Origin of the sequence: Saccharopolyspora flava, from assembly GCF_900116135.1 — a bacterium.
Taxonomy (GTDB): domain Bacteria; phylum Actinomycetota; class Actinomycetes; order Mycobacteriales; family Pseudonocardiaceae; genus Saccharopolyspora; species Saccharopolyspora flava.
In genome coordinates this window covers 230452-287134 of sequence record NZ_FOZX01000009.1, presented here as the reverse complement: position 1 = coordinate 287134, position 56683 = coordinate 230452, and the positions used below count along the sequence as shown (strand labels likewise).

General features: G+C 71.5%; 53 protein-coding genes (2 of these 53 running past the window's edge). 24 read left to right on the top strand and 29 right to left on the bottom strand.

Going from position 1 to position 56683, the window contains the following annotated elements; translation table 11 throughout:
• The 3 genes in view from BM424_RS23420 to BM424_RS23410 are tightly spaced (at most 49 nt apart) and all read right to left on the bottom strand, a layout consistent with a single transcriptional unit that may run on beyond the window.
• On the bottom strand, window positions 1-820 hold the beginning of the coding sequence (locus BM424_RS23420; protein WP_217649806.1) for a glycoside hydrolase family 3 C-terminal domain-containing protein. 1394 nt of this gene lie to the left of the window's left edge; the window shows 820 of its 2214 coding nt (coding positions 1-820); its start codon is at window positions 818-820; its stop codon lies off the left edge, out of view.
• A 49-nt stretch (window positions 821-869) separates the two neighbouring features.
• Complete coding sequence (locus BM424_RS23415) at window positions 870-2687, bottom strand: bifunctional sugar phosphate isomerase/epimerase/4-hydroxyphenylpyruvate dioxygenase family protein (RefSeq protein WP_093421930.1); 1818 nt, start codon at window positions 2685-2687, stop codon at window positions 870-872.
• A complete protein-coding gene (locus BM424_RS23410) occupies window positions 2680-3522 on the bottom strand; it encodes a shikimate dehydrogenase (RefSeq protein WP_093421927.1) in 843 nt (280 codons plus the stop codon). The genes BM424_RS23415 and BM424_RS23410 overlap by 8 nt, the downstream gene beginning before the upstream one ends.
• A gap of 117 nt (window positions 3523-3639) precedes the next feature.
• Between BM424_RS23410 and BM424_RS23405 the strand changes: the two genes are divergently transcribed.
• The 4 genes from BM424_RS23405 (at window position 3640) to BM424_RS23390 (ending at window position 8293) form a co-directional block, all read left to right on the top strand.
• On the top strand, window positions 3640-4290 hold the full coding sequence (locus BM424_RS23405; protein ID WP_093421925.1) for a TetR/AcrR family transcriptional regulator: 651 nt from the start codon (window positions 3640-3642) through the stop codon (window positions 4288-4290).
• A gap of 125 nt (window positions 4291-4415) precedes the next feature.
• Window positions 4416-5732, top strand: a complete 1317-nt coding sequence (locus BM424_RS23400) for an MFS transporter (RefSeq protein WP_093421922.1) — start codon at window positions 4416-4418, stop codon at window positions 5730-5732.
• Window positions 5733-6121: 389 nt separating this feature from the next.
• Window positions 6122-7135, top strand: a complete 1014-nt coding sequence (locus tag BM424_RS23395; RefSeq protein WP_245776071.1) for an ABC transporter substrate-binding protein — start codon at window positions 6122-6124, stop codon at window positions 7133-7135.
• A gap of 12 nt (window positions 7136-7147) precedes the next feature.
• Complete coding sequence (locus BM424_RS23390) at window positions 7148-8293, top strand: LLM class flavin-dependent oxidoreductase (protein ID WP_093421919.1); 1146 nt, start codon at window positions 7148-7150, stop codon at window positions 8291-8293.
• A 48-nt stretch (window positions 8294-8341) separates the two neighbouring features.
• Here the strand turns inward: BM424_RS23390 and BM424_RS28550 are convergent, their stop codons facing one another.
• Window positions 8342-9058 (bottom strand): hypothetical protein, encoded by a 717-nt coding sequence (locus tag BM424_RS28550; protein WP_139274142.1) that lies wholly within the window; start codon window positions 9056-9058, stop codon window positions 8342-8344.
• A 684-nt stretch (window positions 9059-9742) separates the two neighbouring features.
• Between BM424_RS28550 and BM424_RS23385 the strand changes: the two genes are divergently transcribed.
• Both BM424_RS23385 and BM424_RS23380 read left to right on the top strand, forming a co-directional pair.
• Window positions 9743-10741 (top strand): tryptophan dimethylallyltransferase family protein, encoded by a 999-nt coding sequence (locus tag BM424_RS23385; protein WP_245776070.1) that lies wholly within the window; start codon window positions 9743-9745, stop codon window positions 10739-10741.
• Between the two features lie 17 nt (window positions 10742-10758).
• On the top strand, window positions 10759-12132 hold the full coding sequence (locus tag BM424_RS23380) for a tryptophanase (protein ID WP_093421913.1): 1374 nt from the start codon (window positions 10759-10761) through the stop codon (window positions 12130-12132).
• 43 nt (window positions 12133-12175) lie between these two features.
• Here BM424_RS23380 and BM424_RS23375 read toward each other — a convergent pair whose 3' ends face one another.
• The 6 genes from BM424_RS23375 to BM424_RS23350 form a co-directional block, all read right to left on the bottom strand.
• A complete protein-coding gene (locus BM424_RS23375) occupies window positions 12176-12718 on the bottom strand; it encodes a GTP-binding protein (RefSeq protein WP_425442056.1) in 543 nt (180 codons plus the stop codon).
• A 94-nt stretch (window positions 12719-12812) separates the two neighbouring features.
• Entirely contained in the window at window positions 12813-13175 is a 363-nt protein-coding gene (locus BM424_RS23370) for a DUF742 domain-containing protein (protein WP_245776069.1), read from the bottom strand.
• 2 nt (window positions 13176-13177) lie between these two features.
• Window positions 13178-13594, bottom strand: coding sequence for a roadblock/LC7 domain-containing protein (locus tag BM424_RS23365; RefSeq protein ID WP_093421907.1), 417 nt, complete (start codon window positions 13592-13594; stop codon window positions 13178-13180).
• Window positions 13595-13631: 37 nt separating this feature from the next.
• Window positions 13632-16094, bottom strand: coding sequence for a sensor histidine kinase (locus tag BM424_RS23360; protein WP_139274141.1), 2463 nt, complete (start codon window positions 16092-16094; stop codon window positions 13632-13634).
• Window positions 16095-16409: 315 nt separating this feature from the next.
• Window positions 16410-17540, bottom strand: coding sequence for a hypothetical protein (locus BM424_RS23355; RefSeq protein WP_093421901.1), 1131 nt, complete (start codon window positions 17538-17540; stop codon window positions 16410-16412).
• A complete protein-coding gene (locus BM424_RS23350; RefSeq protein WP_093421898.1) occupies window positions 17537-19030 on the bottom strand; it encodes a sodium:solute symporter family protein in 1494 nt (497 codons plus the stop codon). The genes BM424_RS23355 and BM424_RS23350 overlap by 4 nt, the downstream gene beginning before the upstream one ends.
• A gap of 204 nt (window positions 19031-19234) precedes the next feature.
• On the opposite strand from BM424_RS23350, the gene BM424_RS23345 reads away from it, so the two are divergent.
• On the top strand, window positions 19235-20074 hold the full coding sequence (locus tag BM424_RS23345; protein WP_093421895.1) for an NAD-dependent epimerase/dehydratase family protein: 840 nt from the start codon (window positions 19235-19237) through the stop codon (window positions 20072-20074).
• Here the strand turns inward: BM424_RS23345 and BM424_RS23340 are convergent.
• The 3 genes from BM424_RS23340 to BM424_RS23330 form a co-directional block, all read right to left on the bottom strand.
• Entirely contained in the window at window positions 20071-20490 is a 420-nt protein-coding gene (locus BM424_RS23340) for a LapA family protein (RefSeq protein ID WP_093421893.1), read from the bottom strand. The two genes, BM424_RS23345 and BM424_RS23340, sit on opposite strands and share 4 nt — an antisense overlap.
• 71 nt (window positions 20491-20561) lie before the next feature.
• A complete protein-coding gene (locus tag BM424_RS23335) occupies window positions 20562-21854 on the bottom strand; it encodes an aspartate aminotransferase family protein (protein ID WP_093421890.1) in 1293 nt (430 codons plus the stop codon).
• An 85-nt stretch (window positions 21855-21939) separates the two neighbouring features.
• Window positions 21940-23034 (bottom strand): tryptophan dimethylallyltransferase family protein, encoded by a 1095-nt coding sequence (locus BM424_RS23330; RefSeq protein ID WP_245776068.1) that lies wholly within the window; start codon window positions 23032-23034, stop codon window positions 21940-21942.
• Window positions 23035-23197: 163 nt separating this feature from the next.
• On the opposite strand from BM424_RS23330, the gene BM424_RS23325 reads away from it, so the two are divergent.
• Entirely contained in the window at window positions 23198-24643 is a 1446-nt protein-coding gene (locus BM424_RS23325; protein ID WP_093421885.1) for a flavin-containing monooxygenase, read from the top strand.
• Here the strand turns inward: BM424_RS23325 and BM424_RS23320 are convergent.
• The 4 genes from BM424_RS23320 to BM424_RS23305 are packed head-to-tail and all read right to left on the bottom strand — an operon-like array spanning window position 24597 to window position 28241.
• Window positions 24597-25190: a GTP-binding protein gene (locus tag BM424_RS23320; protein ID WP_245776066.1), complete on the bottom strand. Its 594-nt coding sequence runs from the start codon at window positions 25188-25190 to the stop codon at window positions 24597-24599. The genes BM424_RS23325 and BM424_RS23320 overlap by 47 nt on opposite strands.
• Complete coding sequence (locus BM424_RS23315; protein ID WP_093421880.1) at window positions 25174-25545, bottom strand: DUF742 domain-containing protein; 372 nt, start codon at window positions 25543-25545, stop codon at window positions 25174-25176. Before BM424_RS23315 ends, BM424_RS23320 begins: the two co-directional genes overlap by 17 nt.
• Window positions 25546-25548: 3 nt before the next feature.
• Complete coding sequence (locus tag BM424_RS23310) at window positions 25549-25968, bottom strand: roadblock/LC7 domain-containing protein (protein WP_093421877.1); 420 nt, start codon at window positions 25966-25968, stop codon at window positions 25549-25551.
• Between the two features lie 5 nt (window positions 25969-25973).
• Window positions 25974-28241, bottom strand: coding sequence for a sensor histidine kinase (locus tag BM424_RS23305; RefSeq protein ID WP_093421875.1), 2268 nt, complete (start codon window positions 28239-28241; stop codon window positions 25974-25976).
• A 432-nt stretch (window positions 28242-28673) separates the two neighbouring features.
• Here BM424_RS23305 and BM424_RS23300 point away from each other — a divergent pair, with 432 nt between their 5' ends.
• Both BM424_RS23300 and BM424_RS23295 read left to right on the top strand, forming a co-directional pair.
• Window positions 28674-30896 carry a GH92 family glycosyl hydrolase gene (locus BM424_RS23300; protein WP_093421872.1) on the top strand — a complete coding sequence of 741 codons (2223 nt, stop codon included), beginning with the start codon at window positions 28674-28676 and terminating at the stop codon, window positions 30894-30896.
• A 141-nt stretch (window positions 30897-31037) separates the two neighbouring features.
• Entirely contained in the window at window positions 31038-31235 is a 198-nt protein-coding gene (locus BM424_RS23295; RefSeq protein WP_093421869.1) for a DUF2795 domain-containing protein, read from the top strand.
• 1 nt (window position 31236) lies between these two features.
• Here BM424_RS23295 and BM424_RS23290 read toward each other — a convergent pair whose 3' ends face one another.
• Window positions 31237-32460, bottom strand: coding sequence for a PP2C family protein-serine/threonine phosphatase (locus tag BM424_RS23290; protein ID WP_093422028.1), 1224 nt, complete (start codon window positions 32458-32460; stop codon window positions 31237-31239).
• Window positions 32461-32563: 103 nt separating this feature from the next.
• On the opposite strand from BM424_RS23290, the gene BM424_RS23285 reads away from it, so the two are divergent.
• The 5 genes from BM424_RS23285 (at window position 32564) to BM424_RS23265 (ending at window position 35223) form a co-directional block, all read left to right on the top strand.
• On the top strand, window positions 32564-32938 hold the full coding sequence (locus BM424_RS23285) for an STAS domain-containing protein (protein WP_175548226.1): 375 nt from the start codon (window positions 32564-32566) through the stop codon (window positions 32936-32938).
• A 50-nt stretch (window positions 32939-32988) separates the two neighbouring features.
• Window positions 32989-33444 carry an ATP-binding protein gene (locus tag BM424_RS23280; RefSeq protein WP_093421864.1) on the top strand — a complete coding sequence of 152 codons (456 nt, stop codon included), beginning with the start codon at window positions 32989-32991 and terminating at the stop codon, window positions 33442-33444.
• 84 nt (window positions 33445-33528) lie between these two features.
• Entirely contained in the window at window positions 33529-33822 is a 294-nt protein-coding gene (locus tag BM424_RS23275; protein ID WP_093421861.1) for a WhiB family transcriptional regulator, read from the top strand.
• Between the two features lie 109 nt (window positions 33823-33931).
• Entirely contained in the window at window positions 33932-34909 is a 978-nt protein-coding gene (locus tag BM424_RS23270) for a TIGR03557 family F420-dependent LLM class oxidoreductase (protein ID WP_093422026.1), read from the top strand.
• 125 nt (window positions 34910-35034) lie between these two features.
• On the top strand, window positions 35035-35223 hold the full coding sequence (locus BM424_RS23265; RefSeq protein ID WP_093421859.1) for a hypothetical protein: 189 nt from the start codon (window positions 35035-35037) through the stop codon (window positions 35221-35223).
• Window positions 35224-35462: 239 nt separating this feature from the next.
• Here the strand turns inward: BM424_RS23265 and BM424_RS23260 are convergent, their stop codons facing one another.
• On the bottom strand, window positions 35463-36653 hold the full coding sequence (locus BM424_RS23260) for a zinc-dependent alcohol dehydrogenase (protein ID WP_093421856.1): 1191 nt from the start codon (window positions 36651-36653) through the stop codon (window positions 35463-35465).
• A gap of 266 nt (window positions 36654-36919) precedes the next feature.
• Between BM424_RS23260 and BM424_RS23255 the strand changes: the two genes are divergently transcribed.
• Complete coding sequence (locus BM424_RS23255) at window positions 36920-38131, top strand: glycoside hydrolase family 27 protein (RefSeq protein WP_245776065.1); 1212 nt, start codon at window positions 36920-36922, stop codon at window positions 38129-38131.
• A 140-nt stretch (window positions 38132-38271) separates the two neighbouring features.
• On the opposite strand, the gene BM424_RS23250 is transcribed toward BM424_RS23255, so the two are convergent.
• Entirely contained in the window at window positions 38272-39507 is a 1236-nt protein-coding gene (locus BM424_RS23250) for a PucR family transcriptional regulator (protein WP_093421854.1), read from the bottom strand.
• A gap of 101 nt (window positions 39508-39608) precedes the next feature.
• Between BM424_RS23250 and BM424_RS23245 the strand changes: the two genes are divergently transcribed.
• Genes BM424_RS23245 through BM424_RS23235 form a run of 3 tightly spaced genes read left to right on the top strand, consistent with a single transcriptional unit; the run spans window position 39609 to window position 42843 of the window.
• Window positions 39609-41102: a flavin-containing monooxygenase gene (locus BM424_RS23245; protein ID WP_093421851.1), complete on the top strand. Its 1494-nt coding sequence runs from the start codon at window positions 39609-39611 to the stop codon at window positions 41100-41102.
• The gene (locus BM424_RS23240; RefSeq protein WP_093421849.1) at window positions 41099-41998 is read left to right on the top strand and encodes an alpha/beta fold hydrolase; all 900 of its coding nucleotides are present in this window, start codon (window positions 41099-41101) and stop codon (window positions 41996-41998) included. Before BM424_RS23245 ends, BM424_RS23240 begins: the two co-directional genes overlap by 4 nt.
• Window positions 41998-42843 carry an SDR family NAD(P)-dependent oxidoreductase gene (locus tag BM424_RS23235; RefSeq protein WP_093421846.1) on the top strand — a complete coding sequence of 282 codons (846 nt, stop codon included), beginning with the start codon at window positions 41998-42000 and terminating at the stop codon, window positions 42841-42843. Before BM424_RS23240 ends, BM424_RS23235 begins: the two co-directional genes overlap by 1 nt.
• On the opposite strand, the gene BM424_RS23230 is transcribed toward BM424_RS23235, so the two are convergent.
• The 6 genes from BM424_RS23230 to BM424_RS23205 form a co-directional block, all read right to left on the bottom strand.
• Complete coding sequence (locus BM424_RS23230; RefSeq protein WP_093421844.1) at window positions 42773-43900, bottom strand: NAD/NADP-dependent octopine/nopaline dehydrogenase family protein; 1128 nt, start codon at window positions 43898-43900, stop codon at window positions 42773-42775. The two genes, BM424_RS23235 and BM424_RS23230, sit on opposite strands and share 71 nt — an antisense overlap.
• A 98-nt stretch (window positions 43901-43998) precedes the next feature.
• Window positions 43999-45018 (bottom strand): LLM class flavin-dependent oxidoreductase, encoded by a 1020-nt coding sequence (locus BM424_RS23225; RefSeq protein WP_093421841.1) that lies wholly within the window; start codon window positions 45016-45018, stop codon window positions 43999-44001.
• A gap of 284 nt (window positions 45019-45302) precedes the next feature.
• The gene (locus BM424_RS23220) at window positions 45303-46523 is read right to left on the bottom strand and encodes an acyl-CoA dehydrogenase family protein (protein WP_093421839.1); all 1221 of its coding nucleotides are present in this window, start codon (window positions 46521-46523) and stop codon (window positions 45303-45305) included.
• Window positions 46524-46550: 27 nt separating this feature from the next.
• The gene (gene sfnG, locus BM424_RS23215; RefSeq protein ID WP_093421837.1) at window positions 46551-47666 is read right to left on the bottom strand and encodes a dimethylsulfone monooxygenase SfnG; all 1116 of its coding nucleotides are present in this window, start codon (window positions 47664-47666) and stop codon (window positions 46551-46553) included.
• A 106-nt stretch (window positions 47667-47772) separates the two neighbouring features.
• Window positions 47773-48402 (bottom strand): 3,4-dihydroxy-2-butanone-4-phosphate synthase, encoded by a 630-nt coding sequence (locus BM424_RS23210; RefSeq protein ID WP_093421835.1) that lies wholly within the window; start codon window positions 48400-48402, stop codon window positions 47773-47775.
• A 15-nt stretch (window positions 48403-48417) separates the two neighbouring features.
• Window positions 48418-49620: an SfnB family sulfur acquisition oxidoreductase gene (locus tag BM424_RS23205; RefSeq protein ID WP_093421832.1), complete on the bottom strand. Its 1203-nt coding sequence runs from the start codon at window positions 49618-49620 to the stop codon at window positions 48418-48420.
• 326 nt (window positions 49621-49946) lie between these two features.
• Here BM424_RS23205 and BM424_RS23200 point away from each other — a divergent pair, with 326 nt between their 5' ends.
• The 3 genes from BM424_RS23200 to BM424_RS23190 are packed head-to-tail and all read left to right on the top strand — an operon-like array spanning window position 49947 to window position 52299.
• On the top strand, window positions 49947-50369 hold the full coding sequence (locus BM424_RS23200) for a MarR family winged helix-turn-helix transcriptional regulator (protein WP_217649805.1): 423 nt from the start codon (window positions 49947-49949) through the stop codon (window positions 50367-50369).
• Entirely contained in the window at window positions 50366-51724 is a 1359-nt protein-coding gene (locus BM424_RS23195; RefSeq protein WP_093421826.1) for an MFS transporter, read from the top strand. Before BM424_RS23200 ends, BM424_RS23195 begins: the two co-directional genes overlap by 4 nt.
• Window positions 51721-52299 (top strand): cysteine hydrolase family protein, encoded by a 579-nt coding sequence (locus BM424_RS23190; RefSeq protein WP_093421823.1) that lies wholly within the window; start codon window positions 51721-51723, stop codon window positions 52297-52299. The genes BM424_RS23195 and BM424_RS23190 overlap by 4 nt, the downstream gene beginning before the upstream one ends.
• A 1-nt stretch (window position 52300) precedes the next feature.
• On the opposite strand, the gene BM424_RS23185 is transcribed toward BM424_RS23190, so the two are convergent.
• The gene (locus BM424_RS23185) at window positions 52301-53035 is read right to left on the bottom strand and encodes an SDR family NAD(P)-dependent oxidoreductase (RefSeq protein ID WP_093422019.1); all 735 of its coding nucleotides are present in this window, start codon (window positions 53033-53035) and stop codon (window positions 52301-52303) included.
• Between the two features lie 87 nt (window positions 53036-53122).
• Between BM424_RS23185 and BM424_RS23180 the strand changes: the two genes are divergently transcribed.
• Entirely contained in the window at window positions 53123-53710 is a 588-nt protein-coding gene (locus BM424_RS23180; RefSeq protein WP_093421820.1) for a TetR/AcrR family transcriptional regulator, read from the top strand.
• On the opposite strand, the gene BM424_RS23175 is transcribed toward BM424_RS23180, so the two are convergent.
• Window positions 53700-54746 (bottom strand): YeiH family protein, encoded by a 1047-nt coding sequence (locus BM424_RS23175; RefSeq protein WP_093421818.1) that lies wholly within the window; start codon window positions 54744-54746, stop codon window positions 53700-53702. The genes BM424_RS23180 and BM424_RS23175 overlap by 11 nt on opposite strands.
• A 55-nt stretch (window positions 54747-54801) precedes the next feature.
• On the opposite strand from BM424_RS23175, the gene BM424_RS23170 reads away from it, so the two are divergent.
• Window positions 54802-55701 carry a LysR family transcriptional regulator gene (locus BM424_RS23170; RefSeq protein WP_093421815.1) on the top strand — a complete coding sequence of 300 codons (900 nt, stop codon included), beginning with the start codon at window positions 54802-54804 and terminating at the stop codon, window positions 55699-55701.
• On the opposite strand, the gene pabB is transcribed toward BM424_RS23170, so the two are convergent.
• Window positions 55636-56683, bottom strand: partial view of an aminodeoxychorismate synthase component I gene (pabB, locus tag BM424_RS23165; protein WP_093421812.1) — the 3' portion only. Its footprint extends 989 nt past the window's final position; 1048 of the gene's 2037 nt are visible here — the last part of the coding sequence; the start codon falls outside the window, past its right edge; its stop codon occupies window positions 55636-55638. The two genes, BM424_RS23170 and pabB, sit on opposite strands and share 66 nt — an antisense overlap.

Here is a 56683-nt window from a genome sequence, read left to right as displayed (position 1 = left end):
TGAGCAGGTCGTTGAGCAACCACTGGTGCTCGCAGGCGTACTGGCCGCCGACGCGGTTGTAGGAGCCCATCACCGCGCCGACCCCGGCTTCGCGGACCGCGGCCTCGAACGGCGGCAGGTAGATCTCGCGCAGCGTGCGCTCGTCGACGACGGCGTTGTAGAGCATCCGGGACCCGACCACGCCCAGCTGGCCTTCCTGGGTGTAGGCGGCGAAGTGCTTGACGCACACCATGACGCCCTCGGAGTGCGCACCGGCGGCCCAGCCGACGCCGATCCGCGAGGACAGGTACGGGTCCTCGCCGAAGCCCTCGAACACGCGGCCGGAGGTGGGGATCCGCAGCACGTCGACGGTCGGGCCGAACACCACGTCGTTGCCCTTGCAGCGCACCTCGTTGGCGACGGTGGCGCCGTAGGTCTTGGCCAGCTCCGGGTCGAACGACGCCGCCAGCGACACACCGGAGGGCATCGAGGTGCCGCTGCCCTGCCGCGAGCCGACGGGTCCGTCGCCGTAGTACACCGGCGGGATCCCGAGCCGCTCGACGCCGTGTCCGGTGCCGGTGTGCCCGAACCCGGCGGCGCCGGCCAGGTCGTCGCCGCCGAGCAGCGAGATCTTCTCGTCGAGGGTCATCTCGCGCAGCACCAGCGCGGCTCGTTCGTCGGGCGAGAGGCCGGGGTCGCACCACGCGTGCTCCCCGCAGCGTCCCGGCAGGGCCGCGGCTGCCGTTCCGGTGGGCAGGATCGCGGCCATCCCGGCCAATCCCGCGGCGGTCATCAGGGTCCGACGATTCACGTGCTGCATCTGGCGCAGGGCTCCGATCACTCTGTACAACGTACGGCTTTGATCAGTTTCCGCCAGGACAGCCCGTGGATCATCGTCCGAATGCAGTCATCCGCTGCCTCCGATGCGCCGCCATCCGCACCGGAGCGTTGCCGACGCCGTACCCCGCGTAGTCACCGACCCGCTGCACGAGCTCGAGGAACACCCGCGACCCGAACAGCTCGGTGAACAGGTGCAGGAACTCCCCGCCCGCGTCCCGGTCGTAGAGCACCGACCCGCGCCGCAGCGCGCCGAGCAGGTCCGGGTCCAGGTCGAAGCGGGCGTCGAGGTCGTCGTAGTAGTTGTCCGGGATCGGCAGCACCGGAGCACCGGAGGCGCGCAGCCGTTCGGCGGCGGCGAGCACGTCGGTGCAGGTGAAGGCGATGTGCTGCGGGTCGCGCACCGCCGGCGCCCACTCACCTCGCCGCACCAGCGCGCCGTTGAGCGCGATGCGCACCGACCGGGTCGCGTCGACCATGCCGCGGTTGCGGACCATGCCGAACGGCGCCGCGTACTCGGTGACCTCCTCGGGTTCCAGGCCGAGCACCGAGCGGCAGAACAGCGCCGCCTCGTCGAAGTGGTCGAAGGGCTGGGTCAGCGACACGTGGTCGATGCCGGTGATCAACCCGGCCGCGGGCGCCGCGGTGTCGCGGAAGTCGCCGCGCCAGCCGTCGTCGGCAGCGGTGTCGCAGAAGAACACCCCGGTTCCGTCGGGCGCGGCGACCGAGACCAGGCCCGCCTCCTGCGGTCCGCGTTCGCGGGGCAGGATCGGCGAGCTCATCGCCTCGGCCCGGCGGGCCGACCGCAGCGGGTCGGCGCTCTCCACCGCCAGCGCGCCGATCTCGGCGGTGTCGGGCCCGGCGCCGGAGGTGTTGATGAGCACCCGCGCGCCGCCCTGCTCCCAGCGACGCACCGGTTTGCTGCGGTGCTCCCCGGTCTCGGCGAACCCCAGCGCGGCCAGCCCGTCGGCCAGCCGGGCGGCGGTGCCGGGATCGGCGACGACCTCGGCGAAGGCGTAGCCGTCGAGGTCCGGCGCGGGTTCGGCGACCGGGAGGCCGAGCCGCTCCTCCAGCAGCCGCAGCGAGCGCATCGCGTCCACCGCAGCGGGTTTCGGGTCGGCCTGCCGGAAGACGTCGTTGAACACCTCCAGCGACAGCGGACCGCTGTACCCGGCGTCGAGGACGTTGCCGGCGAAGGTCGTCAGGTCGAACGAGCCCTGGCCGGGGAACAGCCGGTGGTGGCGACTCCACTGCAGGACGTCCATGTCCAGCTGCGGCGCGTCGGCCAGCTGCAGGTAGAACAGCTTCTCGCCCGGGATGGTGCGGATCAGCGCGGGATCGCCGCCGCGGGAGAGCACGTGGAAGGAGTCCAGGCACAGGCCCAGCGCGGGGTGGTCGGCGCGGCGCACGATCCGCCACGAGTGCTCGTAGGTGTTGACGAACCTCCCCCACGCCAGTGCCTCGTAGGCGACCCGCATCCCGCGCCGCTGGGCGCGTTCGGCCAGCTCCCGCAGCTGCTCGGCGGCGAGCTCGTCGTCGTCGACGGCCTCCGGGGACACCGTCGAGCACACCAGGACCAGGTCGGTGCCCAGCTGCTCCATCACGTCGAACTTGCGCTCGGCGCGCCGCAGGTTCTGCCGGAACCGCGCTGGGGGAACGGCTTCGAAGTCCCGGAACGGCTGGTAGAGGTCGATCGAGAGCCCCAGATCGCGGCAGTAGGCGCGGATCTCGGCGGGCGAGGCGGCCGAGGCGATCAGGTCGTTCTCGAAGATCTCCACGCCGTCGAAACCGGCCGCCGACGCGGCCGCGAGCTTGTCCTCCAGGGTGCCCGACAGGCAGACCGTGGCGATGGACCGTCGTGGCTCAGACATGCGCTCCCTCCAGGTCGGCGAAGTGCCGCAGCATCCGCTCGGCATCGGGTTCCACCCCGGTGAACAGCCGGAACGCGTCCACGGCCTGGAACACCGCCATGCCACCGCCGTCGAGCACCCGGCAGCCGAGTTCCCGCGCGGTGACGACGAGTTCGGTGGCCAGCGGCCGGTAGACCACCTCGGCCACCCACTGCTCGGGCCGCAGCAGCCCGGCGGGCACCGGAAGTCCGGGGTGAGCGGCCATTCCGGTCGGGGTGGCGTGCACCAGGCCGTCCGCGCGAGCCAGCTCCGCGGCGAGCTCGCCGCCGACGGCCGCGCGCTCCGGCAGGGACGCGACCAGCGCGGCGGCGCGGTCGGCGTCGAGGTCGACGACGCGGACCTCCCCCGCGCCCAGCCCCAGCAGCGCGTGCGCGACGGCCGCCCCGGCGCCGCCCGCGCCGAGCAGCAGCACGCGGTCCAGCGCGGCACCGGGCAGGCCGCGACGGAGGCTGCGGGCGAACCCGGAGTGGTCGGTGTTGTGGCCGACGGCGCGGTCCCCGTCGAAGACGACGGTGTTGACCGCGCCCAGCGCGGCCGCGTCGGGATCGACCTCGTCGAGGTGCTCCAGCACGAGCTGCTTGCAGGGGTGGGTGATGTTGAGCCCCCGGTAGCCCTCGGCGCGAGCGCGATCGAGCAGTTCGCCGACGGCGGCCGGCGGGGCGCCCAGCTCGTCGAGGTCCCACCGCCGGTAGCGGTAGTCCAGGCCGAGCTCGGCGGCCTCCCGCTCGTGCAACGCCGGGCTCAGCGACGGGCCGATGCCCGATCCGATGAGCCCCACCAGGTAGCCGTCTCGCACTCCGCACTCCCCATTAAGTAACGAACTAGCTAGTTAATAGTAGGACCGCGAACCGCCCTTCCGGAACCCTCGGTGCACTACAGTGGCCCTGAAGTGCACCGACCGCAGAGGAGCATCGTGGCCGCACCGTCGTCCGAGACCGCAGCGATCAAGCAGCGCGACGCCGATCGGACCCGCGCGGAGATCCTGCGGGTGGCCACCGAGGAGTTCGCCGACAAGGGCTACGCCGGAGCCCGCGTCGACGAGATCGCGGCGCGCACCAGCACCACCAAGCGGATGATCTACTACTACTTCTCCGGCAAGGAGCAGCTCTACCTGGCCGCGCTGGAGAACGCCTACTCGGTCATCCGCAGCCTGGAGGGCCAGGTCGACCTCGACGCGCTGGAGCCCGCCGAGGCGATCCGCGAGCTCGCCGAGCTCACCTTCGACCACCACGAGTCGCACCCGGACTTCCTGCGGCTGGTCAGCATCGAGAACATCCACCGCGCCGAGCACCTGACCAAGTCCGAGCTGCTGCCCGGGCTGGCCGGCCCGGCGGTGGAGGTGATCGACGGCGTGCTGCGGCGGGGACGGGAGTCCGGCGCGTTCCGCGACGACGTCGACGCGCTCGACGTGCACATGATGATCAGCTCGTTCTGCGTGTTCCGGACCGCCAACCGCTACACGTTCCAGGCGATCTTCCAGCGCGACCTGCTCGACCCGAAGCGCCGCGACCACTACCGCCGGATGCTCGGCGACATGGTGATCGACTTCCTGTCGCGGCGCTGAACCCGGCTGTCACGGGCCGGAAACACACCCTTGACACGCGTTCTCGCGCGCTTCACAGTCTTGAGAACTAACTAGATGGTTCATAAGCCACCGCGCAACGGTGCACGGACTTCCTGGAGCTGACAGTGACCGACGGCCCGAGAGCCACCCGGGGCAAACCGCGCAAGGCCGCGATCGCCGCGTGGATCGGAAGCGCGCTCGAGTACTACGACTTCTTCATCTACGGCACCGCCGCGGCGCTGGTGTTCAACAAGATCTTCTTCCCCACCTCCGACCCGGCGACCGGGACGCTGCTGGCGCTGGCCTCCTTCGGCGTCGGCTACCTGGCCCGGCCGATCGGGGCGTTCGTGCTCGGCCACATCGGCGACGCCTTCGGCCGCAAGCGCGTGCTGGTGTTCACCGTGCTGCTGATGGGCATCTCCACGGTCCTGGTCGGATGCCTGCCCACCTACGAGCGGATCGGCCTGGCCGCGCCCGCGCTGCTGGTCGCGCTCCGGCTGCTGCAGGGCTTCTCGGCCGCCGGCGAGCAGGCCGGGGCGAACTCGATGTCGCTGGAGCACGCGCCCGCGCACCGGCGCGCGTACTTCACCAGCTTCACCCTCAGCGGCACCCAGGCCGGGCAGATCCTGGCGACCGCGGTGTTCCTGCCGATCGCCGCGCTGCCGGAGGACCAGCTGGTCGCCTGGGGCTGGCGAGTTCCGTTCTGGCTCAGCGGGATCGTGGTCATCGCCGGCCTGGTGATCCGCAGCAAGCTCGACGAGACGCCCGTGTTCGTCGAGGAGGTCGCCGAGACGAAGCGCGAGAAGACGCCGCTGCTGCCGCTGTTCCGCGACCACTGGGCCGGGGTGCTGCGGGTGATCGTCGCGTCGGTGATCGCGGCGGTGAGCACGATCTTCACCGTCTACGCGCTGAGCTACGCGGTGAACACCGTGGGTCTGGCCAAGACGCCGATCCTGTGGGTGGGCGTGCTGGCCAACGTCGTGGCGCTGGCGGCGATCCCGCTGTGGGCGAGGCTGTCGGACCGGATCGGGCGCAAGCCGGTGTTCATCGGCGGTTCGGCCGGGTGCGCGGTGCTGATGTTCGCCTACCTGTGGTCGCTGTCGACCGGGAGCTGGGTGCTCATCTTCACCGCCGGGATCGCCCTGTTCGGCGTGGTCTACAGCGCCACCAACGGGATCTGGCCCGCGTTCTACGGCGAGATGTTCCCGGCGAAGGTGCGGCTGTCGGGCATGGCCGTGGGCACCCAGATCGGGTTCGCGCTGGCCGGGTTCTCCCCCAGCATCGCCGAGGCCATCGGCGGCGGGCGCGACGGGTGGATCTCCGTGGCGCTGTTCACCGCCGGGCTGTGCGCGCTCAACATCATCGCGGTCGCCTCGGCCCGCGAAACGCACGAAGTGCCCACCGCCGAACTGGGCCTGCGCAGGACTCCGACAACGGTCTGACCTCGGCCGACGGACCCGCACGGCCCCGATCCCACCGGGATCGGGGCCGTTCTGCGTCCAGGACTCCCGCACAGGGTGGCACTGCGTTCCGTGATGTGGGATATCCGTCTCGAGCGTTGACCTCCCGGTGGGGCGCTGCGAGCATCCGAAGCGTGTTCATCCGGAACGCCTTCTCCTGGCGCCTGCACGTCGATCTCCGGCGGCAGGCCAGCTCCATCTGTCCGATCGCGTAGGGCTTTTTCGGGGCAGTGGGCAGTTTTTCCTCGAACTGTCCATGATCAAGATCCCTTTTGTCCGGTCAATTCGAGGAAAAACCGTCGCTTCCCGCGCGCCCGGTGACGTCGTCTCCCGGGCGGAGTCGTCGTGCCTCGCAGATGGAGTGAAAGATCTTGCGCCGTCGTGATTTCCTGTCGTTGCTCGCGGCCACCTCGGCCACCGGAGTGCTCGCCGCGTGCTCCGGTGGCAGCGGCGGTGACGCCGCGGCCGCCCCTCCCCCGCCGCTGATCCCGCCCGAGCAGCTGCGCGGGGTGAAGCTGCGAGTCGGCGACCAGAAGGGCGCCTCGCGGTCGCTGATCCGCTCCGCCGGACTCGACGACTTCCCGTACCAGGTCGAGTGGGCGACCTTCACCTCCGGACCGCCGCTCATGGAGGCGTTGTCGGCCGACGCCATCGACATCGGCGGGACCGGCAACACTCCCCCGCTGTTCGCCGCCGCCGCCAAGGCCGACTTCAAGATCGTCGCCGTGGCGCAGGGCAACGTCGCCAGCGACGCCGTGGTGGTGCTGCCGAACTCCCCGCTGCAGACCCCGGAACAGCTGCGCGGCAAGAAGATCGCCGTGGCGAAGGGGAGCTCCGCGCACGGGCAGATCCTGCAGACCCTCAGCGCCCTCCGGCTCACCCCCGACGACGTCCAGCTCGTCTTCCTGCAGCCCGCCGACGCGCTGGGCGCCTTCAAGCAGGGCGCGGTGGACGCCTGGGCGATCTGGGACCCCTACTTCGCGCAGATCCAGCTCGAATCCGGCGCCCGGGTCATCGCCGACGGGCGCTCCGGCGGCGCCAACGGCTACACCTTCCAGGTCGCGAGCACCGCCGCGCTGGCCGACGCCCGGCGCAACTCGGCGATCGCCGACTACCTGACCCGGCTGGCCCGGGCCAACCGCTTCTCCGACGCCAACCGGGAGGCCCGCGCCCAGGCCTGGTCGCAGGACACCGGCCTGCCGATCGAGGTCACCCGCAAGGCCACCGAACTCGGCCCCGACCTGCCGGTCCCGCTGGACGAAACCGTCATCCGGTCCGAGCAGGAACTCGCCGACGCCTTCGTCGCCGCCAAGGAGATCCCCCGCAGATTCGCGGTCGCCGACTTCGTCGACACCCGCTTCGCCAGCCAGCTCGCCACCGCCTAAGAGGGAACACCGATGCCCATCACCACCCACTGGTTCCTGCCGACCCACGGCGACGGCCGGTCCGTCGTGGACCGCCCGCACACCACGCCGACCGGGGCCGACACGCCCCGCCGGCCCGACATCGACTACCTCGCGCAGGTCGCGCAGGCCGTCGAGCACCTCGGGTTCACCGGGATGCTCACCCCCACCGGCAGCTGGTGCCAGGACGCCTGGATCACCACCGCCGCTCTGCTGGCGCGCACCAAGCGGATCAAGTTCCTGGTCGCCTTCCGCCCGGGTTCGCTGTCGCCGACGCTGGCGGCGCAGCTGGCCGCGACCTACCAGAAGGTCTCCGAGGGGCGGCTGCTGCTCAACATCGTCACCGGCGGCGAGTCCACCGAGCAGCAGCGCTACGGCGACTGGCTCGACCACGACGAGCGCTACGCGCGCACCGACGAGTTCCTGGCGGTGCTGCGCGGCATCTTCGCCGGGGAGCCCTTCGACTTCGACGGCGAGCACTACAGCGTGCGCGGCGCGACCTCGTTCGAGGCGCCGGAGCCCGCGCCGCCGCTGTACTTCGGGGGTTCCTCGGAGGCGGCGCTGCCGGTGGCGGCGCGGCGCGCCGACGTGCACCTGACCTGGGGCGAGCCGCCGGCGGCGGTGGGCCGCAAGGTGCAGCGGTTGCGCGAGCTGGCCGCCGAGGAGGGCCGCGAGCTGCGGTTCGGGCTGCGCGCGCACGTGATCACCCGCGACACCAGCGCCGACGCGTGGGGCACCGCGCAGCGGTTCCTGGAGCAGATGGACCCGGCCGACGTCGCGGCCTCGCAGGCCAAGATCGCCAAGACCGAGGCGACCGGCCAGCGCAAGATCGCCGAGCTGCACGGCGGCGTGCTGCCCAGCAGCGCCCGCGACCTGGAGGTGCACCCGGGCCTGTGGGCCGGTGTCGGGCTGCTGCGCGGCGGGGCCGGGACGGCGCTGGTGGGCAGCCACGCCGAGGTGGCCGACCTCATCGAGGAGTACCACGCGGTGGGCATCGACGAGTTCGTGCTGTCCGGCTACCCGCACCTGGAGGAGGCCTACTGGTTCGGCGAGGGCGTCCACCCGGAGCTCGCTCGCCGCGGCCTGCGCGCGGCGACCGGACCCGCGGTCGCGCGCGATCTGACCCCGGCTCCGCACTGACCTGCGGAAACAACTCGGCCCCAGCCAGCTGGCTGGGGCCGAGTTCTGTCAGTACCGGTTGCCGCCGGGTGCCGGGCGCTGCGGCGGGCGTCCGCCGGGGCCACCGGGGGCGCCGGGACGGCCCGGGCCCGGGGGCTGCGCGCCGGGGCGACCCGCGCCGGGCGGCGGGGCGGCCGGGGGGTTGCCCTGCGGACGGCCTTGGTTCGGCTGAGCGCCGGGACGGCCCTGCCCGGGCGGGGCCGGACGGCCGCCCTGGTTCGGCGGCGGGCCCTGCGGACGTCCCTGACCGGGAGCGCCCTGCCTGCCCGCGCCGGGCGGCTGCTGCGGGGCACCGGGGCGACCCTGACCGGCCGGACGACCCTGCTGCGGGCCGCCGGGACGACCCTGCTGGCCCGCACCGGGCCGGGCGCCGGGGCGGGCGGCGGGCGGCTGGGCGCCGCGCTCGGGCCGGGAGCTCTCCGCTCGGGAGGCCCGGAGGTCGTCGCTGAAGTCCAGGTCGAAGTCGTCGTCGTCACGACGCCTGCGGCGCGGCATCCGCATCGGGGCCTTGCCCGCGTTCTTGCGGCTGTTGATCCACAGGTCGAAGCCGAAGATCACCAGAGCGGCGATCAGCAGCAGCAGGCCCAGCAGCGGCACTTCCAGGACCAGCGCCGTCACCAGCGCGAGCACCAACATCGCGATGATCGGTACCCACGCGAACGGGTCGATCCGGTTCAGGATCGCGGAGATCCCACCGGAATCGTCGTGGTCCGCGTCACGTGCCATCGAGACTCTCCAACTCCACTCTGCGCCCGGCCGCGGAAGTGTACCGGAGAGTCACTTCCGGACCCGCGACCGTCACCCGCCGATGCGGGTCCGATCACGCCTTTTCTACGCCATCATCGAGCGGCCAAGCGGACCCGGACACCCCAGAACCCCACCCCGGCCGGACGCGGCGCGGGGCGCTCGTCCCCGTCTCGCCGTCACCCGCCGCGCGGACCGAGTCAGGATCATACTCACGGACCTGTTTCCCTTTGTTCACACCGGTGTCCGCGCACGGGAGTTCCGAGAACATCGGCTGCTGACCAGGCATTGCGCTCGCGCTTTTGTCCGAGGCGGCGAACCGGGTGGGTTAGGCACCCGTGAATTGCACTGTCCACTGTGGATCCATTACCAAATGGAAGCCACTCTGTGAACAGCCAGTTGATCACAGGCGGGCGGAGCCGTCATCGCGGACGTTTCTCCCAGTTGTCCGATGTAACACGGAGTTTCGTCCCGCGTCCACCCCGGACCAAGATCACTCCGGTGGCCCTGCAGCGGCAAGATCATGGATACTATCGTGACCGCCCGTAACTTTCCGGTGGCCAAAAGCCGGAGTCCGAAGTCACATTGATCGGGGCTGCGATGAGCACGGCCGGCGAGACGCTCGGCGATCTGACGAAAAGGCAGTTGGAAAACCTCTGCGGAGCAGTGGGAATAGACCCGGACGACCCCTCCCGATTACTCGGCGACGTGCTGGGAGCGGCCCGCGACCGGCCGCTGGCCGGCCCTCCCGCGTGGCCATCGGACATCGCCGACGACGCCACCCCCGTGGAGTTCTCCGTCCAGGTCAACGACGGCGGCGACCGCCACCTGCGGATCCTCGCCGAAACGCTGCCCGCCGACCCCTCGCCCACCGCGAACCTGCGGGCCGCGAAGGACCTCGTCGCCGCCCTCGCCGAGCGCTACGACCTGCCGCTGGACCGGCTGCGCGCCGTCGAGGACCTGTTCAGCCCGGACGAGCCGCAGGGCAGGTTCTCCTGGTGGTTCTCCTTCATCTTCGACGCCGCGGGCAGGCCGAAGTTCAAGGTCTACTTCAACCCCGACGTGCGCGGGCGGGACCGGGCCGAGGAGCTGGTCGAGGAGGCCTTCGCGCGCCTGGGCCTCGACGGCGCCCACCTCACCGTCTCCGACTACGCGCTGCGCAGGCCCGCCGACCGGCTGACGTTCTTCGCGCTCGACCTGGACCGCAGCCCGCAGTCGCGGGTCAAGGTCTACGTCTCGCAGCACGACGCGGGCGTCGCCGAGGTGCAGCACGCCGCCTCCGCCGCGCCCGGCATCGACCAGGGCCAGGTCGGCGACTTCTGCCGGCTGCTGGCGCCCGGGACCGAGCGCTTCACCGGCAGGCCGCTGGTGTCGAGCTACTCGTTCGTCCAGGGCGACCGCGAGAAGCCCAGCAACTACAGCCTGTACCTGCCGCTGCGCGACTACGTCCCGGACGACTCGGTGGCCCGCGAGCGGGTCCGCAGGCACCTGCGCGAGCGCCGCGTCGACCCGGCGATGCTCGACGAGGTGATCGGCGCGCTCACCGACCGGGATCTGGCTTCCCAGGCCGGATTGCTCGCCCACGTCTCCCTCCGTCTCAGCCCCGACCAGACCGGAACGACCGTCTACGCCTCGTCAGAGGCCTACGGCGGCACGAAGAACTGACCCGAGGAGCAACCCGCATGCCGCACTTGCGTCCCTACGTCTCCGCCGTCGTGCGCCCGATCCCGATCACCACGCGGGAGGAGCGCGTCGAGGAGCTGGATCGCGCCGGGCACAACCCGTTCAACCTGCCCGCCGACAAGGTGAGCATCGACCTGCTGTCGGACTCCGGGACCGGCGCGGTCTCGGTCGACCAGCAGGCCTGGGCGCAGCGGGGCGACGAGCGCTACGCGGGCGCCGAGTCGTTCTTCCGCTACCGCGAGGCGCTGCGGGAGGTCGTGCCCTACGAGCACCTGCTGCCGGTGCACCAGGGCCGGGCCGCCGAGCGCGTGCTGTTCTCCGCGCTGCTCGGCGAGGGCCGGATCAGCCTGAGCAACACGCACTTCGACACCACCCGGGCCAACGTCGAGCGGCTCGGCGCGGAGGCGCGGGACCTGCCCAGCCCGGAGCTGTTCGACCTCGACGGCGAGCACCCGTTCAAGGGTGACATCGACGTCTCCGCGCTCCGCCAGGTCCTCGACGGGCCCGACGGCGAGCGGGTCGGGCAGATCCTGATGACCATCACCAACAACGGCGGTGGCGGGCAGCCGGTGTCGATGGCCAACCTCAAGGAGGTCAGCGCGCTGGCGCGCGAGCGCGGCGTGCCGCTGATCCTCGACGCCGCGCGGTTCGCCGAGAACGCCTGGCTGGTCATCCGCCGCGAACCCGGCTACCAGGACAAGACCCCGCTGGAGGTGGCGCGGGAGGCCTTCGAGCTCGCCGACGGCGCGGTGGCCAGCCTGAAGAAGGACGGGCTGTCGCCGGAAGGCGCGTTCATCGGTCTCAACGACGCCGAGCTCGCCGACCGCTGCGAGGTCGACATCATCGCCACCGAGGGCTTCCGCACCTACGGCGGTCTCACCGGTTCCACGCTGGAGCAGCTGGCCCAGGGGCTGCGGGAGGTCGTCACGCCCGCCTACCTCGCCGACCGCGAGCACGAAGCGGCCTACCTGGCCGACCGCGCGCACCAGGCGGGTGTGGACACGGTCCGCCCGGCCGGCCTGCACGGGGTGTACCTCAACGCCGGCCGGCTGCTGCCGCACCTGCCCCCGGCGCGGTTCCCGGGGCACGCGCTGGCCTGCGCGCTGTACCGGGAGGGCGGCATCCGCTGCGCCGAGCTGGGATCGCTGTACCTCGGGACGCTGGACGACAACGCCGAGCTGACCTCGCCCGCGCCGTTCGAGCTGGTGCGGCTGGCGCTGCCGCGGCGGGTCTACGACCACAGCCACCTGGAGTACGTGGGCGAGATCCTGGCCGAGATCGCCAAGAACCCCGAGTCGGTGCCCGGCTACCGGATCACCGAGAACCCGCCGATCCTGCGGCACTTCCGCTGCCGCACGGCGCCGCTGAGCTGAAACCCGTTGCCCGGGTGCCCCCTTCCGGGCACCCGGGCAACGCTCACGCCGGTTCCGACGGGGTGCGGTCGATGGCGTGCCGGACGAGGGTGACCAGCGCGTTCTTGCACAGCGCGCGGTCCCGGGCGTCGCAGATGACGATCGGCACCTCGGGCGGGATCACCAGCGCGTCGCGCACCTCCTCGGGTTCGTACCGGTAGCCGTCGTCGAAGATGTTGACCGCCACCACGAACGGGATGCCGCGGCGCTCGAAGAAGTCCACGGAGGCGAAGGCCTCCTGCAGCTTGCGGGTGTCCACCAGCACCACGGCGCCGACCGCGCCCAGCGCCAGGTCGTTCCACAAGGGCCAGAACCGGTTCTGGCCCGGGGCGCCGAACAGGTACAGCACCACCTCGTCGGAGATGGTGATGCGCCCGAAGTCCAGCGCGACGGTGGTGGTCTCCTTGCGCTCGACACCGCTGAGATCGTCGATCCCCTCGCTGGCGATCGTCATCTCCTCTTCGGTGGTCAGCGGCGGGATCTCGCTCACCGCGCCGACCATCGTCGTCTTCCCGACGCCGAAACCGCCCGCCACCACCAGTTTCACGGGTATCGGGGCGGGGTTGGCACCCTCGTCCCCGCCGCTCCGGCCGGACTGCGCCGGGGCGGCCTGATCGGCCCCGGTCCGCGCCTCGGCCACCCTAGAGTCTGCAAAGCCCACGGTACACCTGCTCCAAGATCTCTCTGCTGACTTCGCTCCGAGGCGTGCGCACGAAGACCGCACCGTGATCGAGCAGGTCACCGCACAGGACGCGAACCACGCCCATCGGCTGCTCCAGCGCGACGGCGAGCTCCGCGAGCGAGACGGGGCGGTGGCACGCCTCCAGGATCGCGCGGTGCTCGGGCGTGAGCTCCAGCCTCGGTGTTTCCGGCCGCGGCTCGACGGTGACGACCTGGGTCGCGGTGTCGAGCCGCTGCTTGTGCTGTCCGGGTGTCCGGCCGCGCGTGATCGTGTAGGGCCGGACCATCGGTCCGGCTTCATCGTCGTACCACGCCTCGTCCACTGTCAGGTCCTCTCCGCCGCCAACCCGTGCAGCTCTCGCGGTGCCGCCGACAGGAACGACCCGACCCGGGTGATCAGGCGTCCCATCTCGTAGGCCACCAGCTCGATGTCGGTGTCCGCCGCCGACAGCACGGCCAGGCACGCGCCGCTGCCGGCCGCCGAGACGAACAGGAACCCGTGCTCCATCTCGACGTGCGTCTGCGCGACCTGGCCGCGGCCGAAGTCCTTGCTCACGCCCTTGCCGATGCTGCGCATGCTGGACGCCGCCGCGGCGAGCTTGTCACCGGCGTCCCGGTCCAGTCCCGCGGACTTGGCGATGACCAGGCCGTCGTTGGACAGCACCACCGCGTGGTCGGCGCCGTGCACGCCCTGCACGAAATCGTCCAGCAGCCAACTCAGTTTCGAAGCCGTCTCGGTCATGCCCACCTCACCTGCACTTGCTTGTCGTCGGGTCTGCTCACGAGCCGCTTCCGCCGGGCTCGTCCCCGGAGGATCTGGTTCCCTCGCCGCCGGTTTCGCCGAAGCCGCCCCGGAACGCGCGGCGGAATCCCGCCAGCTTGCTCGGCGAGGCGATCACCTGGTCCTCCTCGGCGTCGGGGTCGTCCTTGAGCCCGTCGGCCAGGTGCGTCTGCGGCACCCGCTTGGGCAGGGCCGGGCGCTTCCCGTTCCCGCCTTCGGTTTTCGCGCCGGGTGCGGCGTCCGGCGCGGGTGCTTCGGTGTCCGGCCACTCGTAGCCGGGTGAGGTCGCCTGCTCGCTCATCGTCCCGTCCCAGCCGAGTTCCCGCGGCCGCGGCACCAGCGCCGGTTCGGCCCGCTCGTCGTTGATCGCGCGCCGCTGCCGCTCGCGCTCCTCGAGGTTCCCGGCGATCTCCTGGCGCCGCTGCACGGCGCTGACCGGCACCTGCACGGTGTCGTCCTCGCCGCTGCCGGGCCCGGTCTCCAGGATCCGGTTGGGCAGCAGCACCGTGGCGCGGGTGCCGCCGTAGCCGGAGACGCCGAACTCCACCGAGACCTCGCGGCGGGCGGCCAGCCGGGCCGCGGTGAACAGGCCCAGCTGCTCGGCCTTGTTGTTCTCCAGCACGAGCCGGTCGAACTCCGGCGGCTCGTGCATCATCTCGTTCGCGCGGCCGCGCAGCTCCGGGTCCATGCCCAGTCCCTGGTCGGCGATGTCGATGGCGATGCCGCGGGCGACCTCGGTCGCCCCGACGTGCACCTGGGTGTTCGGCGGGGAGAACGCGGTGGCGTTGTCGATGAGCTCGGAGAGCAGGTGGATCGAGTCGCCCACGGCGGCGCCGTGGATCATCACGTCCGGCACGTGGCCGATGACCACCCGCGAGTACTGGTCGATCTCGGAGATCGCCGAGCGCAGCACGTCCATCAGCGCGACCGGGCGGCTCCACCGGCGGCCCGGCTGCTGGTCGCCGAGGACCAGCAGGTTCTCCACCGTGCGGCGGGCCCGGGTGGTGGCGTTGTCCAGGTCGAACAGCCTCGACAGCTGCTGGGAGCTCTCCTCGTTGCGCTCCAGCTGGTCGATCGTGGTGTGCATGCCGCGCAGCAGCCGCTGGATGCGGTGCGCCATGCCGACGAAGACCACGCGGGCTCCCTGGCGGGCGCGGGTCTCGCCGACGGCGGCCTGCACGGCCTCCTGCTGGAACAGCTGGATGGCGTGGGCGACCTCGCCGACCTCGTCGGTGCCGTACTGGCCCAGGCCGACCATCTCCGCGTCGACGTCGACCGCCTCGCCCTCGCGGAGCCTGCGGACCACGTCGGGCAGCCGCTCGGCCATCGCCAGCGACTCGGTGCGCAGCCCCTGCAGCCGGGTGAGCAGGGCGTCGTCGACGACCGTGCGGTAGACGCGGCGGGCGAAGAAGAAGGAGCCGACCGAGACCACCAGCGCGACCAGGCTGCCGATGAGCACCGTCAGGAGCGTGCCGCTCGCGCGGCTGACCGCGCCGTTGGCGACCTCCTCGCTCTGGGTGCGGACCAGGTGCGACATCTCGGCGCCGACGTCGTTGGTGATCCGGCGCCAGTCCTCCACCCGCAGCTGCGGGCGCTCGCCGGGGCCGAAGGCGCCGTGCGCGACGAGCTCGTCCTCGGCGGCGGTGAGCTGCTTCCAGTCCGGGTTGGCGATCATCGCCTCGTAGCGCCGGCGCACGTCGGGCAGCATCGTGGTCAGGTTCGCCTCGACGGCTGTGTGGTGACCGACGATGTAGCCGGTGAGCTCGCGGTGCTGGGCGGGGGTGAGCTGGCCGCTGGCCAGCACGGTGCCCACCATCGACGACTCGCGGGAGAGCATGTCGGAGGCGCGGAACAGCTCGACCGCGGCCAGCGAGCCCTGCCGCGCCTCGGAGTCCGGGGTGATCCGCGACTGGACGTCGAAGAGCCTGGTCGCGGTGTCGAACATGTCGTTGTAGAAGGCGTTGAGCTCGTCGACCGTGGCCTGCCGGGCGGCGATGCGCTGGCGCAGGTCGGGCAGCCGCTTGAAGTAGCCGTTGAGCTCGTTCATCGGCTCGATCACGTCGGCCGGGGCCGATTCCAGGACCGGGACGGCCTTCTCGTTGAGCTCCTTGAGCGCGCTGTCGGTGGCGCGCTGCTGGCCGCGCAGGTCGTCGGTGGCCGCGCCGGGCTGGCTGATGACCTCCAGGCTGCGGAGGCGTTCGCGCTGCACCTGGTCGAGGGCGTTGACGGCGGGCAGCGACATCTGCTGCACGCCGGAGGCGATCTGGCGGGCGAAGAACGCGTCGAAGGCGAACAGCGAGCATCCCACCGACCACAGCACGGCCACGACGATCCACGGGACGAAGACCGCCCAGGTCAGTCGCGACCGGATCGAGGAACCACCGCCGCTGCGCCGACTCTCGCGGCCTGGCGGGGAGCTCGCGGGGCCCGGCGGGGAGAAGGAGTCGTCTTGGGTCGTCACTTCCACGTTCTTTCCATCGGTGGTCTTCGCCCGAGCCGGGGCACACCCGGCGACCCGACTGTGGGTGCCCTCGATACGTTCGAGACCCTATCGGATGATCTTCACTCAATAGTGGATGCTGGCGGGTATTCCCCACCACAGCCGAGCGGTCCGCAGTTCCTCCGGGATTTTTCCCACTGAACCGTCACGACCCGGTGGAACGTGTGAAAGAGCGAGGGCAGGACCGGGTTCGCGAAACGGGCCGGGTCGCCGAGATCACTCGAATGGCCGCATTTCCGCGCAGTTGTCCGCATTCGGCCCCGCATTTCCTCCGCATCACCCCGGAATGGCGCCGGACGCGCGCCGGTGGGTCTCGGCGGCCGCGCGCAACGAGGGCGACCGAGCCGGGCCCGCGAGCCCGAGGTGGTACAGGTGCAGCTCGCTCGCTCCGGCCTCGGTCACCCGCCGCGCGTGCTCGGCCAGATCGGTCTCGCGGGGTCCGACGGCGGTCACGTAGGCGCCGATCCGCTCGACCCCGGCCGCCGCGGCGGCGCTGACCTCCTGCGGGCCGGTGGGGTTCCAGCACGGCACCACCACGCCGTCGACCTCGGCCGCCGCGCTCGGCGTCAGGCCGGGGAGCGCGCCGGTCGCCCACTCGTCGGCGCTGCCGTGCAGCAGCACCCGGCGTCCGGTGCCCACCTCCGCCAGCACCGCGCGGCGCAGCCGGTCGGTGGACTCCCGGCGTCCCGCCAGCAGCGCGGCGCGCAGGTCCGCGGGCAGGTCGTCGGCGGTGCCGATCAGGTCGCCGGTGACCACGATCCGGCGGACCTCCGCGCGCAGCAGCTCCCGGACCGCCTCCGGGTCGAGCCCGGTCCAGCCGTCCGCGCAGGCCGGGCAGCAGCACACCGACAGCAGCCGGGCCGCCGCCGGGGACCACACCGCGTCGGTCTTCTCGTGCTGGTGCTGGTGCACCGCGCCGAGCTGGCCGCACGCCTCCAGCACCACCGAGCGCACGTCGAGACCGTCGAGGGCGTGCGCGGTGAGCCGGGCGGCGTAGTCGCGGACCTCCGCGCGGGCCGGGCACAGCGCCCACGGGTAGACCTCGCCGAAGCAGTTGCGCACCGCCACGTCCGGGAAGCGCCCGCCCAGCAGGGAGTTGTGGGTCAGCACCAGCCACGCCGCCGCCGGAACACCCGCGGCCGACAGCGCGGCGATCGCCTCCCCCGCGGCGTCCGGGCCCACCCAGTCCGGCTCGGCCGGGCGCAGCCTGCCCCAGCCGGTGCCCACCGGCCGGTAGAGCGCGGCGTGGCGGGCGAGCACCGCGCTGCGGGTCTCGTCGAAGGGCGTGGCCGCGCGGGCGCTGTGGTAGGCCACCGCCACCGCGACCTCGTCCACCCCGGCCGCCGCGACCCGGTCGGTGAAACCGGCGCGGACGTCCCACGGGTAGGCGTAGCCGGTGACGCTCATCCGGCCACCGTCGGGCTGGTCCGCTTCGAGGAGCGGTCCAGCTCGTCGAGCATGTCGTCGATCTCCGGGGTGCGCTCCGAGGCCACCAGCCCCAGGCCCACGAACAGCACCAGCGACACCATGATCGGCGTGGCCACGGTCGCGGTCTCGTTGGCGTCGACGCCGTAGTAGAGCACCGCGTAGGTGAGCAGGCCGCCCGCCCACGACACCAGCGCGGCCCGCGAACCGCAGCGCCGGAACCACGGCAGCATGCCCAGCAGCAGCGGCACCGAGATCGGCCCCATCAGCGCGGCGACCCACGAGACCACGATCGACAGCACCCCGCCGAGGCTCTCCGCCTGGGTGGCCACCAGCATGCTCAGCGCGATGAACGAGAACGTCGCGATCCGGCCGGCGCGCAGCCGCTGCACCTCGCCGAACTCGCGGGCCTTGCGCCACAGCACCGGCAGCATGTCGCGGGTGATCACCGCCGAGATGGCGTTGGCGTCGGAGGCGACCATGGCCATCGTGTGCGAGAACATGCCCGCCAGCACCAGCCCCACCATGCCCGCGGGCAGCAGCTTCTCGGTCATCGCCGCGTAGGAGGTCGTCGGGTCCTCCAGGCCCGGCACGAACAGCGGGGCGGCGAACATCGGGAACATCAGCACCAGCGGCCAGATCAGGTACAGCGCCGAGGACAGCAGCGCGCCCCGGCGCGCGGCGTGGTTGTCCGGCGAGGCCATGTAGCGCTGCGCCAGGTTCCACATGCCGCCGTTGTACTCCAGGGTCTTGACCAGCACGTAGACCAGCAGGAAGACGGTCGTGTAGTCCTCGGTGACCGGCGAGAGGTGCCCGGCGGGCAACCGGTCCCACATCGTCCACAGGCCGGAGATGCCGCCGAGCGAGGACAGCACCGCCCAGATCATCACGATCCCGGCCAGCCCCTGGATCACGAACTGCCCGAAGTCGGTGAGCGCGTCGGCCCACAGCCCGCCCGCCATGCAGTACAGCAGCGTCACGCCGCCGGTGACCAGGATGCCCACCAGGATCGGCACCCCCGCGAAGGACTCCAGCAGGATCGACACCGCGAACCACTTGGAGGCCACGTCGAAGACCTTCAGCGACGCGCCGCTCCAGGCCATTGCCTGCTGGGTGGGGATGTTGAAGCGGCGGGCCAGGAACTCCAGCGGCGAGGCCACGCCGAACCTGGCGCGCAGCTGGTTCCAGCGCGCGGCGAACAGCCACGCGCCGATGGCCACGCCGATGCCGATGGAGGCGAATCCCCAGAAGTAGACGGTGACGCCCTGGCTGTAGGCGACCCCGGCGTAGGCCACGAACAGCACGGCGCTGTAGCCGGACATGTGGTGCGAGATCCCGGCCAGCCACCAGGGCATCCGGCCGCCCGCGATGAAGAAGTCCTTGTCGGTCTTGACCCTCCGGTGCGACCACCACCCGATGGCGACCATCAGCCCGAAGTACCCGATGACCATGACCCAGTCCAGCGCGTGCACCGGCCCACCCCTTCACATCCGATGGCTAACTCCGCTGCTGTTGAGCTCGCTGCGGGATCGTCGTCGACCCGGGCGCGTGCGCCGGATGCGTGGTGCGTCGCCCGGCCTCGGCGAAGCGCTCGCCGATCGGGCCGGACGGACCGCGGGGAATGCCGCGCGGCCTTGAACAATTTGTTGCGCAAAGTTCCGGAGCCGGACGCTATTATGACGTCGATCACGTGTCAACCAGCCCGGAATGCCTTGACGGGAAAGGAAAACACCGTGCCGGAACGCATCCTGATCACCGGGGCCGCGGGCGGCATCGGCACCCTGATGCGGCCCCGACTGCGCCGCGCGGGCCGGACCCTGCGGCTGCTCGACGTCGTGCCGCCCGAACCGGCCGCGCCGGACGAGGACGTCGAGGTCGTCGAAGGCAGCGTCACCGATCCCGACGCGATGCTGCGGGCCTGCCGGGACGTCGACGCGGTGCTGCACCTGGGCGGGCACAGCCGCGAGACCGGCTGGGCCGAGACGCTGTCGGTCAACATCGACGGCACCCGCACCGTCCTGGAGGCCGCCCGCCTGGCCGGGGTGCCGCGGGTGATCCTCGCGTCCAGCAACCACGTCGTGGGCTTCCGGCCGGCCGCCGAAGCCCCGGCCGCCGACTCCTCGCCGCGCCCGGACACCTACTACGGCGTGAGCAAGGCCGCGATGGAGGCGCTGGGCAGCCTCTACCACTCGCGGTTCGGCATGGACGTGCTCTGCGTCCGCATCGGCTCGTGCTTCGAGAAGGTGCACGACGAGCGCGGACTCGGCCTGTGGCTCTCCCCCGACGACGCGGCGCGGCTCTTCGAGGCCTGCTTGAACCACCCGTCACCGGGCTACCGGGTGCTGTGGGGCGTCTCGGACAACACCCGGCGCCCGGTCCCGCTGACCGAGGCCGCCGAGCTCGGCTACGTCTCCCGGGACGACTCCGAGATCTTCGCCGCCGAGGTCACCCCGGACAGCGACCACCCACTGCTCGGCGGCCCGTTCACCACGACGCCGCTGGGCGAGCCGAACTAGGCCTGCTTGCGCGCCTTCTTGGCGGCCCGGCGCATCTGGATCATGCGGGCCGTGCCCGCCAGCCAGACCAGGACGCCGCCGATGATCGCGGCGAACAGCAGGGCCAGGCCCAGCGGGAGGCTGAACTCCAGGCCCAGGAAGTGCACGGTCACCGACACGAAGTTCTGCGCGACGAAGATGAGCAGGAAGACCAGCACGACACCGGCCACGGCCAGCGCCGTCCACAGCAGCCCGGTGCGGCTCTGCGACGAGGCCAGTTCGTGCTTGCCGGAGGTCGGCTCGGACTTCTCGACCGCCCCGGTGTCGTCCTTCGAGGTGACGTCCGGGGTGCCGGTGGTGTCCTTCGGCGTCGGCTCCAGCGCGCCCGACTCGGACTCCGCCCCTGCTCCCACGTCCTTCGACCCGTTCTCAGACATACCGACATCATCAACCGCGCGCGGGGGCGCACCCCACCCCACACACCGCCCTGTCACCTGTTCGATATCTCTCAGCTCGCGCTCACCACGTCGCCCAGCGCCTCGTCGAGGACGGCCAGGCCCCGGTCGATCTCGGCCTCGGTGGCGGTCAGCGGGGGCGCGATGCGGAAGGTGCCGCCCAGGCCGGGCAGCTGGACGATGTTCATGTGCAGCCCGAGCTCGGCGCAGCGGCGGGTCACCGCCGCCCCGACCGCGTCGGCGTCTCCCCCGTCCGGTCCGGCGGTCAGCTCCAGGCCGACCAGCAGCCCGCGGCCGCGCACGTCGCCGATGACCGGGTGCGCGCCGGCCAGCTCGGTGAGCCCGCCGCTGAGGCGTTCGCCCAGCTCGCGGGCGCGCGCGTCGAGGCGGTCGCGGGTGAGCACGTCCAGGACGGTGTTGCCGACGGCGGCCGGCAGCGGGTCGTTGACGTGGGTGGTGAAGAACAGGAATCCCCGGTCGTGGGCCCGCTGCTCGATCTCGGCGCTGGTGATCACGGCGGCCAGCGGCAGCCCGGCGCCCAGGGTCTTGGACAGCGTGAGGATGTCCGGGACGACGCCGTCGCGCTCGAAGGCGTACCAGTCGCCGGTGCGGCACAGGCCGGTCTGGGCCTCGTCGAGGATCAGCAGCATGCCGCGCTCGTGGCACTTGTCGCGCAGCGCCGCCAGGTAGCCGGGCGGCAGGTCGATGACCCCGCCGGAGCTCAGGATCGGCTCGACGATGCAGGCCGCGAGGCTGCCCACCGACTGCGCGTCGATCAGGTCGAAGCCCAGGTCCAGCTGGCGGCGCCAGTCCAGCTCGCCGTCGGCGTCGAGCAGGTCCGGGTGGAAGGCGTCGGGCACCGGCAGCGCGAAGTTGCCGGGTGCGGTCGGTCCGTAGCCGTGCCGGCCGGCGCTGTAGGTGGCGTTGGCCGCGGCCTGGGTCATGCCGTGCCAGGAGCGGGCGAAGGAGACGATCTCGTGCTTGCCGGTGACGAGCTTGGCCATCCGCAGCGCGGCCTCGTTGGACTCCGCGCCGGTGGTCAGGAACATCGCCTTGTCCAGCGGGTCCGGCAGGGTCGCGGTGAGGCGGCGGGCGAGGTCGACGACCGGGCGGCTGAGCATCCCGCTGTAGAGGTGGTCGAGCCGCGCGGTCTGCTCGCGGACGGTCGCGACGATCTCGGGGTGCGAGTGCCCGAGGATCGCGCTCATCTGCCCGGAGGTGAAGTCCAGCAGCTCGCGCCCGTCCTCGGTGAACACCGAGGCTCCCTCGGCGCGCTCGATGACGCCGGGGCTGAAGCCGCCGCGGCCGGAGTAGCGGATCAGGTCACGTGTGGCGAGGTCGTCCATGCCCCGAAGCTACGGGAGGAACCGGAACTGCGGGAGGAACCGGGGCGGCGGCGGTCTCGCCACCACCCCGTTCCGGACGGTTCCGTCAGGGTTCCACCGGCCGGTCGTAGACCGAGAACCGGAGGTACATGCCGATGTCGGCGGGCCGGTCCGGGGCCTTGGTCCGGTAGGCCAGCAGGTCTTGCAGCCCGGTCATCGTCGACGGGGGCCGGGGCGCGAGCGCCTCGATCATGTCCAGGTAGGACGCCGGGTCCAGGCCTTCGGCGCGCATGAGCTCGGCGGTGCGGGCCGCGGCGTCCTCATCGGATTCGGCGTTGCCGGGTAATCGCAGGTACAGGTTGGCCTCGTCGGGCTGCGGCGAACCGGACCGGAAAGCCAGGCACACCATCGGTTCCTCCCCTTCGGCCTTGTCCTGACCGTGATAGAGCGACCGCCACACGCGGGCGGCCCGTTCCGAGTCGTGACCGCTCGCCAGGGAGGCCACCGCGTCGAGGTCCTCCAGGGAACGACCGTTGATGCGGAAGTACACCTTCACCCGCGCATCCGTCGAATTCGACAAATCGAGAGCGGCGAATTCGATTTCATTTCCCCGGTCGATCATCTCCGGCATCCACATTCGCACGGAGCTCCAGGAACTCCCCAGTCCCAGTCGCTGCATCGCTTCGGTGGTCCGGTCGAGGACGTCGGCCGGATCCGTGCTGTCGACCTGCGGATTGAAGTAGGCCTTGTACCGCGTGGACTCGCCCGGTCGCCATGCGAGCGAATGCCAGATGGTGGGACGGTTCAGCCTCGGATCATCGCTGAGGAAGAGGTCTTCCACGAGGCGATAGCGATGCAGATCCACTCCGGGAACCCCGGCCAACCGCTCGGTGAGAGCGCGTCCCGCACGTTGGCAACCAGCCGGAGTGGGATCGTCTCCCAGCGATTCGAACAGCACCCGGAGTTCCGGCCGGTGTTCTCGCCAGCTGAGCGACATCTCGGCCGGAAAGCCGTCCGCCGAAACAAAAGAGGGAACCTCCGGACAAGAGCCGATCGGGTGATCGCCCCACGGCTGCAACGCCACACTGAGTTCTGTGATGAGGGTCTCCACATCGGATCGCGGGAACCCCAGATGCCGGGCAACGGTTCGGTACTGGCTGGTCAGGAACTGTACGAATGACACGTCGTACGCGGGGAACACTCCCCACCGTTGAGGTGATGACGGGACCTCTCGCGAAGTAGGCACTACCCCGACCTTCCGCATCGCGGTTACTCTTGATCTCGGGCATGGCGCCTGTCAGGAACTTCTACACGATCTCATCCAGAACTCGAATTGGGAATAGGCTGCGCGCGGAGGGGATCCAATGGGCACTGTGGACGATCGCGGGGAAAAACCTTCTCATCAGGCGGATCACCGTGATGTGTGCGTGATCGGTTCGGGAATATCCGGACTCGCCGCGATGCGTTCGCTGACCCGGCGCGGAATGGATTTCGTCTGCCTGGAACGCGACTCCGCGGTCGGCGGGGTCTGGAACTTCGATTCGACCGATTCCCCCGATTCTCATCCCGCCTACCGGTCGCTGCACCTCAACACCTCCAGCAAGGTCACCGGGTTCACCGGCTTCCCGGTGCCCGAGGACTTCCCGCGCTACCCGCGGCACGACCAGGTCGCCGGCTACCTGCGGCGATTCGCCGACGAGCACGGGCTGACCGAGCACATCGAGTTCGGCACCGACGTCCGCCGGGTGGAAACCAACCCGGCGGGCGGCTGGTTCGTCACCAGCCGCGACCCGCGAGGAGCGGTGCGCACCAGGCACTTCCGCGAGGTGGTGCTGGCCTCGGGTTATCACTCGGTGCCACGCATGCCGAACCCGGAGATCACCGGTTCGGCCGAATTCCGGGGCAGGCAGCTGCATTCCGCGCAGTACACCGATCCGGAGGAGTTCCGGGGCAAGTCGGTCGCGGTCGTCGGGTTCGGCAACTCGGCCTGCGACATCGCCGTGGAGCTGTCCCGGGTGGCCGCCCGCACCGTGCTGTCGGTGCGCCGGGGCGCGCACGTGGTGCCGAAAACGCTGATGGGGCTGCCGATCGACGAGATCGCGGCGAGCCGCTGGTGGTCGTTCCTGCCGTTCAAGGCGCAGCGCAGGCTCATCGAGATCCTGCTGCACCTCACCCGGGGCCGGATCGCCGACTACGGGCTGCCGGAGCCCGACCACCGCGTGATGGACGCCCCGATCACCATCTCCGACGAGCTGCTGAGCCGCCTCTCGCACGGCGAGATCACCGTGCGCCCGGGGATCGACCGGCTCACGCCGCAGGGCGTGACGTTCGGTGACGGCAGCGAGGAGGAGGTCGACGCCGTCATCTACTGCACCGGCTACGACATGTCACTGCCGCTGCCTGCCGACGTCGCCTTCGACTCCGAGGGGCGGCTGGAGCTGTTCCACCGGGTCGTGCCGCCGCGGCACCGCGGCCTCTACCTCGCCGGGTTCCTGCGCCCGGTGGGCGCGCTGACCAAGCTCGCCGAGCTGCAGGCGGAGTGGATCGGCGACCTCATCGCGGGCGAGGCCGCGCTGCCCGGCGAGCAGGAGATGCTCGCCGAGTCGCAGGCCCACCTGGAGCGCATCGCCCGGCGCTACGGCACCGAGCGCCGGGAGGACGCCCTCAACGTGGACGTCCCCACCTACGTGCGCGGGCTCAAGCAGGAGCACCGCCGGGGCCGCGATCGCGCGGACGTTCCGGCGGCCTCCGGCCGTCACCGGGTCACTGACCTGCGCCGACCGTCTGCTGAGCAGCCAGCTGGGTCATGACGTGCTCCAGCAGCCGCGCCAGGACGTCCTTGACGTCGGAGCGCTGGCGCGCGTCGAAGTTCATCACCGGGACCTTCGCGGTGTCGATCTGCAGCGCCGTGGCGACGTCCTCGGGCCGGTAGCGCTGGGTGCCGTCGAACTCGTTGACCGCGACCACGTAGGGGATCTTCCGGTCCTCGTAGAAGTCCAGGCTGGAGAAGCAGTCGTCGAGCCTGCGGGTGTCGGCCACGACCACGGCGCCGAACGCGCCGTGGGTGTGGTCGTCCCACACCGACCAGAACCGCGACTGGCCGGGCATGCCGAACAGGAACAGCGGGGTCCCGTTGCTCAGGTTGATCCGGCCGAAGTCGATGCTGACCGTCGTGGTCGTCTTCTCCGGGACACCGGTGAGCGCGTCCACCGAGGCGCTGGCGTCGGTGATCGGCTCGTCGGTGAGCCGCACGTAGCGGTCCGGGTCGGCCACGCTCTTGATCAGGGTCGTCTTGCCGCACCCGTATCCGCCGGCGATGACGAGCTTGACCGGCGGCCGCTCAAAGCTGTTTAACACTGTCCAGAACCCCCTGTAGGTATTCCAGTGTTGCATCGGAAACGGTTTCTTCCGGGGTGCTTTCGCCGTCGAGGGTGAGAATCCCGCGGCGCAGCAGGGCACCCACCAGCGCGCGGGCCGTCAGCACCGGCGTCCCGAGGCTTCCCGCGACCTCCGCTATGGCGACCGGGTTCTTCGCCAGCTCCAGCGCGGCGCTGTCGCTCATGGACAAGTCGCGGTGCGCCTCGCCCCCGGCGCGGGCGACCACCTGGGTCGCCAGGTCCAGGTCCAGGTCGGACTTCTCCGGGGCACCGGCGACCACGAAGGGCCGGACGCCCGCTCCCGGGTCCTCTGCGTGGACGTTCTGCTCAGGCATCGGTTACGGCCTCGTCCCCGTCAGCGAGCCCGCGCCACCGCGACCCTCGGTGACCAGGTGCTCGCCGACCTGGGCCAGCAGCCGGTCCAGCTCGACGTTGACGATCAGCGGGTCGGCGGCGGTGTCCACGCACACGGTGATCCCGGTGCGCTCGGCCGCCAGCGCGAGGATGACGAACCGGTTCGCGCCCTCGATGACCGTCTTGCTCAGGTCACCTCCCCCACCGATCGCGCTCACCCGCTTCGACGAGCTGAAGGCCGACGCCGACATCGCGGCGAGGTCCTCGGCCTGCTCCGCCGACACCCCTTCGGACGCGGCCCTGGGGAAGCCGTCCGACGACCACAACACGACGCAGTCCACGTCCACGACGCGCTGCGCGAAGTCGGTCAGCACCCAGCTCAAGTCGTCCCGGCTATCGCTCATTGTGTTCACCCCTCACCTTGGTCGCTACCGTGGTTCTGACGTCCGGAGACGAATCCCATCGCTCCGCCACCGCCCGCGCTGCGCCGCGTTCCGGTGTCCTCGCCGGAGGATTCGGCCTGGGCCTTCTTCTCCTCGTCGAGCGCGCGGCCGACGGCCGAGGCGCCGCGGCGGCGCACCGGCAGGCCCACCTGCGAGGTCTCCAGCGGCGCCTCCTCGACGGGTTCGGCGCGCGGCTTGGGCGGTTGCGGGCGGGTGCGGGTCTCGACCGGCTCGGCCAGCAGCGCGGTGGCGCTGCCGAGCGTGCCGCGGCTGGTGGAGCTCACCGACGGCGCGGAGCGCTCGAACTCGGGCTCGCGCAGCAGGTCTCCGGGAATGGCGACCTCGGCGCGGATGCCGCCGTGCTCCCCGGCGGTCAGCGTGACCTGGATGTGCCACTGCTGCGTGATACGGGAGACGACCGGCAGGCCGAGCTGCATGTGCCGCTGCACGCTGCCGAGGGCGAAATCGGTGTCGGTGCCCAGGATCTCGTTGGCCTCGCCGAGCTTCTCGGCCGGCATGCCGAGGCCTCGGTCCTCGATGACGACGACGAGGTTGCCGCTGCGCTCCTCGGTCCACACGCGAGCCTTGCCCTGCGGGGAGCTGTAGTTGGCGGCGTTGTCCATCAGCTCCGCGAGCACCCGGATCAGGTACGGAGCGGCCTGGCCGTCGACGGCCACGGCACCCGGGTGGCGGGTGTGGATGCGGCCGTAGTGCTCGATCTCGGCTCGCGCCGATTCGAGGATGACCTCCATCGGCGTCGGGCCCTTGTGGTAGCGGGCGAGCCGGTTTCCCGACAGCAGCCGCAGGTTCTCGGCCAGGCGGCGGGCGCGCAGCAGGAGGCTGTCGAGCACCAGCAGCGCCCGGTAGCGGGGTGCGGCCTCGCCCGCCTCGCGCTCCTCGGTGTCGACGATCTGCATGGCGCTCTGCACGATCTGCTGGACGCGGGCGGCCATGCCGACCACGACGCGGGTGAACGCGTCCGAGGTCTGCTTCTGCTTGATGCGCTCCTGCACGGCGACCTGGTAGGCGCCGGCGAACGCGTCGGCGACCTCGCCGATCTCGTCCTTGCCGAAGTCCAGCGAGCGCAGCGGCGCGGAGACGTCGACGTCCTCGCCGCGCTCGACCTTGCGGAACAGCTCCGGCACGTCCTCGTCGGCGATCTTGCGGACGGCGTCGCGGAGTTCGACCAGTCGCTGCGGCACCAGGGCCACCAGGTGACGTCCGGCGAACCACCACATGAGCAGCGCGGCACCGGCGGTCGCCAGCAGCACCAGCCCGGCGAACAGGGCGGTGCGCAGCAGCGCGTTGGTGCCGTTGGTGAGGCCGAGATCGGCGCCGTAGCGGGCCTGCTCGACGGCGAGGTCGGTGACGTCGGCGGTGACCTGGTCGCTGATCCGGTGCCACTGCTCGGTGGTCATGCCCTGGACCTGGCCGCCGGAGATCAGCTGCTGCTCGGCGGCGCGCAGCTGCCGCCAGCTGTCGGAGCGGGTGAGCTCCTCGTAGCGCTGCTGGACCGCCGGGGAGGCGTGCGGCGCCTGCTCGCCGAGCTCGTCCTGGTAGGAGCCGACGAGCACGGCGAAGTCGACCTGCTCCTGCGGCGACATGCGGCCTTGCACGCCCCGGGTGCCGAGGATCGTGGTCTGCGCCATCTGGTCGCCGGCGCGGAAGATCTCGGTGGCGGTGATGCCGGCCTGCCCGGCCTCGGCGTCGTCGACGGAGCGGGCCTGGCCGTCGAACAGGTCGGCACCGGCGTCGAGGATCTCGTTGTAGTCGCGCAGCGTCTCGACCTTGCGCGCCGGGTCGATCGGCGTCGACGGGCGCAGGTGCGGGAGCTGATCGAGCAGGGTGCTCACCCGGTCGATCTTGGCCTTCATGTCGTCCGGGACCGCCGGGTTGGCGCTGAGGTCCTCGAGCCTCTCGGAGAGCTCGCTGACGGCGCGGTCGGTGCCGGCGTAGCGCTGGCCGAGCCCGTCGGTGCGCGTCTCGCCGTCGAAAGCCCTTGCCACGAGCTGACGTTCGGCCTGCACCGCGGTGAAGGTGCGCACGGCGGGGATCGAGGTGTCCTGCACGGTGACGGCGACGTAGCGGACGATGAGCCCGTCGACGAATGAGGGCGCGAAACCGGCGAGGACCACGACGAAGAACAGCGCGACGATGGTGATCAGAATGTTCCTGATCCTGCGCCGGAGGCTCGTCCTGTCCGGCTCGCGCGTTCTGATCCCGGTTAACCGCACCTCGACCGCACTCCTTCGGTTGTCCTCAGATGAGACAGGCCCCGGCCCCCCGGCAGCCTTCGCGCGAATTCATGCGGAGTGCGGGCTCCGCCGGAAGTCCACGACTTCGGGAACTCCGCACCGATATGAGCGGGCGTGCGAGCACCGCCGGTTCGATGATCATCCGCGCTTGGCGGGGACAGTACCAGCACGCTTTCCGGCGTTGATCACTGATCTCCCGCACCGCGCGAACGAGGATCGGAAATGAACGGCGGTACTCGATTTCGGTTACGTTCCCCTTGCGATTCGATGTTCAGGACCGACGAAAGTCGGTAATGGATTCACCCGGGCTTGTCCTGTTGTCATTTTCGCCCGATATTGCCGCGGCCCGGGCTGATCGCTACGTTGAGGAGATCCTGGTCTAGACAACGTTGTCCATCGGGAGGTCTTCCTGTGCGACGCCAGCACGCCGTCAAGACCGTTCGACGACCCCACGTTCCCGGCAGACTCGCGGCGGCCGCCCTCGCCGCGGCGACCGCGCTCGCACTGGCCCCGGCGGCCGATGCGGCGATCGACGATCCGGCCCAGTACGTCAACCCGTTCGTCGGAACGCGGCCCGGCGGGCCCGATTTCGGCCACGGCGGCGGCGCGGGCAACACCTTCCCCGGCGCGGTGGCACCGTTCGGGATGATGCAGTTCAGCCCGGACACCGCGACCTACCAGCACGGCGGCTACTCCTACGACGACGACCGCATCCGCGGTTTCAGCCTCACCCACCTCTCCGGCGCGGGCTGCGGGGACTTCGGCAACGTCCCGTTCATGCCGGTCCTCGGCGACTCCCCGGTGGCCGACTACTCCTTCTTGCACGACAACGAGTCCGCCTCCCCCGGCGCCTACGACGTCACCTTCGACAACGGGTTGCGGGCCGAGCTGTCGGCCACGCAGCGCTCCGGCGTCGCGCGGTTCACCTACCCGCAGGGGCAGCCCGCCGGGTTGTCGGTGGACGCGGCGAAGGCGTTCAACGACGCCACCGGGTCGCTCCAGATCGGCCCGAACAGCATCAGCGGCTACAGCGACGGCGGCGGGTTCTGCGGTGCCGACAACCACTACCGCGTGTACTTCCACGCGACCTTCGACCGCGACTTCACCCACCGCGAGGTCGACGGCGGCCGGGCGTTCGTGCAGTTCGACACGGCGCAGGCGGCGAGCGTCGTCGGCCGGATCGGGATCTCCTTCGTCAGCGCCGATAACGCCCGCGCCAACGCCGAGACCGAGCAGTCCGGGCGCGGTTTCGACGAGATCCGCGACGGCACCCGCGCGGCGTGGAACGGGATGCTGGGGCGCATCGACGTCGGCGGCGGCAGCGACGAGGACCGGCGGCGCCTCTACACCGGCCTCTACCACTCGCTGCTGCACCCCAACGTGTTCAGCGACGTCAACGGCCAGTACGCGGGTTTCGACGGCCAGGTGCACCGAGCGGCCGAGGGGCACGCGCAGTACGCGAACTACTCGGGCTGGGACGTCTACCGGTCGCAGCTGCCGCTGGTGGCGCTGCTCGCCCCGGACATCGCCTCCGACATCGCGCAGTCGGCGGTGAACCAGTCCGAGCAGGGCGGCTACTTCGACCGCTGGACGGTCGCCAACGGCGGCACCGGGGTGATGGTCGGCGACCCGCTGCCGATCATGGTGGCGAGCGCGCACGCGTTCGGCGCAACGGATTTCGACACCGCCGCCGCCCTGCGCGAGATGCGCGAAGGAGCCACCAACGACGACGAGCGGCCCGGTCACGACGAGTACGACTCGCTGGGGCACATCCCGCCGGGCGTGGAGGGCGCCACCGAGTCGGTGTCGACGACGCTGGAGTACGCCAGCGCCGACTTCGCGATCTCGCAGTTCGCCGGGCGGCTGGGCGACACCGCCGCGCACGACGAGTTCCTGGGCAGGGCGCAGAACTTCGCGAACCTGTTCAACCCGGGCAACGGCTACCTGCAGCCGCGCAACGCCGACGGCTCGTTCACCTCGTTCGACCCGGTGCAGCACGAGGAGTACACCGAGGGCAACGGCGCCCAGTACACGTGGATGGTGCCGTTCAACCACCGCGGCCTGTTCGACCTGATGGGCGGGAACGAGAAGGTGGTGCCGCGACTGGACGAGTTCTTCGCCGAGCTCAACGCCGGTCCCGACGCCCCGCACGCCTACCTGGGCAACGAGCCGTCGCTGAACACCCCGTGGGCCTACGCCTACGCGGGCCGGCCGGACCGGACCCAGGACGTGGTCCGGCGGGCGCTGACGTCGCTGTTCACCTCCGCGCCGGACGGCGAGGTCGGCAACGACGACCTCGGCCAGATGTCGTCGTGGTCGGTGTGGGCCTCGATCGGGATGTACCCGCAGGCACCGGGCCGCTCGGAGCTGGTGCTGGCCAGCCCGATCTTCTCCTCGGTGCGCATCGACCGCGGCAACGGCACGACCATCGACATCAGCGCGCCCGGTGCCTCGGAGAACGCCAAGTACGTCAGCGGGTTGCGCCTCGACGGTGCCGAGAGCTCGAAGCCGTGGGTGGGTGAGGACTTCGTCGCCTCCGGCGGCGCCCTCGACTTCACCGTCGGCGAGCAGCCCTCCCCCACCTGGGGCCGCGCGCCGCAGGACGCCCCGCCGTCCTACGGCGCCCCGAGCTGAGCCCCGGCGGGTGCCGGCCCTGCCCGGGCCGGCACCCGCGACGTGATTCACCCGGCCGGATCAGATTGAACTCCGCGCGGAACGGGAATCCGCCATCGAGGCCCGAAGATCCCGACGCCCCTGGAGCGAGGTGAGCCCACCATGACCCATCCACCCGACCCCGACCGCGTGCAGCCCTTCCTCAAGGAGGTGCACTACCCGGTGAGCAAGGCCGAACTCGTGCACATCGCCGAGGAGCAGGGCGTGGACAGCGAGGTGCTGCGCGCGGTCCGCCTCGTCCCCGACCGGACCTACGAGACGGACGAGGAAGTCCGCGACGAGGTCGCGTTCGGCAGCTGAGTCAGCTCGCCGGCGCGACCCGGCTCAGCACCAGCAGCGTCACGTCGTCCCCGGCGGGCGCCGAGCTCACCAGCCGGTTCATCACCGAGGCGCACACCTCGTCCGCCGGGGCGCAGGTGACGGCCTCGCGGAGGGCCTTGAGACCGATGTCGATCGGCTGCTCGCGGCGTTCCACGAGCCCGTCGGTGTAGAAGCACACCACCGACTCCGGCGGCACCTCGATCGCGGTCGAGCGGCGCTCCCGCCGGGACACCTCGACGCCCACCGGCGGGTCCACCGGCGCCTCGACGACGTCGGCTCGCCCGCCCGGCTGCGCCATCACCGGCGCCAGGTGCCCGGCCAGCGAGAACCGCAGCCCGGCGGTCTCCGGGTCGTAGAGCGCGTAGGAGACGCTCGCCATCGCGTCCGGCTCGAAGTGGGTGACCTTGCGGTCGAGCTTGTGCAGCACCCGGGCCGGGTCCTCGCCGTCCAGCGCGTAGGCGCGCAGCGCGCTGCGCAGCCGTCCCATGACCACGGCGGCGGACAGGCCGTGCCCGACCACGTCGCCGACGACGATGCCGATGCGGCCCGAGGGAAGCCGGAACACGTCGTACCAGTCGCCGCCGATGCCGTGGTCGGCGCCGCCGACGTAGCGACCGTCCATCGTGGCGCCCGGGATCGCGGGCAGCTTCCCCGGGAGCAGGCTGTGCTGCAGGACGGTGGCGGCGATGCGCTCGGCGCGCGAGGACCCCACCTGCGACACCGAGGCGATCCGGTCGGCCGCGACCCGCACCAGCTGCGCGTCCTGATCGTCGAAGCCGTCCTCCCTCGTCGCGCCGACGCACAGCACCCCGATCGTCTCGCCACCGGCGACCATCGGGGCACCGGCCAGCGAGCGAATCCCGTTGTCCCGCAACGCTCGGCTGATCAGGAGCGCATCGGTGACCCGGTTGAACACGCGGGCCTGGCCGCAGGAGAGCACCGCTCCGGCGAAACCGTGGCCCACCGGCATCCGCACGCCCTGCTTGACGTCGTCGTCGATGCCCACGGCGGCGGTGGCGATGAGCTCCTCGCCGTCCGGGTCCAGCAGCAGCACGGTCGCCATGTCCACGCCCAGCACGTCGCGGACGCGGGCGAGGATCTCCCGCAGCAGGTCGTCGACGTCCAGGTGGGCCAGCGAGGTGTCCGTGACCAGTTCGATGCGCCGCAACCGCTCCTCGGCGGACGAGTCCGAGGAAGCACGCATGTCCGCCAGCATAGCGCCACCTCGCTCCCCGGCCCGGGCACGAAGACCCGGGTCCCGTCGCGCATCTTTGCCAGGAATACCGCCGCCCACCATCATGGGAACCATGGAATCCGACATCAACGAACCCCGAGCACCTTTCAGCGCGGTGGCCGAGTGGTCGGACCGCACCCTGTTCGTCACCGCCACCGGCGAGGTCGAACTGGTCAACGCACCGCAGCTGGAGTCGGTGCTCAACCAGGCCGTCGAGGACCGGCCCGACGTCCTCGTGCTCGACATCACGGCGGTGTCGTTCCTGTCCTCGGCCGGTCTCGCCGTGCTCGTGCGCACCCACCGCGACGCCGGGGCGCGCGGCACCCGGTTCCGGGTCGTGGCCAACAACCCGGCCACGCTGCGCCCCATCCAGCTGATGGGGCTGGACCAGGAGTTCGAGGTCTACAGCGACCGGGAAGGCGCCCTGCAGGGCGCTCCGGGTTCGTGAGCGACCGGGTTCGCCGGGACCGAGCCGGACATTCGTGAGGACGTAGAGCTATGGCATCCGCTCAGCCAGGCGGGCCGGAGGCGGACCCCGCGGTGGAGGCACTGCGGCGGCACGGCGTGCCCGCCTCCGCCGGGAACCTGCCGGTGCTGCGCGACGAGGTGGACGGGTGGGCCCGGGCGGCCGGGCTCGGCGACGAGATCGTCGAATCCCTGGCGCTGGCCACCTACGAGGCGATGGCCAACGCGGTGGAGCACGCCTATGCCGACGGCGACGGGGTGTTCGACCTGGACGCGGTGCGCGACCCGAGCGGCATCGAGATCACCGTCACCGATCACGGCAGCTGGCGTCCCCCGCAGGACAGCGACCCGCTGCGGCAGCGCGGCCTGCCGCTGATCGAGCGGCTCGCCGACGAAGCGGTCGTGACCTCCGGTCAGCGCGGCACCCGCGTGCAGATGCGCTGGGCCGTCCCGACGCGCCGCGACGACGTGACCACCGCCGACGCCTGATCCCCGCGATCCTGTGTGAGTTCCGGGTCCTGCGGGTACTCCCGAGATCGACGGCATGATCAACGTACCTCGACGGGGGTGAGCATGACCGCCACGACTCGGCTTCCCAAACCGACCAGCGAATCCTGGCAGTGGCAGCTGCGCGCGGCGTGCCGGGACCTGCGGACCAGCCGCTTCTTCCACCCCGACCACGAGCGCGGCGAGCGGCGCGCCGAACGCGAGCGGCAGGCGAAGGCGGTCTGCCGGCGCTGCCCGGTGATGGCGCAGTGCCGCGAGCACGCGCTCCGGGCGCAGGAGCCCTACGGCGTGTGGGGCGGGCTCGGCGAGCAGGAGCGCCGGGCGCTGCTGGGAACGCGCCGTCGCGCCGCGGCGGCCTGACAGCGCGGTGGGTTCCCCGTTCGGGGTGGGACCACGCGCACCAGGTTTCACCTCCCGCCTCGGCGGTTATCTCGGGAGCAGACCGCACGGCGCCGGAAGGCTGGTGAACATGGTTCGGTTCGGGTACACGCTGATGACGGAGCAGTCGGGTCCGCGCGAGCTGGTCGAGCAGGCCTCGGCCGCCGAGCGCGCGGGCTTCGACTTCGCGGTGATGAGCGACCACTACTCGCCGTGGCTCGACGAGCAGGGCCACTCCCCCTACGCGTGGAGCGTGCTGGGGGCCGTGGCGCAGGTGACCGAGGGCATGGACCTGATGAGCTTCGTCACCGCGCCGATCATGCGCTACCACCCGGCGATCGTGGCGCAGAAGGCCGCGACGATCGGGTTGCTCTCCGACGACCGGTTCACCCTCGGCCTGGGTGCCGGGGAGAACCTCAACGAGCACGTGATCGGCCGTGGCTGGCCGCCGGTGAACGTGCGCCACGAGATGCTCACCGAGGCGCTGCGGATCATCGCCTCGCTGTTCGAGGGCGGCTACGTGAACTTCACCGGCGACCACTACCGGGTGGATTCGGCGAAGCTGTGGGACCTGCCCGAGCGGCGGGTGCCGATCGCCACCGCGGTCTCGGGTGATCAGTCGGTGCGCCGGTTCGCCCCGCTGTCGGACGCGATGATCGCGGTGCAGCCCGAGTCCTCGCTGTGCGAGGGCTGGGACCGGGCGGTCGGCGCGGGCGCCCGGAAGTTCGGCCAGCAGCCGATCTGCTGGGACCCGTCGGAGGAAGCCGCGGCCAAGCGCGCCTGGTCGCAGATGCGCTGGTTCTCCTCGGGCTGGAAGGTCAACTCCGAACTGCCCGGCCCGGCGGGTTTCGCGGGAGCCACGCAGCACGTGCGCCTGGAGGACGTCACCTCGGGCATCCCGTGCGGACCGGACGTCGACGCCATGGTGGAGTCGATTTCGGCGTACTGGAAGGCCGGTTTCACCGACATCGCGCTGGTGCAGGTCGGCGTGGACGAGGACCGCGCGGGCTTCTTCGGCTTCGCCCGCGAGAAGCTGCTGCCCGCCCTCCGCGAGGCCGCACCGCAGTGACACCGGGAGGTCCGATTCGTTCCACCCCACCCGAATTCGACCCTGTCGGCGTGTTTGACCGCTGCCGGGAACGTCAACCCGAGTGGTGCGGAACATCTGTCGACGACGGCTGAGAGGACACGACCATGGCCGGTGACCGGATTCGTCAACTGACCAAGCGGGTGCGCGACGGCATCGCCCAGCACGCTCCCGCCAAGCCGAAGGACGAGGCCACGGCCCGCAACGACGAGCAGCACCGTTCCGGGCGGGCGAACTCGCTGCTGGACACGGGCCCGCGCGTGCCACCCCAGACCGGCCCGCACAAGAAGCGCTGACCAGCTGAAGCGGTGGCGCCCCGGTTCTCCCGGGGCGCCACCGCTTCACGAGGTCCTGGGATCAGCGACCGCGGCGGCGAACCCGGGTGCCGGTGTTCCGGACGGCGAGTTCCTCTGGAAGGGACAGTTTTTGCCAGAACCGCCGCCTTTCGATGCCCGAAATGTCCGGACAGTTCTGGCAAAAACTGTCCCCTGGTGCGCACCGGCACCAGGGGAGCCCCGAGGTTTCCGGCCCCGGGTCAGGCGGTTTGGGGTTCGAGGAGGATCTTGATGGCGCCGTCCTCCTTGCGCTGGAAGATGTCGTAGCCGCGCGGCGCGTCCCGCAGCGGCAGGTGATGGGTGGCCAGGTCCTCGACTCCCAGCGGATCGGACTCGTCGCCCACCAGCGGCATCAGGTCCGGGATCCAGCGCTTCACGTGCGCCTGGCCCATGGCGATGCGCACGCCCTTGTCGAACAGGGTCAGCATCGGCATCGGGTCGGCCATGCCGCCGTAGACGCCGCTGAGCGAGATCGTGCCGCCGCGACGCACGCAGTCGATGCACTGGTACAGCACCGAGAGCCGGTCCACGCCGGCCGTCGACATCAGGCGTTCGGACACCGCGTCCGGCAGCACGCTCGCGACCTTCTGCCCCAGCTCGGCGACCGGGGACCCGTGGGCTTCCATGCCCACCGCGTCGATGACCGAATCGGCGCCGCGACCGTCGGTGAGTTCGCGCACCACTTCGGCGACGTCGTCGTGCTCGCTCGCGTCGATGGTACGGATCCCGTGCCGCTGAGCCATGTTGAGCCGTTCGGGCACGATGTCCACGGCGATCGGCTGGAACCCGTGGTGCTGCGCGATGCGCGCGGCCATCTGCCCGATCGGGCCGAGGCCGAAGACCACGACGGTGCCGCCGCGCGGGACGTCGGCGTACTCGACGGCCTGCCAGGCGGTGGGCAGCACGTCGGAGAGGTAGACGAATTGCTCGTCCGGTGGCCCTTCGGGCACCTTCACGGGGCCGAAGTGGGCCTGCGGCACTCGCAGGTACTCGGCCTGCCCACCGGGCACGCTGCCGTAGAGCCTCGTGTAGCCGAACAGCGCCGCCCCGCTGCCCTGCTCGCTGACCTGCGTGGTCTCGCACTGGGCGAACAAGCCGCGCTCGCACATCCAGCACTGGCCGCAGGAGATGTTGAACGGGACCACGACCCGGTCACCGGGCGCGATGTGCGACACCCCCGAGCCGGTCTCCTCCACGACTCCCATGGCCTCGTGGCCGAGCACGTCACCGGAGTCGAGGAACGGCCCCATGACCTCGTACAGGTGCAGGTCCGAGCCGCAGATCCCGCTGCTGGTGACGCGGATGACCGCGTCGGTGTCGGACTCCAGTCTCGGGTCGGGCACGTCGTCGACGCGCACGTCGCGCGGACCGTGCCAGGTCAGTGCCTTCACCTGCGACCTCCTCGGTGAATCGTCGTCTGCCACCAACGGCATTGCCGCCGGGCGAGGACGTCAAACCTGCGCACCGGGGACGGCCTCGCCGGCGCCGTTCGAGACGTTCCCGCGCACCGGCATCGGGCTTCGATCCCTGGATCTTCGCGGAAATCTCGCTGTGATCCGGTGTTTTCCCTCGAGTCACCTGAATGTCGGGATTGTTCGCCGGTGTTCGACCGTGTGACAGTGACGTGGCCTGTTGTGCTTCCGGAGCGGAGAAGCCGATGCCGTTGCACCGAGTCGCTTTCGCAGCCCTGGCCGCCGTGACCACCTGCTTGTCCGTCGTTCCCGCGTCGACCGCCGAGCCCGACGACGACCTCGCGGCGACACCGCCGATGGGCTGGAACTCGTGGAACACCTTCGGCTGCGACATCAACGAGCAGCTCATCCGGGAGACCGCCGACGCGCTGGTGTCCTCGGGGATGCGCGACGCCGGGTACCGCTACGTCAACATCGACGACTGCTGGGCCGAGCCGGAGCGCGACGCCTCCGGGCGGTTGCAGCCGCACCACGAGCGCTTTCCCGGCGGCATCGCCGCGATCGCCGACTACGTGCACGAACGCGGGATGAAGCTGGGGATCTACACCAGCGCGGGCACCCGCACCTGCGCCGACACCATGCCCGGCGCGCTCGGTCACGAGGAGACCGACGCGACCACGTTCGCCGAGTGGGGCGTGGACTACCTCAAGTACGACAACTGCAACAACCAGGGCGTTCCCGCGACCGAGCGCTACACGACGATGGGCGAGGCGCTGCGCGCCACCGGCAGGCCGATCGTGTACTCGGTGTGCGAGTGGGGTGAGAACGCGCCGTGGGAGTGGGCTCCCGGCGTGGGCGCGCACCTGTGGCGCACGACCGACGACATCCGCCCGGTGTGGGAAACCGGCAACACCAACGACTTCCCGATGGGCGTGGTCGACATCATCGACTTCAACCGGGATCTCGCGCGCTACGCCGGCCCGGGCGACTGGAACGACCCGGACATGCTGGAGGTCGGCGTCCACGACGTCGACGGCTACCCGGGCCTGACCGACGACGAGGCGCGCGCCCACTTCGGCATGTGGGCGATGATGGCCTCCCCGCTCATCGCGGGCAACGACGTCCGCTCCATGCCCGACGAGGTCCGCGACATCCTCACCAACCCCGAGGTCATCGCGATCGACCAGGACTCCCTCGGCGCCCAGGGCACCCCGATCCGCGACGACGGGGACCAGGAGATCTGGCTCAAACCCCTCGCCAACGGCGACAAGGCACTGGCCCTGTTCAACCGGTCCAACACCCCCGCCACCATCACGACCACCACCTCGGAGATCGGCGCACCCGGCCCCGCCACCCTCCGAAACCTCTGGACCCGCACCGAAACCACCACGACGGCCGACATCACCGCCGACGTCCCCGCCCACGCAGCGGTCCTCCTCCGCGCCACCCCCCACTGACGCTCTCCCCCTGGCTCCCTCCCCCACCCGTGCGTCCCCCGGTCGAAAACCCCGGTTTTCGTCGGGTCGAATACCGCAGTTTTTGACCCGACGAATACCGGAGGTTTTGACCCGATGACGGCGGACCGGGGCGGGAGGGGTCAGGTTGTGCCGCGCCAGTGGAGGGTTTCGAGGGCGGCCGCGACCGCCAGGGCGTTCTCGGTGAGGGGGCGCGGGAGGAGGTCGTCGGCCCTGGCCAGGCGGCGCAGGACCGTGTTGCGGTGGGTGTAGAGGAGTTCGGCGGTGCGGGTGGTGCTGCCCAGCTCGCGGACGTAGGTGAGCACCGCCGCCCGGGTGTCGGCGTCGGCGTGCTGGAGGTCGCCGAGGGTGTCGGCGAGGAACTCCTCGGTCTGGGTCGGCTCGCTGGTCAGCAGCGACACCAGCTGCACGTCCTGGTAGCGGGCGACCTGCTGCGGTGAGGTGAGCCGGGCGAGCATCCGCTGCGTGGTGGCGGCGTCGAGGTGGCTGCGGCGGAATCCCTCGACGCCGTTGCCGGGCCTGCCGACGGCGACGTGGACGTCGGGGTGGTCGACCAGCCGCGCAGTGAGCTCGGCGGCGGACGGCGGGGTCGCCACCGGCAGCCACACCCACATGGCGGCGGCGCTGGCGATGACATTGAGCCGGTGGTCGGCGCCCGCGGCGCGCATCACCGCCTCGGCGGCGGCCTCGAGGTGCTCCGAACCGCTCGCCGCGCTCCAGACGATGGCGGCGGTGTGCGGGCCGGCGAGCCGGTAGCCGAGTTGGTTCTCGGCGCGGGCCCGCCCGATCGGCGCCCCCTCCAGCAGCAGCGTCACGGCGGCGCGACGCTCGGCGTGCGCACCGCGGGTGAGCTCGTCGCGCTCGTGCTGCATCCGCTCGCTGACCGCGGTGACGGTGTCGTCGATGAAGGTCCCGATGGACACCGCGGAGACGTCGAGCAGTTCCCGCAGGTCGCCGGGATCGTCGGTGAGCTCGAAGACGATCTCGATCCAGCGCCGCCACGCGACGTTCTGCGCGGTCCGGTAGGAGTCCAGCGCGGTCTCGTCCAGGCCCCGTCGCACCAGGTCGCGGGCGGCTTCGAGGAGTTCGGAGCCGGTGTTGGCCGGGACCCGGCGGCCGGGGTTCTGGACGTTGGCGGCGGCCCAGTGCAGCAGGTTGGCGAGGTTGGCGCGGCGGGTGGCCGCGGCCAGCGCCGGGTCCTCGGCGACCAGCCGCACCCGGGCCCCGCCGAGCGCGGCGGCGTGCAGCTCCTCGACCCACTCGGCGTGCGGGTTGAGCGCGATCTCGGCTCCGCGCCGGAACAGCTCCCGCGCTCGCGGGGACAGGCTCGGCCACTCGGACGCAGCGTTGTGCACCATCCCGGCATGATCCTGGTGCATGTCGCTGTGGCGCAACCCAGCGGGCCGCAGGCACGCTCAGGAGGCATCGGCAGTCCGTCCACACGGGGGAGCAACCAGCAGTGACCACCACCGACACCTCGGTCGAACACCTCGACGTGCTCGTCGTCGGCGCGGGCATCTCCGGTATCGGCGCGGGCCGCTACCTCAAGACCTCGCACCCGGCGAAGACGTTCGCGATCCTGGAGGCGCGCGGCGCCTCGGGCGGCACCTGGGACCTGTTCCGCTATCCCGGCATCCGCTCCGACTCGGACCTGCACACCTTCGGCTACGAGTTCAAGCCGTGGCGCGACGAGGAGTCGATCGCCTCGGCCCCGCGCATCCTGAACTACCTGCGCGAGACGATCACCGAGAACGACCTGACCTCCCACATCCGCTTCCACCACAAGGTGGTCGGCGCCGAGTGGTCGACGGAGCGGGCCCGGTGGGTGGTCGAGGTCGAGAACCCCGAGACCGGGCAGCGGCACCGGCTCAGCGCGAACTGGATCTTCAGCGCGGGCGGCTACTACCGCTACGACGAGGGCTTCACCCCGCACTTCGAGGGCCGGGAGCGCTTCACCGGTCCGATCATCCACCCGCAGCACTGGCCGGAGGACCTGGACTACTCGGGCAAGAAGGTGCTGGTGATCGGCAGCGGCGCGACGGCGGTGACGCTGGTGCCCGCGATGGCCGCGACGGCCTCGCACGTGACGATGCTGCAGCGCACGCCGACCTACATCATGCCGGTGCCGAAGAAGGACGCGGTGGCCAACATCGCGGGCCGGCTGTTCGGCGCGGAGCGCGGCTACGCGATCGCGCGGCGCAAGAACATCCTGCAGCAGCGGCTGGTCTGGAGCTTCTGCCAGCGCTTCCCGAAGGCGGCGCGCAAGCTGATCCGCTTCGTCAACACCAGGGCGCTGCCCGCGGGCTATCCGGTGGACACGCACTTCAACCCGCCCTACGACCCGTGGGACCAGCGGTTGTGCGCGGTGCCCGACGGCGACCTGTTCCGGACGATCCGGCGAGGTGAGGCCTCGGTGGTGACCGATCGGATCGAGACCTTCACCGAGCGGGGCGTGCAGCTGACCTCCGGCGCGGAGATCGAGGCCGACGTCATCATCACCGCGACGGGCCTGAACGTGCAGCCGTTCGGCGGGGTCCCGCTCATCGTCGACGGGGAGCGGGTGAGCCTGCCGGACACCATCGCCTACAAGGGCATGATGCTCTCCGGCGTGCCGAACTTCGCCTTCGCGATCGGCTACACGAACTCGTCGTGGACACTGAAGATCGGTCTGCTGTGCGAGCACTTCTGCCGCCTGCTGACCCACATGGACCACTACGGCCTGGACATCTGCCGTCCCGAGCCCAGCGACCCGGCGATGCCCAAGCGCCCGTTCCTGGACTTCGGCGCCGGCTACATCCAGCGCGCGGTGGACCAGCTGCCCAAGCAGGGCGACCGGATGCCGTGGCTGACCTCGCTGAGCTACCACACCGACGTCAAGCTGCTGCGTTCCGACAGCGTCACCGATCCCGAGCTGCGCTTCGCCCGCGCCAAGACCGAGGCGGTGGCGCGGTGAGCGAGGACCGCTTCGTCGATCTGCCCGCCGGGCCCCGGATCTGCTACCGGGTGGACGGCCCGGAGGACGGCACGCCGCTGGTGCTCATCGCAGGCCTGGGGCTGGATCTGACGTCGTGGCCGCAGCGGTTCGTCGACGGGTTCACCGAACGCGGTTTCCGGGTGGTGCGCCTGGACAACCGCGACGCGGGCCGCTCGTCGCGCATCGACGCTCCCCCGCCGGGACGGCTGCGGCAGCTGCTGGCGCGGCCGCGTCCGGACGCCTACGACCTGGGCGACATGACCGCCGACACCGTCGGCCTGCTCGACCACCTGGGGCTGGAGCGGGTCGAGCTGGTGGGGATGTCGATGGGCGGCATGATCGCGCAGACGATCGCCGCGCGGCACCCCGCCCGGGTCGGCTCGCTGACCTCGATCTTCTCCACCACGGGCGCGCGCAAGGTGGGCCAGCCCGCCCGGTCGACGCTGGTGCGGATGGCCAAGGGCCCGACGCACACCGTCGAGGAGTCGGTGGAGCGGCACCTGTGGATGCTGCGGCACATCGGCTCGGCGTCGTTCCCGCCGGACGACGACCTGGAGCGCGCGTGGGCCGCCGGGTTGTGGGAGCGCGGCGGTGCCCGGGCGAAGGAGGGACGCCCGCGGCAGATCGGGGCGATCCACGCCAGCGGTGACCGCACCGCCGAACTGCGCCGGATCACCGCGCCCACGCTGGTGATCCACGGCGACACCGACCGGATGGTGCACGTCAGCGGCGGTCGCGCGACGGCGGCGGCGATCCCGGGTGCCCGCTACGTCGAGATCGACGGCATGGGGCACCACATCGCGCCCGGTCTGATCGACCGGCTGGTGGCGATGACCACCGATCACATCGGCACTGCGACGAAGGAGACGGCCTGATGAGCAAGGTGCGCGGCAAGGTCGCGGTGGTCACCGGCGCGGGTTCGGGCATCGGGCGCGAGGTGGCGTTCGAGCTGGCCCGCCGGGGTGCGCGGGTGGCGGTGTCGGACGTCGACGAGGCCGGTCTGGCCGACACGGTGCAGCGGCTGGCGGCGATGGGCGTCGAGGCGCACTCGGCCCGGCTGGACGTCAGCGACCGGGAGGCGGTGGAGGCCTACGCGGCGTCGGTGGCGGCGCACTTCGGCGCGGTGCACCAGGTGTACAACAACGCCGGCATCGCGGCGGGCGGGGCGCTCGCCGACAACGACTGGGAGACCTACGACAAGGTGCTGGGCGTCAACCTGTTCGGGGTGATCCACGGCAGCAAGGCGTTCCTGCCGCACCTGATCGCCTCCGGTGACGGGCACCTGGTCAACGTCTCCAGCCTCAACGGCATCATGGGCCAGTCGCGCATGACCGCCTACTGCGCCAGCAAGTTCGGGGTGCGCGGGTTCACCGAGAGCCTGCGCGCCGAGATGCTCCTGGCCGGGCACCCGGTGCGGGTGACGGTGGTGCATCCCGGCGGGGTGCGCACCAACATCGCCTCGTCGGGGCTGGCGGACGCGCGGCGGCGCGGCGAGGTCACGCCCGAGGAGGAGGCCCGGGTGCGCACCTACAACGAGAAGCTGCTGAAGATGCCGCCGCAGCAGGCCGCCCGGATCATCCTCGACGGCGTCGAGGCGGGCAAGGAGCGGGTGCTGGTCGGCAACGACGCGAAGTTCGTGGACCTGCTGGTCAGACTGGTGCCGCGGCTCTACCCGGCGCTGGCGGCGAGGTTCGAGCGGCGTCGCTTCTCGCGGATGTGAGCTCGCGGCGGATCTCGTCGGCGGTGAGGTCCGCCCACCCGAGCCGTTCGAGGGTCCTTCCGCTGCGGCGGAAGGACTTCCCGGACAGCGTGGACATGACGGTGATGATGGAGCCGACCATCGGCGTGGCCACCTCCGCGCGCTCGGCCAGCGCTTCCAGCGGTACCAGCGTCGAGGCGATGTCCTCGTGCAGGAACCGGTGGTCCAGCGAGGCGGGCGCGAGGATGGTCCGGTAGGGCTCGGCGCTGCGCATCGCCTCCAGCAGGCCCGTGGTCGTGCAGCCGTAGTAGCGGTCCAGGACCTCCGGCATCGGGGTCAGCGCGGCGCCGTAGGCCTCGGCGACGGCGCGGAACTCCCGCTCCACCTCGGTCAGCAGCGCGACCGTCCGGTCCGAGAGCCCGTCGAGGTAGAACAGCAGCTCCTCGCCCCGGTCGATGGTGCCCAGGTTGGCCAGCGCGATCGGGGCGTGCGCGACGGCCCCGAAGTCGGTGAGTCCTCTGTGGACCAGGTTGTCGGCGATCTCGAGCTGCGGGAACCACTCCCGGATCATCGGCGCGCACCGGTCGACCGCGCCGGGGGTGGCCCCGGAGATCAGGTTCCAGCGCTTGGTGCCGAGCACCCGCACCCCGTCGTCGCCGTCGGGCCGCGCGGCGAACAGCGCGTCGGTCTCCACCACGTCGATCCCCGCAGCCCCGGACCTGCTCAGCGCGGCGGCGAATTCCCTCGAGCCGCACAACTTCCCGGAGAACAGCACGACCACGTGGTCGGCGGTCAGGTGCGGCCCCAGCGACTCCGCGATCGCCGGGTAGGCGGTGGTGATCGCGGCGACGACCACCACCCGGCACCGCGCCGCCAGCTCCCCCGGATCGTCGGTGACCTGCTCGACCGGGAACGACCCCCGCAGCTCACCGGAGGTGCGGATCGTCCCGGAGTCCCGAATCCCGCGCACCCGTGCGGGTTCTCGGGTGCACAACCGCACCCGGCGCCCCCGCTCGGACAGGCACGCGGCCACGGCCAGACCTTCGCCACCCGCTCCGATCACGCCGACCTCGCCCATGCCGGTCTCTCCCTTCGCGATCGACCCACGTCCAGGTGGTCGGCCCGAGCCCCACCTCCGGTTCCCGCGATCCGTATGACCCGCCCCACAACGCGGGGTCAGGGCTGCGGCTGCCACCCGAGGCGAGGGCCGAGGTGGGTTGCGATGTCGGTGAGGATCTGGACGTAGTCCTCGTGGTCGAAGGTGAACGGCAGGGCGAAGGCCACCTCGTCGACCTCGCGGAATCCGGCGTGGGCGTGGAGCTGTTCGGCGATCTCCTCGGAGGTGCCGAGCAGATCGCGGGCGAAGAACAGCCGTGCGGGTCCCTGCGGGGTGGTGGTGCGCGGGGTGCGGCGCTCGACGTAGTCGGCGTACTTCGCCCGCTGCTCCGGGGTGGCAGAGTCGGTCGGGATCACCACGAGGCCCTGCGACACCCGCGCCCGCTCGCCGTCGGGATGGTGGGCCCGGAAGGTGCGGACGAGGTCGCGCTGGATCTCGGCGAAGTCCTCGGACTCCTCGGCCTTGACGACGCTGCTGATCAGCAGGTTCATGCGGTGCTCACCCGCCCAGCGCGCCGAGCCGAGGCTGCCGCCGCCGTACCAGAGCCGCGAGCCGAGGCCAGGCGAGTGCGGCTGCACCCGGTCGGAGTACTCCTCGAAGCCCTCCGTCCCGCTCCACCCGGTCACCGGCTCGCCGCGCACGTGCGCGAGCAGCCGCGCCACCCGCTCGTAGCCGAAGTCCTCCTGCTCGGCGCTGTCCGGGTACAGCGCTCCCTTGACCTCGTCGTAGTCGCGGGGCCGCCCCACGCTGAGACCGGGGTTGAGCCGGCCGCCGGAGAGCACGTCGACGGTGGCCAGGTCCTCGGCCAGCCGCAGCGGGTTCTCCCAGCCCAGCGGCGTGACGGCGGTGCCCAGCTGGATGCGCGTGGTGCGCTGCGACGCCGCGGCCAGCACCGCGACCGGCGAGGAGATCCCGAACTGGAGGTGCCGGTGCCGCACCCAGGCGCTGTCGAACCCGAGCCGCTCCCCCAGCTCGATGATCCGCAACGTGCTCTCGTGACCGGCCCCGGGATCCCCCTCGTCGAACAACCCGATGGTGAGGAACCCCAGATGACGCAACGCTTCACCTTCGACAGGCACGTGCCCTCCCTCTCAACAAGCGGTCCACATCCCCAGCTTCCTCCCCCTCGAAGCGCCCCGCTCCACAACCGACCCGACGCCCGAGATCTCGTCGGGTGAGCGGACTGCCGGGTGGGGTGGGTGGTCACCAGGGGACAGTTTTAGTGAGAACTGTCTGGGCAAAACGGACATTGATCATGGGTGATTCGAGGAAAAACTGTCCCCTGGTGACTTCCCCACCGAACGGGAGCAGCGCACGAGGGGTGGAGGTTCTCGGGTGAACCTCCACCCCGCCAGCGGTCCGGTCACGTGTACCAGGTGGGTTCGGGGACCTCGCCGAGCAGCGCGTACCGGCCGACTTCGGTCCGCTTGTAGGCGACCGGGTCGTGCAGGCTGTGGGTGCGCAGGTTGCGCCAGTAGATGTCCAGTCCCACCGAGTTCGACGACGCGCGGGCACCGGTGAGCTCGAAGACGCGGGTGGCGATCTCCAGTCCCACGTCGATGACGCGCTGCTTGGCGGCGGCGATGCGCACGGCGACGTCGCCGCGCTGCCGCTCGGTCAGCGCCTCCCGGTCGGCGTGCAGCACGGCCGAGATCTCCTCCCCCGCCTTGTCCACCAGCGCCTCGGCCGCCCACAGCTTGGCCTGCAGGTCCCCGTAGCCGTCGAGGATGTAGAACTCCTCGCCCGCGGAGTCCTTGTTGTCGCCGCCGTAGGGCCAGGCCCGGGTGTGCCGGGAGGTGTAGGACAGCCCGGCTTCCAGCGCGGCCTGGGCGATGCCGAGGTAGAAGTTGGTGAACACCAGCTGGATGGTGGGCACGTTGAGCGTGTTGTAGGTCAGCGGCTGGAACTCCTTGTTCACGAACCCGGCCGCCGCGGCCCAGGGCACCCGCACGCCGTTGATCTCCACGCTGCCGGACTCGGTGAGGCGCTGGCCGAGGTTGTCCCAGTCGTCGCCGTAGACGATCGCCTCCTGCTGGGAGGGAACGATGGCGAAGACGTGCGTGTCGGTCCCCTCCAGCACCCCTTCCAGCACCGTCAGGTCGGACACCTTGCTGCCGGTGGAGAACGACTTGCGACCCCGGTAGACCAGCGTGTCGCCTTCGTCGGTGATGACCAGGTCGTTGTCGCGCGGGTTGACGGCGCCGCCGAAGAAGAACTCGTTGCCGGTGTAGAGCTGCTCGACCTCGGCGATCTGCTCGGGCGTGCCGACCAGCCGCGCCGCCCAGGCCCACAGGTAGTGGTAGCCGAGCAGCTGGCCGATCGACCCGTCGCCCCGGGCGACCTCGCGGATGACGCGGTAGGCGGTCTGCCAGGTCTCGCCCGCTCCGCCGTGCTCGCGCGGTCCGAGCAGCGTGACCAGGCCGGATTCCTTCAGCAGCCGGACTTCCTCGTGCGGGGTCTCGTTGGCGCGGTCGCGGGCGAGCGCGGTCTCGGCGAGGATGCCGGCGACCTCTCGGGCTCGCTGGATCCAGCCCCGGGTGGTCTCGGGTCGGTCGGTGAAGCGGCGTTGTGCGGTGGCGGTCATGACTTCACTCCTCCTGGTGTCTGGCGCTCAGCGGACGCCGACGGGGTCGCCGGTGCGGTCGAGGTCGGCTTCGAGTTCGCGGACGATCGGCAGGATCTCCTTGCCGAAGTGCTCGACGTCTTCGAGGTAGTGCAGGAATCCGAGCAGCAGCAGGTTCGCGCCGCGCTTCTTGTACTCGATGATGCGGTGGGCGATCTGCTCGGGCGTGCCGATCAGGCCGGTGCGGAATCCATCGTTGTACTGCACGAGATCGGCGAATTCCGAGTCGGCCCACATGCCCTTGCCGTCCGATGTGGAGTTCCCGGCCTGCTGCACGGACTTCCGGAATCCCTCGACGGCGTCCACGTCGGCCTTGTCGACGATCTCGCGGAGCACGTCGCGGGCTTCGGCTTCGGTGTCGCGGGCGATGAGGAAGCCGTTGAGCCCGAACCGCACCGCACGGCCGTTCTCGGCGGCGAAACCGCGGACGTCGGCGACCTGCTCGGAGAAGCCGTCGAAGTCCTTGCCGTTGCTGAAGTACCAGTCCGACACGCACCCGGCGAGCCGGCGGGCGGCGGTGGAGTTGCCGCCCTGGAAGATCTCCGGGTGCGGTCTGCCGGGCACGTCGTGGGGCTGCGGGCGGAGGCTGAAGTCGTGGATCTGGTAGAAGTCGCCGGGGAATTCGAAGTTCGGCTGGGTCCACAACCCGCGCAGCACGCGGATGAACTCCTCGGTCCGGCGGTAGCGCTCGTCGTGCTCCAGCCAGGGTTCGCCGAGGCCGGTGAACTCGTCCTTGAACCAGCCGCTGACGATGTTCACCGCGAACCGGCCCTGCGAGATGATGTCGGCGGTGATGCCGAACTTCGCCAGGATCGCCGGGTGCCACAACCCGGGGTGGGCGGCGACGATGAGCTTGAGCCGTTCGGTGGCGGTGAGCAGGCCGAGGCTGAACGCGGCCGGGTCGTGCTGCTGCGCGGCGCCGTAGCTGGAGGCGTAGCGGACCTGGCTGAGGGCGTACTCGAAGCCGCTGTTCTCGGCGAGCACGGCGAGCTTCTTGTTGTAGTCGTAGCTGAACTCGGTGCGCTGTTCGATGGTGCTGGTGACGAGGCCACCGCTGACGTTGGGCACCCAGTAGGCGAATTTCAGGGGTTCGTTGGCGGTCATGCGATCTGCTCCCATGCGAGCGGAATCGGGCAGGTTGCGTCGACGCACGTGGTGCACGTGCGTTCTCGGAGGTGATTCCCGCGCGAGCGCGCGGTGTTTCAGCGCGTCAGCGACACGACTGCGCGCCGACCCGGGCAAGGTCGACGTGCCGCCGCTCGGTGAGCGCGGGCGCGCCGACGGCGCTGAGCCCGTGGTCGGCGGCGAAGGCGCGGAGCTCGGCTCCGGTGGCCATGCGGGTCTCGTCGGCGGGGCTGACGAGGTGGGCGAACACCGCGGCGGGGGCGTGGCCCGCGGCGGCGACCAGGTGCAGCGCGGCCTGGGCGAGGCCGGGGCGCGGGTGGTCCGGGTCCACGGCCACCGGCACGAGGTGTCCGGGCCGGGTCAGGTCGGCGGGCACCGAGTTCGCGTCGGCGAGGACGCGGGCGGCGCGGGCGCGGTCGGCGGCCGAGATGCCGGTGCTGACCCCGACGGCGGCGTCGACCGTGACGCACACGGTGGCGGCGGTCTCGCGCCGGGCGCGGGGCGACATGGGCGGCAGGGCGAGCTCGTCGCAGCGGGATTCGGGCAGCGCGACGCACAGGAAACCGGAGGAGTGCCGGACCGCGAAGGCGGTGTTGTCGGCGTCGGCTCGGTCGGCGGCGAACACGATCCCGCCCTCGTCCCCGGCGTCGTGCACGACGACGATCTCCCCTGCGGCGAGGGCGGCCGGTGCGGTGGTCTGCTCGTCGATCAGCATGTGGGTTCCTTCGGGTCAGAGGTGCCCGTGCCGCGGCGGCAGGGTGCCGTTGAGGGTGTAGCGGCCGACGTGCTGGATCTTCCAGCGCACCGGGTCGTGCAGGGTGTGGGTGCGGGCGTTGCGCCAGTGCCGGTGCAGGTTGGCCGAGTCGAGGGCCGAGCGGGTGCCGGCGACCTCGAACAGCGCGTTGGTGATCTCGATGGCGGTGGCGTCGGCGAAGGCCTTCGCGGCGGCCACGGCGATCGAGGCGGCCCCGGCGGAGTCGTCGGTGAGGTCGGCGCGCGCCTCGTCGACGGCCGTCCCCGCCTCGCCCAGCAGCGCCTCGGCGGCCCGAAGCCGGATTCCCAGTTCGCCGAAGCGCTGGACGGTCAGCGGGTCCTCGGCGGCGGTGTCCACCCCGGCCTCGCCCCAGGGGCGGCTGCGGGTGCGGACGAACTCGGCGGCCTCGGCCAGCGCTCCGCCCGCGATGCCGACGTCGATCGCGGCGTGCAGCGCCTGCGAGAGCGCGCCGTGCAGCTGCGGCCGCTGGAAGGTCGCGTGGTGCGGCACGACGCGCTCGGCGGGCACCCGGACCTGGTCGAGTTCGACGGTGCCGCTGGCGGTGACGCGCTGCCCCATGCCCGCCCAGTCGTCGATGACGGTGACGCCCTCGGCGTCGCGCGGCACGTAGGCGATCTGCAGGAGGTCGTCGTCGTCCTTGGCCGAGACGGGGATCCAGTGCGCCAGCAGCGCTCCGGTGGCGTAGCCCTTCCTGCCGTGCAGCAGGAAGTCCCCGTCGCCGGTGGCTCGCAGCCGGGTCTGGATGTCCTGCACGGTGCGGCTGCCGGTTTCGGACTGGGCGTTGCCGAAGCGCTTGCCCGCCAGCACTTCCCCGAAGAAGAAGGCCTGCTGCTCGGGTGTCGCGCTCTCGCGCAGCACGTTGACGAAGGCGAAGTGGTTCTGCGGGATCTGCGCGATGCTCGGGTCGGCGGCCGCCAGCAGGCGGAACACCTCCAGCAGCGTGCGGGTGGTGATGTCGGCGCCGCCGTGCTCGGCGGGCACGGTCGCGGCGAGCAGTCCGCTGGCGGAGAGCTCGTCGAGTTCGGCGTGCGGGATCCGCCGCTCGCGGTCGCGGTCGGCGGCCTCGGCCGCGAAGGCCGCGGCCAGGCGGCGGGCGTGGGCGAGCGCTTCGGCGTCGTCGCGCAGCACGGCGGCCACCGGGGTGGGTGTGGTCGTCATCGAGGCTCCTCGGCGGAGTCGGAAAACGGCGCGCAGCAACGCGAAGAAGGAACTAACGCACCGAAAAGGATGAAGCGGGAGGTGATTCGACGATCAGCGGACGCGACACGCCTGCGCGGCCACGCGAACGAGGTCGACGTGGCGGCGCCTGGTCAGCAGATCCGCAGCGAGCACGATCTCATGCCACCAGCACCCCGCACCGGTGTCAACAGCCGGACCGGCGTTCCCACCCTGCGGACAACGACCTTTCCGGCATCGGTGATGAACAGGCCGAACTGTTCAGCCTGAACTTGTCAGTCTGGGCTGATGAGTTTACCGTGGACGGCATGACCGATCCCTCGACGCTGGCGACCTCGGTGCGCGTGCTGTTCGGCCGGTTGCGGCGGCGGCTCACCGAGATCCCCTCCGGCGACCTCACCGCGCCGCAGAGCTCCGCGCTCGCGCGCCTGCTCAAGGACGGTCCGTCCACGGCGAGCGGGCTCGCCGGGGCCGAGCGGATGCGCCCGCAGTCGATGGCGGCCATCGTCGCCGAGCTCGACCGGCGCGGCCTGATCGACCGCAGCCCCGATCCCGACGACGGGCGCCGCCAGGTCATCACCCTCACCGCCACCGGTCGCGAGCACGCCGAAGGCGCCCGCGCCAGCCGCGGCGAGTGGCTGTCGACCGCGTTCGCGGAGCGCTACACCGAGGCCGAGCGCCGCACCCTCGCCGAGGCCCTGGAACTGCTGGACCGCTTGGTGGACCCGTGAGCGCACCGGTCACCTTTGACCGCCGACTGCTGCCGGCGCTGATCTCGGGCGCGGTGCTCAACCCGATCAACTCCTCGATCATCGCGGTCTCGCTGGTGCCGATCGGTGTCGCCTTCGGCGCGCCGCCCTCGGCCACGGCCTGGCTGGTCTCGGCGCTGTACCTGGCCACCGCCGTGGGACAGCCGGTGGCGGGCAGCCTCATCGACCGGCACGGGCCGCGACGGCTGTTCCTCATCGCCGCCTCGCTTGTCGGGATCGCAGGCGTGATGGGCACGTTCGCCCCGAACCTCGGCGTGCTCATCGCGGCGCGGGTGCTGCTGGGCTTCGGCACGTGCGCGGGGTATCCGGCGGCGATCCGGCTGATCAAGGACCAGGACGGGCCGACGGGCGTGCTCACGGTCCTGTCGGTGTCGACGCAGACGATCGCGGTGATCGGGCCGCCCCTGGGCGGACTGCTGATCGGACTCGGCGGCTGGCGGGCGACGCTGGCGATCAACATCCCGCTGGCGGTGGTCGCCTTCGCGCTCGGCTGGTGGCGGCTGCCCAGGACGGCGCGCGCCCCCGGGCCGCGCCCGGGCCTGGACGTCGCGGGGATGCTGCTGTTCGCGGCGACGCTGGTGGCGCTGCTGCTGTTCCTGCTGCACCCGGGGCTGTCGGACTGGTACCTGCCGGTCATCGCCCTGGCGACCGGGGCGGGTTTCGCGGTGCGCGAGCTGCGGGCGCCGAACCCGTTCCTCGACCTGCGCCTGCTGGGCGGCAACCTGCCGCTGCTGATGACCTACGCCCGCGCGCTGCTGGCCTACCTGATCTCCTACGCGTTCCTCTACGGCTACACGCAGTGGATCGAGGACGGTCGCGGACTCTCGCCCGCGCACACCGGGCTCGTCCAGCTGCCGGTGTTCGCCACCGCGATCGCGGTGTCCACCGCGTCGAGCTCGCGGCTGAGCATCCGCGCCAAGCTCCTCGTCGGCGCGGCCACGCAGGTGCTGGCCTGCGGAGTGCTGCTGACCCTCGAACCCTCCAGCCCCATCGCGGTTCTGGTGCTGCTGTCGGTGGTTCTCGGTGTGCCGCAGGGGTTGAACAGCCTCGCGCTGCAGAACTCCGTGTACCACCAGTCGGATTCGGAGCGCGTCGGTTCGGCGGCGGGACTGCTGCGCACCTTCGGCTACCTGGGCGCGATCGTCGCCTCGGCCGCCCAGGGCGCGTTCTACGGCCGCTCCGCCGACACGCCCGGCCTGCACGAGCTGGCGGTGTTCCTGCTGGTGACCGCCGCGCTGTTCCTGGTCCTGGTCGTCGCGGACCGCTCGCTGCGCGACCTGGGCCGAGACCACCCACGAGATGAGGAGAGAGCATGACCGACATCGACCCCCGCAGCACGGCGCTGCTGGTGATGGACTACCAGGCGGGCATCCTCGGGATGCTGCCCGACGAGGCCGCCGACGCGCTGCTGGAACGCGCCGAGCGCACCCTCGACCGGGCGCGCGCCGCGGGAGTCCACATCGGATTCGTGCGGGTCGGTTTCACCGACGCCGACGTCGAGGCGATGCCCGCGACCGCGATGATGGCCGCCTCGCTGACCCCCGAGCGGCGCGCGTTCCTCGACGCCGACGCCCCCACCACCGCGGTGCACCCGCGCGTGGCGCCCCGGCCCGGCGACATCGAGGTCCGCAAGACCCGCGTCGGCGCGTTCTCCACCACCGATCTCGACGCGCGGCTGCGCGAGCGCGGCGTGAACACCCTGCTGCTGGCGGGGATCTCGACCAGCGGAGTGGTGCTGTCGACCGTGCGCGACGCCGCCGACCGGGACTACCGGGTCCGGGTGCTGGCGGACCTGTGCGCCGACCCGGACCCGGAGGTCCACGAGTTCCTGACCGGCCGGATCTACGCCGCGCACGGCCAGACGATCACGACCGCCGATCTGGACTGGTGACTCAGATCTGAGCGACCCCGCCGTCGACGGCCAGGACCGAGCCGTTGACGTAGCTCGCGGCGTCCGAGGCGAGGAACACCGCGGCGGCCGCGATCTCCTCGGGGTCGCCGTGGCGGCCGAGCGGGATCGTCTTCTTCGCCTCCTCGCGGACCTCGGGGGCCACGAGATCCAGCATTCCCGGCGTGGGGACCATGCCGGGTGAGACGACGTTGACCCGGAACTCGCGCTGCCCCGAGCTCAGCGCCCAGCCGCGCGCCAGGTGGTGCACCGCGGCCTTGGTCGCCGCATAGATCTCCAGGCCGGGCTGCGGGTGCGTCGCGGCGGTCGATCCGGTGAGGATGATCGACGCGCCGGGCCGCAGCAGCGGCAGCGCCTTCTGGACGGTGAAGACGGTTCCCTTGACGTTGACGCCGAACAGGGCGTCGAACTGCTCCTCGGTGACCTCGCCGAACGGCACGTCGATACCGATGCCGGCGTTGGCGACCACGACGTCGACGTGCCCAGCTCGCTCGCGGACCGTCTCGTAGAGCGCGTCGAGGTCGGCGGGCTTCGAGGAGTCGCAGACCACGGCGGTCACGTCCTCGCCGAGCTCGGCGATCGCCTCGTCGAGCGCTTCCTTCCGGCGGCCGGTGATGAACACCGTCGCGCCCTCGTCGCGGTAGGCCCGCGCGATCGCCCGCCCGATTCCGGTGCTGCCGCCGGTGACCACGGCGACCTTGTCCTGCAGGACGGCCACGCCGTCCACCTCCTCCAGTTATGGACCATTCCGTCCACAACTCTGCCCGTTCTGGACCGATCGGTCAAGAAGCCGTATTCTCATGCCGTGCCACGACCCCGGGAGTTCGACGAAGCCGGTGTCGTCGCGGCGGTCCGCCAGGAGTTCTGGGACAAGGGCTACGCGGCGACGTCGCTGGACGACCTCATGCGCGCGAGCGGGCTCGGCAAGGGCAGCCTCTACGGCGCGTTCGGCGACAAGCGGGCCCTGTTCCTGCGCGTGCTGCGCGACTACGACGAGGCCAACGACCGGAACCTCCGCGAACGCCTGGCCGCCACCGAGCGGGCAGTGGAGTTCGTCCGCGACTTCGTGCGCGGCCCGAGCTGCGACGCCGCGTCCGCCCGGCGCGGCTGCCTGCTGGCCAACACCACCGCCGAGCTGGCGCTGAGCATGCCCGACGTCGCCGCCGAGGCCCGCCGCAGCTACGAAGCGACCACCCGGGTGCTGACCGAGGCGCTCGAACGCGCCCAGCGCGAAGGCGACGTGGACGCCGAGACCGACGCCGGCGAACTGGCCCGGGCCGTGCTGGCCGCCCAGCTCGGCATCGTCGCGCTCGGCCGCACCGGGATGGGCGTCGACGAGCTCGCCACCGCGGCCGACTGCGCCCTGCGCAGGCTGCTGCCCGCTACCGGCTGAGCAGGCCCATCGTCGTGGTCGCCAGCGCGACCACCAGGATCGTCGAGCAGGTCCCCAGCGCGAACGCGCGCGGGCCCGTGCGCAGCAGCGCCTCCACGCGCACCGTCGTGCCCAGCGCGAACAGCGCGGCCGTGAGCAGCAGGGTGGTGACCGGCCGCGAGGCGTCGACGACGAACTCCGGCAGCACCCCGGAGCTGCGCAGCGCCACGGCCACCAGGAACCCGGCGACGAACAGCGGCATGATCGGCGGCCGCGTCCCCGTGGCGCGGTGCCTGCCGAGCAGGCTCACGCCGGTCACCAACGGCGCGAGCAGCACCACGCGGCTGAGCTTGACCACCACCGCCAGAGCCACCGCCGAGGCGCCCAGCGGCGAAGCCGCGGCCACGACCTGGGCGACCTCCTGCACGCCCGCCCCGGCGATCCGGCCGCCGAGATCCGGCCCGACGCCGGTGGCGGCGAAGGTGATCGGCAGCGCGACCATCGCGACGGTGCCGAACACCGTCACCATCGCCACGCTGGTGGCCACGTCCTCATCCTCGCGGTCGACCACGCCCTCGACCGCCGCCACCGCCGAGGCACCGCAGATCGAGAACCCGGTGGCCACCAGCAGCGACAGCCCGCGCGAGACGCCCAGCAGCCTGCCCAGCCACAGCGTCCCGGCGAAGGTCGCGGCGACCGTGATCAGCACCGCCAGCACCGTCCCCGGTCCCAGGCCGAGCAGCTGGCCGATGCTCAGCTGCAGCCCCAGCAGCACCACGCCCGCGCGCAGCGGCACCCGCGCCACCCACGCCAGACCGGGGCGGACACCGCCGGGCAGCCGCGGGAGGTTGCCGACCACGGCACCCAGCACGACCGCCACCGTCAGCGCGCTCAGCGCCGGGACCTGCGCCGACACCGCCATCGCGACCGCCACGGCCGCCCCGGTGATCGCGATCCCCGGCAGCAGGGCGGTGTCGGTGCTGGTCAGCGTCTTCACGACGATCAGCCTCGCCCAGCGGGCGCTGATCCGGTAGCCGTCACCCGCGCAGGTCGTCATAGCCACGTGGAATGCCCGCTGCCCTGCGGAGGGGTCCAGGACCTATCCTCCGGGCATGACCCCGCCGGATTCGGAATCGCTGCGCCTGCTCGTGCTCGTCGGCGAGCTGGGCAGCATCGGCGCGGCCGCCGCCGAGCTGCGCATCAGCCAGCCCTCGGCCAGCAAGCGGCTCACCCGGCTGGAACGCCAGCTGGGCCTGGACCTGCTGGAACGCACCCGGCAGGGCTGCACCACCACCCCGGCCGGGGAGATGGTGTGCGGCTGGGCGCGGGAGGTCCTCGCCCACGTCGACGGGCTGATGAACGGCGTGCGGGCGCTGCGGGCCCAGCAGGAGTCGAAGCTGCGGGTGGCCGCGAGCATGACCGTCGCCGAGTACCTGGTGCCGCGCTGGATCAGCCGGCTGCGCGAGGCGCTGCCCGAGGTGCACCTCGAACTCGACGTCACCAACTCCGCCGCCGTGACCGAGGCCGTCCGGCACGGCCAGGCCGATCTCGGCTTCATCGAGGCGCCCGACCCGCCCGAAGGTGTGTCGGTGCGCTACCTGACCGGTGACCGCATGATCGTCATCGTCCCGCCCGGTCACCCCTGGTCCCGGCTGCGGCGACCGCTGACGGCAGGCGAGCTGGCCGCGACCCCGCTGATCGTGCGCGAGCAGGGCTCGGGCACCCGGGAGAAGCTCGCCCGCGCGCTCGCCGAGGCCGGTGCGACACCGGTGGCGCCGCTGCTGGAGCTGAGCTCGACCACCGCCGTGCGCAACGCCGTCGTCGCCGGGGCGGGACCGGCGGTGCTCAGCGTCCTGGCCGCGGCCACCGACCTCGCCGAGAACCGGCTGGTGGAGGTGCCGGTCGCCGAGCTGGACCTGCGGCGCCCGCTGCACGCCGTGTGGCGGTCAGGACTGCAGCTCACCGGCCCGGCCGCCGCGCTGCTGGCCACCGCTGTGCGCGTCCCCGATTGACGGCAGCGCGCGAGCCGGTGCGGCGGCCTTGAGCAGCATCTCGTCGAACTCGGCCTCCGGGTCCGAGCCCAGCACGATCGCCCCGCCCGCCCCGATCCGCCAGCGGCCGTCGACCAGCACCATCGTGCGGATGACGATGTTGAGATCGGCCGCGCCCGAGCACCCCAGGTAGCCGATCGCGCCGGAGTACACGCCGCGCGCCCGGTCCTCGATCTCGTCGATGATCTCCAGCGTCCGCCGCTTGGGCGCCCCGGTCATCGACCCGCCCGGGAAGCAGGCCCGCACGCAGTCGATCACGTCGCGCCCGGCGCGCAGCTCGCCGCGCACGGTCGAGACCAGCTGGTGCACCGTCTCGTAGGTCTCCACCGCCATCAGCTCGGGCACGTGCACCGAGCCGACCTCGCAGACCCGGCCGAGGTCGTTGCGCATCAGGTCGACGATCATCAGGTTCTCGGCCCGCGTCTTCGGGTCGGCGGCCAGCTCGCGGCGGATCTCCGCGTCGCGCTCAACGTCCTCGCCGCGCGGGGCCGTGCCCTTGATCGGCTTGGCCTCCACCACCCGGTCCGGGGTGACCTTGAGGAACCGCTCCGGCGAGGAGCAGGCCACCTCGACGCCGTCGGCGCGCAGGAACGCCGAGTACGGGGCGGGGTTGCGGCGCCGCAGCCGCCGGTAGGTCTCCCAGGCGGGCTCGACGGCGGGCAGCTCGGCGGCGTTGGTCAGGCAGATCTCGTAGCTCTCCCCCGCCAGCAGGTGCTCCCGGCAGGTCAGCACCTCACGCACGTAGGTCGCCCGGTCGCGGGCCAGCGCCCGCTCGATCTCCGCGCCCGCGGCGTCGTCCGGTTCGGGCGGCGGCACCAGGCCGGACAGGGCGGCGCGGGTGTCGGCGAGCCAGTCGACCGCCGCCGCGCGGTCCCCCTCGCTCAGCGCCACCAGGTAGGTGCGGTCGCGCAGGTGGTCCACCGCGACGAACCGGTCGGCGAAG

Bases quoted from the DNA above. Each gene is read 5' to 3' on its own strand.
- BM424_RS23415 (WP_093421930.1), bottom strand. From the start codon at position 2,687: ATGTCTGAGCCACGACGGTCCATCGCCACGGTCTGCCTGTCGGGCACC.
- BM424_RS23390 (WP_093421919.1), top strand. From the start codon at position 7,148: ATGCCCATCACCACCCACTGGTTCCTGCCGACCCACGGCGACGGCCGG.
- BM424_RS28550 (WP_139274142.1), bottom strand. From the start codon at position 9,058: ATGGCACGTGACGCGGACCACGACGATTCCGGTGGGATCTCCGCGATC.
- BM424_RS23380 (WP_093421913.1), top strand. From the start codon at position 10,759: ATGCCGCACTTGCGTCCCTACGTCTCCGCCGTCGTGCGCCCGATCCCG.
- BM424_RS23365 (WP_093421907.1), bottom strand. From the start codon at position 13,594: ATGACCGAGACGGCTTCGAAACTGAGTTGGCTGCTGGACGATTTCGTG.
- BM424_RS23355 (WP_093421901.1), bottom strand. From the start codon at position 17,540: ATGAGCGTCACCGGCTACGCCTACCCGTGGGACGTCCGCGCCGGTTTC.
- BM424_RS23345 (WP_093421895.1), top strand. From the start codon at position 19,235: ATGACGTCGATCACGTGTCAACCAGCCCGGAATGCCTTGACGGGAAAG.
- BM424_RS23340 (WP_093421893.1), bottom strand. From the start codon at position 20,490: ATGTCTGAGAACGGGTCGAAGGACGTGGGAGCAGGGGCGGAGTCCGAG.
- BM424_RS23335 (WP_093421890.1), bottom strand. From the start codon at position 21,854: ATGGACGACCTCGCCACACGTGACCTGATCCGCTACTCCGGCCGCGGC.
- BM424_RS23325 (WP_093421885.1), top strand. From the start codon at position 23,198: ATGGGCACTGTGGACGATCGCGGGGAAAAACCTTCTCATCAGGCGGAT.
- BM424_RS23315 (WP_093421880.1), bottom strand. From the start codon at position 25,545: ATGCCTGAGCAGAACGTCCACGCAGAGGACCCGGGAGCGGGCGTCCGG.
- BM424_RS23310 (WP_093421877.1), bottom strand. From the start codon at position 25,968: ATGAGCGATAGCCGGGACGACTTGAGCTGGGTGCTGACCGACTTCGCG.
- BM424_RS23295 (WP_093421869.1), top strand. From the start codon at position 31,038: ATGACCCATCCACCCGACCCCGACCGCGTGCAGCCCTTCCTCAAGGAG.
- BM424_RS23290 (WP_093422028.1), bottom strand. From the start codon at position 32,460: ATGCGTGCTTCCTCGGACTCGTCCGCCGAGGAGCGGTTGCGGCGCATC.
- BM424_RS23285 (WP_175548226.1), top strand. From the start codon at position 32,564: ATGGAATCCGACATCAACGAACCCCGAGCACCTTTCAGCGCGGTGGCC.
- BM424_RS23280 (WP_093421864.1), top strand. From the start codon at position 32,989: ATGGCATCCGCTCAGCCAGGCGGGCCGGAGGCGGACCCCGCGGTGGAG.
- BM424_RS23275 (WP_093421861.1), top strand. From the start codon at position 33,529: ATGACCGCCACGACTCGGCTTCCCAAACCGACCAGCGAATCCTGGCAG.
- BM424_RS23270 (WP_093422026.1), top strand. From the start codon at position 33,932: ATGGTTCGGTTCGGGTACACGCTGATGACGGAGCAGTCGGGTCCGCGC.
- BM424_RS23265 (WP_093421859.1), top strand. From the start codon at position 35,035: ATGGCCGGTGACCGGATTCGTCAACTGACCAAGCGGGTGCGCGACGGC.
- BM424_RS23255 (WP_245776065.1), top strand. From the start codon at position 36,920: ATGCCGTTGCACCGAGTCGCTTTCGCAGCCCTGGCCGCCGTGACCACC.
- BM424_RS23250 (WP_093421854.1), bottom strand. From the start codon at position 39,507: ATGGTGCACAACGCTGCGTCCGAGTGGCCGAGCCTGTCCCCGCGAGCG.
- BM424_RS23235 (WP_093421846.1), top strand. From the start codon at position 41,998: ATGAGCAAGGTGCGCGGCAAGGTCGCGGTGGTCACCGGCGCGGGTTCG.
- BM424_RS23230 (WP_093421844.1), bottom strand. From the start codon at position 43,900: ATGGGCGAGGTCGGCGTGATCGGAGCGGGTGGCGAAGGTCTGGCCGTG.
- BM424_RS23220 (WP_093421839.1), bottom strand. From the start codon at position 46,523: ATGACCGCCACCGCACAACGCCGCTTCACCGACCGACCCGAGACCACC.
- sfnG (WP_093421837.1), bottom strand. From the start codon at position 47,666: ATGACCGCCAACGAACCCCTGAAATTCGCCTACTGGGTGCCCAACGTC.
- BM424_RS23210 (WP_093421835.1), bottom strand. From the start codon at position 48,402: ATGCTGATCGACGAGCAGACCACCGCACCGGCCGCCCTCGCCGCAGGG.
- BM424_RS23205 (WP_093421832.1), bottom strand. From the start codon at position 49,620: ATGACGACCACACCCACCCCGGTGGCCGCCGTGCTGCGCGACGACGCC.
- BM424_RS23200 (WP_217649805.1), top strand. From the start codon at position 49,947: ATGACCGATCCCTCGACGCTGGCGACCTCGGTGCGCGTGCTGTTCGGC.
- BM424_RS23190 (WP_093421823.1), top strand. From the start codon at position 51,721: ATGACCGACATCGACCCCCGCAGCACGGCGCTGCTGGTGATGGACTAC.
- BM424_RS23175 (WP_093421818.1), bottom strand. From the start codon at position 54,746: ATGACGACCTGCGCGGGTGACGGCTACCGGATCAGCGCCCGCTGGGCG.
- BM424_RS23170 (WP_093421815.1), top strand. From the start codon at position 54,802: ATGACCCCGCCGGATTCGGAATCGCTGCGCCTGCTCGTGCTCGTCGGC.